The following is a 54,755-nucleotide window of genomic DNA, read 5'->3' on the forward strand; positions in this document are numbered from 1 at the left end:
CGGCGATGCGGCGGGCGTCCTCGGCGGCGTAGGCGGTCAGGCCGCGCGCCACCTCGCGCCCGTCCGGCGCCTTCACCACCACCACGTCGCCGCGCTCGAAGTCGCCTTCCACGGCGCGCACCCCGGCGGGCAGCAGGCTGGCCCCGCGGGCGAGCGCCGACAGCGCGCCGGCGTCCACCGTCAGCGCGCCGTGGGCGTTCAGGTTGCCGCCGATCCACGCCTTGCGGGCGGAGGAGGGGGAGGCGGCGGGCAGGAACCAGGTGCAGAGCGCGCCGCCCTGCTCGGGCCGCTGTTCCAGCGCGGCCAGCGGATTCATGCGCTTGCCCTTGGCGATGACCATGCGGCAGCCGGCGGCCAGCGCCACGCGCGCCGCGACGATCTTGGTCACCATGCCGCCGGAGCTGTAGCCCGGCGGCGGCTCGCCCGCCATGTTCTCGATGTCGGAGGTCAGTTCCTGGACGACCGGGATGTGCCGGGCCTCGGGGTCCTTGCGCGGGTCGGCGGTGTAGAGGCCGTCGATGTCCGACAGCAGGACCAGCGTGTCGGCGCTGATCATCTGGGCGACGCGGGCGGCCAGACGGTCGTTGTCGCCGAAGCGGATCTCCGCCGTGGCGACCGTGTCGTTCTCGTTGATGACCGGGACGGCGCCCAGCCGCAGCAGCGTGTCGATGGTGGCGCGGCCGTTGAGGTGGCGGCGGCGCTCCTCCGTGTCCTCCAGCGTCACCAGCACCTGGGCGACGGTCAGCCCATGGCGGGACAGCGTCTCCTGATAGGCGGCGGCGAGCCGGATCTGGCCGGTGGCGGCGGCGGCCTGCTTCTCTTCCAGACGCAGGGCGCGCCCGACGAGGCCGAGATGCTCGCGCCCGCAGGCGACGGCGCCGGAGGTGACGATCACCACCTCCTGGCCGCGCTTGCGGCAGGCGGCCACGTCGTCGGCCAGCGCGTCCAGCCACTCGCGGCGCATCCGGCCGGTGGCGCTGTCGACGAGCAGGGCGGAGCCGATCTTGACGACCAGCCGCCGCGCGTCGAGCAGGGTGGGAAGCAGGGAGGGAGCCTCAGCCTTTGGCGTTGTCGTCGTGGCCGTCGCTGTGTTCGGTGTCGTCACCGTCATCGTCGCCTTCATCGTCCCAGTCATCCCCATCCGAGTCGGAGCCGTCGTCCGCCTCCTCGGGGAGATCGTCGTACTCGCCCGTCTCCTCGTTCCAGCCGGCATACTCGTCGTCCATCTTCTGGCCGACCGGGGCCCGGGGGATGGAGCGCGTGACCGGAGCCTGGATGACGTCGGGCTCCTCTTCCTTGGACTGTTTGATGAGCGTGAGCAAGCGGTAAAGCACCGCCTGGACGCCCTGGCCGGTGGCGCCGGACAGAACCATCACCTCGGCACCCGACGCCGCCTCCAGCGCGACCTTCTTCTCCGCGACCTCTTCGTCGAGCAGGGCGTCGGCCTTGTTCAGGCCGATGATCTCCAACTTGTCGGCGAGGTTGCCGCCGTAGGCGACCAGCTCGTTGCGGATGGTGGTGTAGGACTGGACCACGTCTTCCGCCGTGCCGTCGATCAGGTGGAGCAGCACGCGGGTGCGCTCCACATGGCCGAGGAAGCGGTCGCCCAGCCCGTGCCCCTCGTGCGCGCCCTCGATCAGGCCGGGGATGTCGGCGATGACGAACTCCTCGTCACCCGCGCGGACGACGCCCAGGTTGGGGGCCAGCGTGGTGAAGGGGTAGTCGGCGATCTTCGGGCGCGCCGCGGTGGTCGCGGCCAGGAAGGTCGACTTGCCGGCGTTGGGCAGGCCGAGCAGGCCGGTGTCGGCGATCAGCTTCAGCCGCAGCCAGACCCAGCGCTCCTCGCCCGGCCAGCCGGGGTGCGACTTGCGCGGGGCGCGGTTGGTCGGGGTCTTGTAATGGGCGTTGCCGAAGCCGCCGTCGCCGCCCTTCAGGAGGACGACGCGCTGGCCGGGCTCCGTCAGGTCGAGCAGCACGGTCTCCTGGTCCTCGTCGAGGATCTGGGTGCCGACCGGCACGCGCAGGACCACGTCCTCGCCCCGGGCGCCGTTGCGGTTGGCGCCCATGCCGTGGTTGCCGCGCTGCGCCTTGAAATGCTGCTTGTAGCGGTAGTCGATCAGCGTGTTGAGGCCGTTCACGACCTCGATCACGACATCGCCGCCGCGGCCGCCGTTGCCGCCGTCCGGTCCGCCATACTCGATGAACTTCTCGCGGCGGAAGGCGATGGCGCCGGGGCCGCCGTCGCCGCTTTTCAGATACACCTTGGCTTGATCGAGGAACTTCATCGGGGACCGTGCCGGCCAATCTACCGTTTGCGCACCGTCCTCCAACCGGGGGAAGGGGGCGGTGACCAGACCATCAAAAAAAGAAAATCGGGGGCCGGTTGCCCGAACCCCCGATTGTCCCAACACACCGTACGGGCCGGACGAGATTACTCGGCCGCGACCGCCTGGACCTCGACCGCCTCGATGGCGACGTAGGTGCGCCCCTGGGCGCTGTGCTTGAAGGCCACCACGCCGTCCGCCTTGGCGAACAGGGTGTGGTCCTTGCCGATGCCGACGTTCTCACCGGGGTGGAACTTCGTGCCGCGCTGGCGGACGATGATGTTGCCGGCGACGACGTTCTCGCCACCGAAACGCTTCACGCCGAGGCGGCGGCCAGCGGAATCGCGGCCGTTGCGCGAAGAGCCGCCTGCTTTTTTATGGGCCATGGGGAGTTACTCCTGTGACTGGTCGGCGGCCGTTCAGGCGGCGCCGTTGATCCCGGTGATGCGCAGGACGGTCAGGTCCTGGCGGTGGCCGTTCTTACGGCGGTAGTTCTGGCGGCGCTTCTTCTTGAAGACGATGATCTTCGGACCGCGATCCTGGGCGACGATCTCGGCGGTCACAGCAGCGCCGGCAACCGTCGGGGTGCCAAGGGTGGTGCTGCCGCCGTCGCTGACCATCAGCACGTCGTTGAGCGTGATGGAAGCGCCGGCCTCGGCCTCGAGCTTCTCAACGCGGATCACGTCGCCATTGGCGACCTTGTACTGCTTGCCGCCGGTGCGGATCACTGCAAACATCGTCGTCACTGCCTATCTCAAAACAAACGGAAGGGCCGCTCGCCCACCGTTTGAGGTGCAAGCCCGTTCGTGAGAGCGGGGATTTAACCGATGGGCCACCGGGAGTCAACAGTCATGGTGGCATTTTCCCGTTCATTTTCCTGCAAACAAGGGCTTGCATCCCCCCAGGCTTTTGGGTAGGTTCCGCGCCACCCCGGAAACGGGGCAGCGGATGGGTGGCAGAGCGGTTGAATGCACCGCACTCGAAATGCGGCATACCCGCGAGGGTATCGGGAGTTCGAATCTCCCCCCATCCGCCACTCTCATTCGAGCGAACGCTCACAACGAAGAAGCCTTCCCGACCGGGAAGGCTTTTTTCGTTTCCGGCCTCGTGTGGTCCTCAGGCGTCCTTGAGCATCGCCAGCGCCGCCTCGAACAGCGCGCTGCCCGGTTCGGCGAGGCGGTCGACCACGCTGAAATGGTCGGCGCCCGGCTCCACGATCTCCCGCACCGCGTTGCCCTGCGCGGCCCAGGCCAGAGCGTAGTCGGCCTGCTGGCGGTGCATCGCGTCGGTCTCGAGGCCGCCCAGCGCCGGCATCAGCAGCGGGGCCGGGGCGGGAACGGCGTGGATCGGGCTCAGCCGCCGCGCCGAGTCGGCGTCGAGCCGCAACTGTTCGTTCACCTCGAAGCCGAGCATCGGTTCCAGGTCGTAGAGGCCACTGATCGGGATGCCGCCGGCCACGCGGTCGCGGTTCTCCGAGACGAGCTTGGCCGTCAGATGGCCGCCCGCCGAATGGCCGGAGACCACCACCCGCCGCGGATCGCCGCCGAAGCCGGCCGCGTTGGCGAACACCCAGTCCAGCCCGGCCTGGGCGTGGCCGCACAGTTCGTCCATCGTCACGTCCGGGCACAGGCCGTAGCCGAGCAGGACGACCGCCACCCCGCGCTCCACATAGGGTGCGGCGATGAAGGAATGCAGGTCCTTCGACAGCGCCCGCCAGTAGCCGCCGTGGATGAAGACCAGCACCGGGGCGCCGTCTCCGGCGGAGAAGACGTCGGCGCGCTGGCGCGGGTGCGGGCCGGTGGGGATGTCGTAGCGGCCGCCGAGCCGGGCGCGCACCGCCTCGCTCTCCGCCTGCCAGCGGGCGAAATAGGCCGGGTGCTCCGGCACCAGCTTGCGGAAATTGTACTGGCGGTCGATCTCGGCGGCGGTCATGCCGCCATACAGGGCTTCAGACGCCAAGATAGCGCTCCTTCAGGGTGGGATCGGCGAGCAGGGCGGCGGAGCTGCCGGACCACACCAGCCGTCCCTTCTCGATGACGTGATGGCGGTCGGCCAGGGCGGCGAGGGCGTGGACGTTCTTGTCCACCACCAGGATCGCCTGCCCCTCGTCCTTCAGGCGGGCGAGGCAGTCCCAGATCTCCTGCCGGACCAGCGGGGCCAGCCCCTCCGTCGCCTCGTCGAGGATCAGCAGCTTGGGGTTGGTCATCAGGGCGCGCCCGACGGCGAGCATCTGCTGCTCCCCGCCCGACAGGTTGCGGGCGAGGTTGCCGGCGCGCTCGGCCAGCCGGGGGAACAGGGCGTGGACCCGCTCCACCGTCCAGGGATCGGAGCGCCCGAAGCGGTTGGCGGCGGTGGCGATCAGGTTCTCGCGCACGGTCAGGGTGGGGAAGACCTGCCGCCCCTCCGGCACCAGGGCGATGCCGGCCCGCGCGATGCGGTGCGGCGGCCGGCCGGCGATTTCCGCGCCCTCGAAGGCGATGGAGCCGCCGCTCGGCGCCACGAGGCCCATGATCGCCTTGATGGTCGTGGTCTTGCCCATGCCGTTGCGGCCCATCAGGGTCACCGCCTCGCCGGCGTCGACGGACAGCTCCATGCCGAACAGCGCCTGGCTGGAGCCGTAGGCGGCGGTCAGGTTGGCGACGCGCAGCATCAGGCCACCTCCAGCTCGTCGCCGAGATAGGCCTCGCGCACCGCCGGGTCGTTGCGGATCTGCTCCGGGGGGCCGCTGGCGAGGTCCTTGCCGCGCACCAGAACGGTGATGCGGTCGGCCAGTGCGAAGACGGCGTCCATGTCGTGCTCCACCAGCAGGATCGTCACGCCGCCCTTCAACTCCTGCAGCAGTTCGACCATGCGGGCGGAGTCCTCCGGTCCCATGCCGGCCATCGGCTCGTCGAGCAGGAGCAGACGCGGCCCGGTCGCCAGAGCCATCGCCAGTTCGAGCTGCCGCTTCTCGCCATGGGCCAGCGCGTCGGCGCGGGTGTCGGCCCGCGCGCCCAGCCCGACCCGCTCCAGCACGGCGCGGGCGGGGTCGGCCAGCCGCCGGTCGCGCCCGGCGTCGCGCCAGAAGCGGAAGCTGTGCCCGGCGTGGGCCTGCACCGCCAGCGCCACGTTGTCGAGCGCGGTGAAGCTGGGGAAGATCGAGGTGATCTGGAAGCTGCGCGCCAGCCCGCGCTGCGCCCGCTTGTGCACGGGCAGACGGGTCACGTCGCGGCCGTCGAACAGGATGGTTCCGGAATCGGGGGTCAGCTCCCCCGACAGCTGGCCGATCAGGGTGGTCTTGCCGGCCCCGTTCGGGCCGATCAGGGCGTGCAGCTCCCCCTCCGCGACGGACAGCGAAAGGCCGTCGGTGGCGGCCAGACCGCCGAAGCGCTTGACCAGCGAGTCGGTGCTCAGCAGAGGGGCGCTCACGGGCGCCTCCCGGCGACGACGCCCCACAATCCCTTGCGGGCATACAGCACGAGAAGGATCAGCACCGGCCCCAGCACGATCTTCCAATGCTCGCCCAGCCCGGCGTGGGCGAGGTCCATCAGCTCCGGCACGAACTCCTCCAGCAGCAGGAGCGCGGCGGCGCCCAGCACCGGGCCGATCAGCGTGCCGATGCCGCCCAGCACGACCATCACGATCAGGTCGCCGGAGCGGCTCCAATGGAGATACTGCGGGCCGACGAACATGGTGGCGTTGGCGAGCAGCGCCCCGGCCAGCCCGGCCAGCGCCCCGGCGATGACGAAGGCGACCAGCTTGTAGCGGGTGACCGGGTAGCCGAGGGCGGCCATCCGCCGCTCGTTGTCCTTGGCGCCGCGGATCACCCGCCCGAAGCGGGAGTTGACCAGCCGCCAGCCCAGCGCCAGCGCCGCCACCAGAAGCCCCAGCACCACGTAGTAGAAGGTGGTGTGGTCGGCGATGTTCAGCGGGGCGGGCAGGGTGGAGCGGCTCCACAGCGCGATGCCGTCATCCCCGCCATAGGCCTTCAGCCCGGTCATCAGGTAGAAGAGCATCTGGGCGAAGGCCAGTGTGATCATGATGAAGGGCACGCCGGTGGTGCGCAGCGAAATCGCCCCCACCGGAAGCGCCGCCAATGCTCCGGCCAGCATGGCCAGCGGCCAGACGATCAGCCCGTTCACCGTGCCGGGAAGCCCGAACAGCGTCGATCCGTCCGACTGGTGGGCGAACAGGATGCCGACGGCGTAGCCGCCGATCCCGACGAAGGCGGCGTGGCCGAAGCTGACCATCCCGCCGAATCCCAGGATCAGGTCGAGGCTGACCGCCGCCAGCGCGAAGACCAGGATGCGCGTCGCCAGCCGCACGTAGAAGGGTTCCCCCATCCAGTCGGCGACGGTGGGCAGCGCCAGCGCGACGGCCAGCAGGATCAGCAGGGCGATGCGGGGGCGGGTGAGATGGGCGGTTCGGGGCGCGGTCGGGGGCATGGAGGGCCGGAACAGAGGGGCGGTCAACCAATTGGCGGGCCAATCGGCAAGCGAATCGGCAGGCCCGTCTTTTCGCACAGATGGGCGGGCTTGAACACAAAAGGTCGCGCCGGCCCGCTTAGCCCCGCCTCCTCATCCCCGCCTTCTCATCCCCGCCTTCTCATCCCCAGGGCGTCTCGGGATGGTGCCGCCGCCGCGACCGCTGGAGGAGCTGGCGTTCGGTGCAGCGCTTCATGTGCTCCGGCACCTCCGAGTCCTCACCAATGATGGGACCGCTCAGATAGGCGGCGCCCGCGGCCTCCGCCACCTCCAGCTCCACCGGGTTGCGCACGCCGTCGACGTAGGCGAACATGCCGAACTTGCGCGGCCCGGGGCAGAAGGTCTGGAGCCGCTCCAGGATGTGCGGCTCGTCCTCCCGGCCGTCCAGCCGCAGCCCGACCCCCTTGACGCCGGCGGTGGCGTAGACCGACAGGTCGCCCGCGTCCTCGTGCAGGATGGCCATGGCGGCGCGGGCGAAGGGGCGCAGCATCGCCACGATCTCGGCCAGCCGGCCATAGGGAACGCCGGCCGGCAGCCCGTCCAGTTCGAAGGCCAGGAAAGGCATCAGAACGCGCGGAATCATCCGGCAGGCCTGGATGTACTCCCGCCGCCGCCGGCTGGAGGCGAGCGTGCCGAAATGGACGGGGATGGTCTGGGCGTAGCGGAATTTGTTGGCGTACAGCTCGTTGTAGGTGCTGACCGCGAGGCTCAGCGTTTCCATGTCGAGGTCGAAGACGGCCTCCTCGCGCTCCGGGTCGAAGGCGTCCATCAGGTTCAGGTAGCGGGCGGTGTCGGCGTCGGTGCGGCAGCAGTAGGTCGACACCACCTTGTGCTTCACGTCGAAGACCGGGCGGAACAGCACCTTGGGCCGGCTCTGCGGTGTGATGGTGTCCGCCGGCATCTCGGGCCGGTGCGGGCGCCGCGCCTCCGCCGCTGGAATCGCCGCTGGAATCGCCGTTGAAACAGCCGCCGGAAAGACGGCGTCCGCCGGCGGGGGGGAGGCCGCCGCGGTGCCCTCCGGCTTGTGGACGGCGTCCTTGAGCAGGTCGGCCAGCCGGGCGGTGTCCAGCGCGACCCCACCGCCGACATCGACCACCGCGGTCTTGACGGTGATGCGCCGCGTGTCGGCGTGGCCCAGCAGCGCCTGATGCAGGCTTTCCATCACCTTGCTGCAGGTCAGCTGCGCCGACCTCCGGTCGGCCTGGGCGAAGACGATGATGTAATGGTTCTCACCGTAGCGGAACCAGACGTCGCGCGGCGACAGCACCTTCTTGAGCATGCGCTCGGTGTAGACGTGCACCCGCTCGTTCACGCTTCCCCAGCGGTCACCCAGCTCCTGGCGGATCTCGTCGAGGCCGATCAGATGGACGGACCCCGCCGTGACCGTCTGGCTGTGCGCCAGGATCTGCCGGGCGCGTTCCTTGAAGGATTCGTCGATCGATTGGGCGGGGGGCGAGGACGGCGTGGCCCCGTCATCCTGGCCCGCTATGGTGCCCTCCGGACCGGAGGATTGATGCATGAGCATGGCCGAGCTTCCCTTTCCGGTTGTTGGGGAGCGCGAACCCAACGGCAGGACAGCCGCCTGGACTGGGTACGGACGTCACTGGATCGACTTCGGGTTCAGGATGATCCTTTCGCACTTGCTAATGCGTTAACAGAAGCACTCTGTCGGTTCTTCTCGACGTCCTATGCGGAAAGACTCAGCTCTTTGCCGGATCCGACTCCGCCGAACCGCGCCGCGCTTTTACTCTGGCTCTCAAGAGCATCTGCCGCTCGGTGCAGCGCCGCATGTGCTTGGGAAGGTCGGAATCCTTGCCGACCACCGCTCCGCCGATATAGGCCGCCCCAGCCTCGATCGCGGCCTGGAACTGCTCGACGTTCCGGATGCCGTCCAGATAGGCGAACAGGCCGTGTTTGCGCGGGACGGGGCAAAAGGCGTTGATCTTGTCGATGCAGCGCTGATCGCCGTCCCGGAAGTCCATGGACAGCCCGACCCCCTTGACGCCGGCTCTGGCGTAGGCGCCGATGTCGGTGTTCTCCTCGCGCAGGATGACGATGGTGGCGCGCCCGAAGGGGCGCAGCAGGGTGACCAATTCGGCCAGCCGTCCGCTGGGAACGCCCTGCGGCAATCCATCCAGCTCGAAGGCCAGGAAGGGGACCAGATAGCTTGGAATCATCCGGCAGGACTGGAGATACTCCCGCCGCCGCCGTGCCGAGGCGAGGGTCTCGAAATGCACGGGAATGGTCTGGGCGTAGCGGAAATTGTTCTTGTACAGCTCATTGTAGGTGCAGACCGCGTGGCACAGGGCCTCCATGTCGTAATCGAAGATGGCCTCCTCCTGCAGGAAATCGGCCATGATGATCTGGTTGATGTTCCGGCAGGTCAGGAGGTCCGGGCGGCAGGTGTAGGTGGAAATCACCTTGTGCCGCACGTCGTAGACCGGGCGGAAGAGCACCTTGGGCCGCGGCGGCGGCTCATCGTTGCCGAGCGCGAAGGCGGACAGCGAGGGGCGCCGGCGCTCCTCGGCCTGCGGCTGGCCGGCCGGTGCTTTCGACTGGCTGGCGGCGTTGAGCAACTCGTCCAGCCGGGCGCTGCCGACCGCGATGCTGCCGTCAATCTCCACCAGCGCGGTCTTGACGATGATCTGGCTGGTGTCGCTGTGTCCCAGCAGCGCCTGATGCAGGGATTCCACGATCTTCCCGCAGATGAGCTGAGCCGCCTGCAGGTCGGCGTGGGCGAACACGATGATGAACTGGGAATCGCCGTGCCGGAACCACACGTCTTGGGCGGACAGCGTTTTTTCGAGCAGGCGGTCGGTGTAGGTGTGGACCCGCTCCTTCACCCGCTCCCAGCGGTTGCCGAGATGGTCCCGGATGTCGTCCAGCCCGATCAGATGCACCGCTCCGGCGGTGATGAGCCGGCCGCTGAAGAGGATTTCCTTGGCCCGCTCGCGGAAGGACGAATCGTTCAGATGGCAGGAGGCTTGGCAATCCGCCGCCTTGGCGGCGCCGTCGCAGTGACAAGGGGGGGCGATGCCGGTCCGGTCCGTGTGGTCGTCCTGGGCGCTGGGCGGCGGTTGGACTGCGTTCACGGCAATGTCTCCCTCGCAACCGGCGGAGGTCGCGGCGCCGGCTTCGTACCTGCTTTCTGAATGTTCGTTTTGCTAACAAGAGTGTTGCAAGGGGAATTTCCGAAGCGTTAACAGCCTGAGGTTTTTTCGACCGGACGCGGGATCGCCACCGGTTGGCCGCCGCCATTGACCAAGGGCGAGGACGGGATTATGCCGGGCCGGCCGGGGACGATGGGAAAGGGCTGGGACATGACGGCAAGGAACGCGGTGGTGCTGGTCAGCGGCGGGCTGGACTCAACGACGGTGCTGGCCATCGCGCGGGAGCAGGGATACCGGCTGAACGCGCTCAGCTTCCGCTACGGTCAGCGCCACGCGGTGGAGCTGGAGGCGGCCCGGCGCGTCGCCGCAGCCATGGCGGTGGACCGCCACGTCATCGCCGACATCGACCTGCGGGCCTTCGGCGGCTCCGCCCTGACCGACGCCATCGACGTGCCCAAGCACGCCAGCGCCGCGGATCTGGGGACGGGCATCCCGGTGACCTACGTCCCGGCGCGCAACACGGTGTTCCTGTCCTTCGCGCTGGCCTGGGCGGAGACGCTGGGAGCATCGGACATTTTCATCGGCGTGAACGCGCTGGATTACTCCGGTTACCCGGACTGCCGGCCCGAATACATCGCCGCCTTCGAGACCATGGCGAACCTCGCCACCAAGGCGGGGGTGGAGGGCACCAGCCGGTTCACGATCCACGCCCCGCTGATGACCCTCGACAAGGCGGGCATCATCCGCCGCGGGCTGGATCTGGGGGTGGATTACGGCCTGACCCACTCCTGCTACGACCCGGCGCCGGACGGCACCGCCTGCGGGTCCTGCGACAGCTGCCTGCTGCGGCTGAAAGGCTTCCAGGAGGCCGGGCTGGCCGACCCGGTGGCCTATGGCGGGGTGTGACGCCCGCCGTCAATGGGCGGGGAACAGCCCCTTGGGCTTGATCGCCAGGACCACCGCCATCAGCACGTAGATCGCCATGGAGGCCAGGGCCGCCCCGGCGGCGCTGGCGTTGGCGGCATCCATCACCAGCCGGAAGGCGGCGGGCAGCAGGGCGCGGCCCAGCGTGTCCACCATGCCGACCAGCAGGGCGCCGGCCAGCGCCCCGCGGATCGAGCCGATGCCGCCGATCACGATGACCACGAAGGTCAGGATCAGGATCTGCTCGCCCATGCCGACCTGAACGGCCAGCACCGGCCCGGCCATGGCGCCGGCCAGCCCGGCCAGCCCGCAGCCCAGCGCGAAGACCAGACCGAACAGCAGCCGGACGTCCACCCCCAGCGCCATCACCATCTCGCGGTTGGTGGCGCCGGCGCGGATCAGCATGCCGACCCGCGTGCGGGCGATCAGCAGCCACAGGAACACCGCCACCGCGAGCCCCACAGCCAGGATCGCCAGCCGGAAGGCCGGGTATTTCAGCCCGAACAGATCCACCGTCCCGGCCAGCGCCGCCGGCGGGTTGAGGAAGATGGGGACCGGACCGAAGACGATCTTCACCAGCTCGTTGAAGAACAGGATCAGCCCGAAGGTCGCCAGCACCTGATCCAGGTGGTCGCGGCGGTAGAGCGTGCGCAGCGCCACCGCCTCCACCACCAGCCCGAGCAGCGCCGTCAGCAGCACCGCCGCCGCCAGCGCCAGCGGGAAGCTGTCCAGGACCGGCACCAGCGCCGCCGTCAGGTAGGCGCCGACCATGTAGAAGGTGCCGTGGGCGAGGTTGATGAGGTCCATGATGCCGAAGACGAGCGTCAGCCCGGCGGCCATCAGGAACAGCATCACGCCGAGCTGAAGCCCGTTCAAACCCTGTTCGACGAGGAGGAGCGCGTCCATTCTCCGGCGTCCTGGCTGCGCCTCACTTCATCGGGCAGTCTTTGACGTAGGCGTCGGCGTGGTTGGTGAAGACCGTGGCGACCGTCTTGTTGGTCACCGCACCGTCGGCACCCTTCACGACCTCGCGCAGGTAGATGTTGTGGATCGGGTAGTGGTTGGTGTTGAAGGCCACCTCGCCGCGCAGGCTCTGCAGCTTGGCGGAGGCCAGGGCGGCGCGCAGCTTGTCCTTGTCCTTCAGGTTGCCGCCGACCGCCTTCACCGCCGTGTCGATCAGCAGCGCCGTGTCGTATCCCTGGGCGGCGTACATGGACGGGATGCGCCCGTACTTGGCCTTGAAGTCGGCGACGAACGTCTTGTTGGCGGCGTTGTCGAGGTCCGGGCTCCACTGCGCCGAGTTCTTGACGCCCAGCGCGGACTCGCCGACCGCCGACAGGATGTCCTGGTCGAAGGAGAAGCCGGGGCCGAACAGCGGAACGGCGCCCTTCAGCCCGGCCTGCTCATACTGCTTGATGAAGTTGATGCCCATGCCGCCGGGGTAGAAGACGTAAACGGCGTCCGGCGCCGCGGCCTTGAGCTGCGCCAGCTCCGCCGCGTAGTCGAGCTGCCCGACCTGGGTGTAGACCTCGCCCGCGACCGCGCCCTTGTAGTAGCGCTTGAAGCCGGCCAGACCGTCCTTGCCCGCCGGGTAGTTGGGGGCCATCAGATAGACCTTCTTGAAGCCCTCGTCCTGGACATGCTTGCCGACGGCCTCGTGGATCTGGTCGTTCTGGTAGGCGGCGTTGAAGAAATACGGGTTGCACTGCGCGCCCGCCAGCTGCGACGGACCGGCGTTCGGGCTGATGAAGAAGGTCTGCCCGCCGGCCAGCGTCGGCAGCATGGCCAGCGCGAGGTTCGACCAGACCACGCCGGTCACCACCTGCACGCGGTCGCGCTCGACCATGCGGTTGGCGAGGCCGACGGCGACGTCCGGCTTCTGCTGGTCGTCCGCCTCGATGACCTGGGTGTCCTGCCCGCCCAGCTTGCCGCCCGCATGCTCCACCGCCAGCGCGAAGCCGTCGCGGATGTCGATGCCCAGCCCCGCGCCGGGGCCGGACAGGGTGGTGATCATGCCGATCTTCAGCGTGTCCGCCGCCGCCGGGGTGGCGAGCAGGGCCAGCGCGGAGGCCAGCGTAAGCAGGTTGCGGGTCATGACGGTCCAGCCTCCAGGGATTTTATGATTGATTTATGGGCAGCGCAAAGTTCAGGCAGCCCGCATCCGTTCGTCCGCCCGCTCGTCCGCCCAGGCGCGCGCCGTGGACGGGCGCCCCTCGGTGTCGATCAGGCCGCGGGTGAAGAGTTCCTCGACGTGGCGGATGAAGAAGGCGGCGGTGCTCTCCCGCTCCCAATGCTCCATCCAGTTCTGCTCCAGGAAGGCGAGGATCGCCGGCTGGCCCAGCTCGGCCTCCCACAGCACGCCGAGCAGGGAGGTCTGCTGCTCCTCGTGCATGCAGTCCTCGAAGGTCAGCTTCTGCTGGCTGCGCGCCTCCTTGCGCAGCGTCGTCTCCGGCCCCGGCCCCAGGCCGAAGTCGTAGAGCGGACGGCGCTCGGGCGCGGCGACCAGCCAGTGGGCGACCTCATGAACGATGACCGTCGATTCCACGTCGGTGCGGATGACTTCGCCGTCCCACATGAAGGAGGCGTTCGGCGGCTCGTCCAGCGTGCCGATGCCGTGGGCGTGGGCCAGCCGCACCGCGTCGGCGCGCTGCTCCGGCGTGTCGACGCCGCCGGGCACCGGCCAGGTCGCGGCGATGCGCCGGAAGGCGGCGAGGGGCAGGGGCTTGCCGGCCAGCAGGCGCTCGAAGGTCGCCAGGGCCTCCGGCATCGTCTCGGCCGGGATCGGGGTCAGGATCATGATGGGAACAGCAGTCCGGGGTGCGCAATGACCCCTATTTGCCCAACAGGGCCGGGGCGGCGCAAGAAAAACCCCTCCTCCATCGCCATCGGACGGAGGAGGGGGCAAGAAAAGGCCGTCAGGCCGCCCGCATGTCGGTCAGGAAGCGCGAGACGAAGCCGCGCAGCCCCTCGGCCTCGCCGGTCAGCCCGTCGGCGGCGTCGAGCACCTGACGGGAGGCGTCGCCGGTGGCTTCCGCCGCCTGGGTCACCCCGGCGATGTTGCCCGACACCTCCTGCGTGCCGCGGGCGGCCTGCTGGACGTTGCGGCTGATCTCCTGGGTGGCCGCACCCTGCTCCTCGACCGCCGCGGCGATGGTGGTGGAGATGTGGCTGATCTCGCCGATCACGCGGCCGATCTCGGCGATGGCCCCGGCGGCCTCGCGGCTGACCTGCTGGATGCCGGCGATCTGGCCGGAAATGTCCTCGGTGGCCTTGGCGGTCTGGTTGGCGAGGCTTTTGACCTCCGACGCCACCACGGCGAAGCCCTTGCCGGCCTCGCCCGCCCGGGCGGCCTCGATGGTCGCGTTCAGCGCCAGCAGGTTGGTCTGGCTGGCGATGTCGTTGATGAGCTGGACCACCTCGCCGATGCGCTGGGCGGCGTCGACCAGCCCGCGCACGGTGGCGTCGGTCCGCTCGGCGGTGCTGACCGCCTGCCCGGCGATGCTGTTGCTCTGGGCGACCTGCCGGCTGATCTCCTGGATCGAGCTGGACAGCTCCTCCGCGGCGGCGGCGACGGTCTCCACGTTGGCGGTGGCCTGGGTGGAGGCGGCGGCGACGGCGCTGGCCTGCCGGGTGGTCTGCTCGGCGGTGGCCGACATGCCCTGGGCCGTGCTGTTGAGCTGGGTGGCGGCGGAGGAGACGCGGGACAGCACCTCCATCACCATGCGGTCGAACTCGCGGGTCAGGGAGTCGATGCGCTCCGACCGCTCGCGGCGGGTCGCATGCTCGGCGGCCTGCTCGGCGGCCATGCGGTCGGCCTGGATGAGGCTGTGCTTGAACACCTCGACGGCCTTGGCCATGCCGCCGATCTCGTCGCCGCGGTCGAGGCCGGGCACGTCCACCCGTCGGTCGCCGCCGGCCAGACGGGTCATGGTGTCGGTCATCGAGACGATGGGCCGCGACAGGCCGCGCCCGATCAGCAGGGCGGAGATCAGCCCGAGCAGCACGGCGACCGCGGCGGCGGCGGTGGTCACGGTGCGGGCCCGGTCGATGTTCTCCGTGGCGGTGGTGCCGAGCGCCGCCTGCTGGCGGGCGCTGGCGTCGCGCAGCTGTTCGACCCGCGCGTTGACGGTCGGGCCGAGCGTCTCCAGCACCTGCGCGACCAGCTCGTCCCGCTTGGTGGTGGCGACGACCGCCTTCTCGAACTGGGTGGCGAAGACGCGCTGGTAGGCCAGGAAGGACGAGGCGCCGCGGCGGCGCTCCAGCTCGGTCAGCTTGGCGAGCATCGCGTTGCCGCGCTCGCGGGCGTTCTGCAGCTCCTTGCGGAAGCTGTCGGCGCTGTCCGGCGAGCCGTCGGTCAGGAAGCGGTTGACGGCGTTGCGGGCGGCCAGGAAATGGCGGGACGCCATGCCCGCCTGATAGGCGGCCTCGGTGTCGCCGTCGGCGTAGGCGCTGTCCATGACGCCGCTCAGCGCCTTTTCCATCTTGGCGCCGAGGTCCACCAGCTCCGCCGACGCCTCGTTGCGGGTCGCCTGGAACTCCATGATGCGGGTGAAGGCCTCGCGGTACTGGCCCAGCTCGTTGTCCATCTGGATCACCGTGCGGTTCAGCGCCGGCTCGGTGAACAGGGTCTTGGCCTCGTCGATCCGCCCGTCCAGGTCGGCGGCCAGCGAGTCCACCGTGTGGGAGGCCTCCTCGCTGCCGGTCAGCAGGAAGGTCTTGGCCTGGAGCTGGACCTCCAGCATCGTCGCCTGGATGCGCCCGACCTCGGTGGTCTGGCGGGCCAGCGTCTGATAGGTCGCGAAGCCGTGCTTGGCGTCCATCAGGGCGTAGGCCCCGATGCCGCCGACGGCGACCAGGAAGAGGAGGACCCCGGCGTTCGCCGCCGTGATCTTGGTGCCGACCCGAAGATGGTTGAACAGGCTCATGATCGGGAAAACTCCGGATGAGGCTGATTGGTTTAGACATCAAACATGACAGTGCCCGCTTACCAATTCATTAAGTGTGCCAACTGCTTTCCCGTCTCCGAAAACGGGCATGCCAATCCTTCGCGCACCCTTGGGGATGTCCTTATCCTTCCGGGCTCTGGCGGTTTCGCGGGACCTTGGAATATTTGTCGGGACCGTGGCGTTAGCCCACCAGCGACGGACCGTTCCGGCGCCGGTTCCAGCGGTGTGCTGGTCACGGCTTAGGCCGTGGATGGTCACAATAGAGGCGTTTTGCTCATCCACATGTATCGTGCTATATGCCAAAGGGCGAAGCGCCCCGCCGGGGACGCCTGCCTGGACCCCTCCGACCCGGCTCGTGATCATCTGACCCAACGGCCGGCCATGTCCCTGACCGACGCGCCCCCTCTGGCGGCTTCCGCCAACACCGCTGCCCCCTCCGCCCCAGCCCCCGGTGATGCCGCTTCCCCGCCGAAGCCGTCGCGCTCCGCCCGCACCAAGCGGGGCCGGCTGTCGGTGGTGATCCCCTTCTACAACGAAGGCCCCAACGTCGCGGCGCTGTTCGAGCGGCTGGTGCCCGTGCTCGACCGGCTCGACGCCGAGTGGGAGGTGGTGTGCGTCAACGACGGCAGCCGCGACGACACGCTCGACCGCCTGCTGGACGTCCACGACGCCGACCCGCGGGTCAAGGTGGTCGACCTGTCGCGCAACTTCGGCAAGGAACTGGCCCTGTCGGCCGGGCTGCGCCACACCACTGGCGACGCCGTGGTGCCGATGGACGCCGACCTGCAGCACCCGCCGGAGCTGCTGCCCCAGTTCCTCGCCAAATGGCGCGAGGGCTACGACGTCGTCGTCGCCGTGCGCCACGCGCGGGTCGGGCAGAGCCTGAAGCACCGGGCGTTTGCCCGCGCCTTCTACTGGATCTTCGACAACCTGTCGGAGGTCAAGCTGCCGCGCGAGGTCGGCGACTTCCGGCTGATGGACCGGCGGGTGGTCGACGTCATCAACCGCATGCCGGAACGCACGCGCTTCATGAAGGGCATCTTCGCCTGGGTCGGCTTCCGTCAGGCCAGCATCCCCTACCAGCAGGGGGAGCGCGCCGGCGGCGACACCAAATGGGGCTTCCTGAAGCTGCTCAGCCTGTCCTTCGACGGGCTGACCGCCTTCTCCACCTTCCCGCTGCGGGTGTGGAGCCTGGTGGGCATGGCGATCTCCGGCTTCGCCTTCGTCTACATCCTGCTGCGCCTACTGCGCACCCTGATCTACGGCATCGACGTGCCCGGCTATGAATCGCTGCTGGCCGCGGTGCTGTTCATGGGCGGCATCCAGCTCGTCACGCTGGGGGTCATCGGCGACTATCTCGGCCGGGTGTTCAACGAGGTGAAGGGGCGTCCCCTCTACATCGTCCGTTCCGCGCACGGCTTCGAGGACGAAGCCGCGGCCCCAGCGGCCAACCCGGGGGCCAATGCAGGTGCTTGGCGCCGACCCGGAAGCGAGGACCGCCCTTCATGAGCCTGATGCCTCCGATCGGCCTGAATCCCCTCGGGGCGACGCCCCCGGCGGGCGCCCTGTCGCAGCGCCGCGCCGGCGCCTTGTGGGACGACATGGCGCGCGCTCTTCTGCTCTGCCTGATCATCCTCGCCGCGCTGACCTTCCGGAACTACGGGATCAGCACCGACGAGGAGGTGCAGCACATCTACGGCAAGAAGCTGCTGTCCTTCTACCTGTCCGGCTTCACCGACCGGTCGGCCTTCCATTTCAAGGACCTGTACCTGTATGGCGGGCTGTTCGATCTGGTGACCGCGCTGGTGGTCCCGATCTCGCCGTTCGAGGAGTACGAGACGCGTCATCTGCTCTGCGCGCTGGTCGGGGTGGTGGGCATCGCCGGCTGCTGGCGCTACGCCCGGCTGCTGGCCGGGCCGCGGGCGGGCTTCCTGGCGGCGGCGCTGCTGGCGCTGTCCGGCGTCTATTACGGCGCCATGTTCAACAACACCAAGGACGTGCCCTTCGCCGCGGGCATGGTGTGGACGCTCTATTTCGCCACCCGCATCATCGGCCAGATGCCGTCCCCGCGCCAAAGCGCCGTGCTGAAGTTCGGGCTGGCGCTGGGCCTGACCCTGGCGATCCGGGTGGGCGGGGTGCTGGCCGGCTTCTACCTCGCGGTGGCGCTGGCGCTCTATGTGGTGCTGGTGGCGTGGCAGGGCGGGCTGCGGCCGGCGCTGGGCGTCGTCCGGCGGGCGGTGCCGCCGCTGCTGCCGGCCATTCCGCTGGCCTACGCGGTGATGGCCCTGTTCTGGCCCTGGGCGGTGCAGAAGCCGCTGAACCCGCTGGAGGCGCTGCGCGTCGTCTCGCACTTTCCCATCGACATCCAGACACTGTTCATGGGGCAGATGGTCAGCTCCGCCGCCCCGCCGGCGCTCTATCTGCCGGTCTATCTGGGGGTGAAGCTGCCGGAGGCGGTGCTGCTCGGCACCCTGGCCGCGGTGGCGCTGGCCGCCCTGTGGGTGGTGCGCGGCGGCTGGCGCAGCGTGGACGGCGCCTTCGGCGCGGTGCGCTGGGTGCCGCTGGCGCTGGCGGCCTTCCTGCCGGTGCTCCTGTTCATGCTGATGCGGCCGTCCGTCTACAACGGCATCCGCCATTTCCTGTTCGTGGCGCCGCCGATGGCGGTGCTGGCCGGCATCGCCTTCGACCGGCTGTGGAGCGGGGCCGAGGCGTTGGGCCGGCGTACAGGGCAGGCGTACGGGGCGGCGGCCATCGCGGTGGCCGTGCTGTACGCGTGGCAGCTCGGCGCCATGCACCCGAACCAGTACGTCTATTACAACCAGTTCGCCGGCGGGCTGAAGGGCGCCGAGGGCCGGTTCGAGCTGGACTACTGGGGCAACTCCCAGCACGAGGCGCTGGCCGAGCTGGTCGCCCTGGTCGAGCGCGAGAACGGTGGCAAGGCGCCGCCGCGCCAGTACACCCTGTCGGTCTGCGGCAACACCCTGGCCGTCCGCTTCGAGCTGCCGCCCTGGCTGAAGCTGGTCAACGGCACCGGCCTGGATTGGCGCAAGGCCGATTTCTTCATGGCCTTCACCCAGGTCAAGCAGTGCCCCAGCCTGCTGGGCGGCCAGCCGATCATCGAGATCGCCGCCGACGACGTGCCGCTGACCATCGTCAAGGACCGCCGCCCGCCGCTGGCGGAAATTCCCACCGAGTAGAAATTGGCCGAGTAGAAATTGGCCGAGACGAAAGTGGCCAGGTAAATTTCGGCCGGGTGGGCTGGACCTCACCGGTCTAACCCGCCCGGCATGGCCTGCTCCGTTGGCGTGATGTCCGTCCGCGGGCGTACCGGCGGGCGCGAGCACGTCCCACTCTTCCTTCAGCGCGCCCATTCCGCGCGCCGATGACGGAGGGTGGGGATGCGGGGGCCGGTGCTCGGTGTCGTGTCGTTTCTTGCGCTCACCGTCTGGGCGACGGCGCCGGCCCCGGCGGACGCGGTGCCCCCGGACCGTCTTCGCGAGGCGGTGACGGCGTTGGCCGATCGCCGTCTCGAGGAGGCGGGGGCGGGCAGCATCGTCGTCGGGGTGATCCGCGACGGGCGCAGCCTCGTCGTCGGGCGCGGCGACAGCGGGCGGCCCGACGGCGGTCCGCCGGACGGCCGCACCCTGTTCCAGATCGCCTCGCTGACCAAGCCCTTTACCGGCACCATCCTGGCGGAGCTGATCCGCGCCGGACGTGTCGCCCCGACCGACCCGCTGGCCCGCCATCTGCCCAAGCCGGTCCATGCCCCGGACTTTGACGGCACGCCGATCCGCCTGCTCGACCTCGCCACCCACACCGCAGGGCTGCCCAACGTGCCGGAGACCCCGCGCTTCTCGTGGAGCCGGCTGGAGGACCCGCGCAACCCCTACAAGCCGCTGACGCGGGAGGAGGTGGGGGCGTGGCTGTCCGGTTTCAGCCTGACGGTGCCGCCGGGCACGCGCTTCCGCTACTCCAACGTCGGCATGGCGGTGCTGGGCGAGGCGCTGTCCACCGCCTCCGGCATTCCCTACGAGACGTTGCTGAAGCGGGTGGTCACCGACCGCTTCGGCATGACCGACACCACCCTGGCGCCCACGGCCGGGCAACGCGCCCGCAAGGCGGTGGGCCACGCCCGCGGGCAGGTGGTTCCCGATTGGGAGGCGCCGGCCATGCAGCCCTCCTTCGGGCTCTACTCGACCGCCGACGACCTGCTGCGCTGGCTGCGCGCCAACATGGGCGACTGCAGCGGCCTGGGGAAGGCCGCCTGCGACGGCGAGACCGCCGCGACGCTGGCGCTCGCCCAGTCGGTGCAGGTGGACGGGCGGGCGTTGCGCGATCCGGGCGCGCTGGGGCAGGGGGCGATGGCGCTCGGCTGGTTCGTCGCCTGGGCGGCGGATGGAACGCCGATCCTCTGGCATTCCGGGTCCACCGGCGGCTTCAACGCCTACATCGCCTTTTCACGCGCCCATCGCTGGGCCGCGGTGGCGTTGACCAACAGCGATCCCGAGCGAGTCACCGCCGACCGGGTGGTGGGCGACCTGATCTGGCAGCTGGAAAGGGCGGCGGAGCGCCGCTGACACGGATTGCGGGCCGCGGTCAGTGCAGCAGGCCGCCGTGCGGGGGACGGTCGGGCGGCGTCAGGATCTGCGAGGCCGGCTCGGCGACCGGTCCGGCCTGGTGGTGGGCCAGCCGCCATTCGCCGTCCTCGCGCGCGAACAGGTTGGTCGCGGCCAGGACGGTGTCTCCCACCATCTCCTCGCAGAGGACGACCGCGGTGTCGCCGTACAGGCTGACGCGCTCGTTGCGGGACTGCACCGCCGGGCCGCGGGGGGCGCGCAGCACGTCCTGCCAACTCGACACCACCGCCTCCCGGCCGAACAGGATGGTCCAGCCGGGATGAATGCAGGACACGGGCAGGCGGGAGGCCCACAGCCGGTCCATGGCGGGAAAGTCACGCCCGGTGAAGGCCTGATAGAAAGCCCGGTTCGCGGCCAGCACGGCGTTGCGGTCGGTCGTGGGGCGGTCGGTCATGGGGAAGCGAATCTCCGAAACAGCAAAAGCCGCTTCTATACAGGGAGCCGGCTCGACGGCAAGCGCCGGCCCCCGTTATCACAGATCGCACCCCTTTCGCGGGCGCCCTTTCGGGGAGAACGGCCCGCCCCTCCTCACGCCTTGATGTCGACCTTCTGGGCCGTGTCCGCGGCGGCGGCGCCCTTGGCCGCGCTGCCGCCGCCATCCGTCAGGCCGGCGATGGGCTGTGACAGGTCCAGGTTCAGGTGCATCACGCCGTCGGCGCTCTTGGTCGGCGTCAGGGCGCCGAGGCCGTTCATCCCGCCCTTCGCGGCCATGCCGTTCAACTTCTCCAGGACGCCCTTGATCTCATCGTCGCTGAAGCCGTTGGCGCGGACGATCATGCCGGTGGCCTTGCCGGACACCTTGGTGGTGGCGGCGGAGAACATGGCGCTGCCCGAGCCGTCCGCGTTCAGCGTGGCGGCCAGCCCGAGGTCCTCGCGGGTGAAGTCCAGGGTGGACTTGGCGAAGGAGATGCGGACCGACTTGTCGCCGTCCTGGATGGTCAGTTCCATGCCCCGGGACTCGATCGACCACTGGGACCGGGCTTCCTCCATGCTCATGCCCATCTGGCTGAAATCCATGGACTTCAGCTTGTCCTTCATGGCGCTGCCGAAATCGCCGACGGCGCCCTTCACGTCGTCGTCCGACATGCCGAGCCCGCCGAGCAGGCTGCCGAGGTCGCCGGCCATGTTGTCGATGGCCTTCTCGAACAGGCCGGAGAGACCCTTGGACTGCTCCAGCGCCTTCTGCATGATCTGCTCGGCCTGCTTGGCCCGGTCGGCCATCGCCTGGGCGCCGGTCTTGCCGCCGGCGGCCGCGTCGCCCGCCGCACCGGCGTTGGCGCCGTCGGCCCCCGCCGCCGGCTTCTTGCCCGACAGGTTGTCGAGCAGGTTCTCCATCGACTGGCTGATCGTGTAGGCCGGGCTGGCGCTCTTCGCGGGCGTCGCGGCGTCGGCGGTGGTGGCGGCGGCCTTGGCGCCGTCCGCGGCCTTGCTCTCGGTTGCCTTCTTGGCGTTGTTCGCCTGTTGCAGGACCGTACTGGTCGTCCCTGTCGGTCCGGACATTTCCGAGTAATACATCGCCGCCTCCCGCGCGTGATCGTTTCGCCGTAAGGGTATGATCGTACCGGAGTCCTTTACCACAGGTTAATTCGTCGCAGGGCTCCTGCAACGCCCGGTCGAAACTCTTCGGTTTCGAAGGATTTTATCAGTTTTTGCTTGCGGAGTCCTCCATGGGCGCGAGGGGCTGGGTGGCGGGACCGTTCAGAACCGTCCCGTCCACCGCGAAGCGGGAGCCGTGGCAGGGGCAGTCCCAGCTCCGCTCGCCGGGATTCCAGCGCACCACGCATTTCAGATGGGGGCAGATGGCCGAGCGGCGGTGCAGCGTCCCCGCCTCGTCGCGGAAGACGGCGACGGGCCAGACCCCCGATTTCAGAACCGCGCCCTGGCCGGGTTGGATGCGGTCCTCCCCCTCCAGCTCCGGCCCCTGGACGTAGGTCAGGAAGTGGCGGGCCACGTCCAGGTTCTCCCGCAGATAGGTGCCGAGCTTGTTGGTCATCTTGCGGCCGGGATCGTACAGCGCGGCCCATGGGCTGCCGCTTCCATGGATCAGCTCGCACAGGACCAGCCCGGCGATCGTGCCGTGGGTCATGCCCATGCCGCTGTCGCCGGTCGCGACGAAGACCCGCCCGCCATAGGCCGGGTCCGGGCCGATGAAGGCCAGCCCGTCGAAGGGCTCCATCACCTGCCCGGACCAGCGGTGCTCGACCGCCCCGGCCTGGGGGAAATGCGCACGCGTCCAGGCCTCCAGCGCGGCCCAGCGCTCGGCCATGTCGCGGGCCTCGCCGGTCTTGTGGTCCTCGCCGCCGACGATCAGCCGGTCGTGGTCGGCCTCCGGCTGGAGCCGCGCATAGTGATAGGTGTCGAGCGTGTCCCAATACAGGGCGTCGGGCACGCTGCCCTTCGGCACGCGGACGGAAATCGCGTAGGTGCGGTAGGGCGCCTGCTTGGAATGGATGGCGAAGCGGTCGCTGATCGGGGAGTTGGTGGCGACGACCACCGCGTCGGCCTCGACCAGCGCATGGTCCGGACCGGCCTCGACGCGCACGCGCTCCCCCTCCTGCCGGATCATGGAGACATGGGCCCCGGTGGACAGCGCGCCGCCGCGCGCCAGGAAGGCGCGGGCCAGCCCGGCCAGATAATCCAGCGCGTGGACGCGCGCCTGCCGGGGGAAGCGCAGGCAGGGGCCGGGATGCCGGATCGGCGGGGCGTCCAGCCGCTCGACATCGTCCAGCCCGGCGCGGCGGGCGGCGTCGCGCTCGCGCTCCAGCCCGGCGGAGTCCTGCCCCGGCGCCAGCATCAGGTAGCCGTCGAGCCGGGCGAAGCCGCAGTCGATGTTCTCCTCGCGGGCGATCCGCTCGATGGTGTCGATGGCGGCGCCGTGGCTGTCCGCCGCCATGCGGGCGCCGGATTCGCTGTGCAGCCGTTCGATCTCGGTGAAGCGATCGTCGATGACGTTGGAAAGATGCGCCGTGGTGCGCCCGGTCTCGCCGCCGCCCGGCGGCCCGTCGTCCAGCAGCAGCACCGACTTGCCGGAGCGCTGGAGCAGATAGGCCGTCGTCACCCCGGCGATGCCCGCCCCGACGACGATCACATCGGGTTGCAGGGCGCCCAGCCCCGCGGCGGTGGGGGCGACCGTCCCGGCGGGCATCGCCGCCCCGCCGCGGTCCATCCAGACGGAGGTCGTGGCACCGGAACCCTGCCCGGACTGTTGCATGACCGGATCTCCTTCCGTTGGCGTCCTGTCCTTCCGGCAACACAGCGTGCGGTGGCGCGGTTCCGCTGCGGCCGTGCGCCGCTTCCGCACCCGGCCTCCGGCTGTTACGGTGTCGCCGATCCGCTGCTTCACCGGACGACGCCGCCATGACCGACCGTTTTTCCATTGCGCTGGCCCAGATCAACCCGACCGTCGGCGCCATCACCGCCAACATCGACCGCATCCGCAACGCGCGGGCGGAGGCCGCCGCGCGCGGCGCCGACCTGATGGTCTGCCCGGAACTGGCGGTGACCGGTTACCCGCCGGAAGATCTGGTGCTGAAGCCCTTCTTCCTGGACGTGGTGGAGCGGGCGGTGCGTGAACTCGCCGCCGAGACGGCGGACGGCGGCCCGGCTTTGCTGGTCGGCGCGCCCTGGCGCGACGGCGACAAACGCCACAACGCCGCCCTGCTGCTCGACGGCGGGCGGATCGCGGCGACCCGCTTCAAGGTGGACTTGCCGAACTACGGCGTCTTCGACGAGAAGCGCCTCTTCGCCCCCGGCCCGTTGCCCGGCCCGATCAACGTCCGCGGCCTGCGGCTGGGCGTTCCGATCTGCGAGGACATGTGGTCCGCCGATGTGATCGAGACTCTGGCGGAGAGCGGGGCGGAGATCCTGGTGGTCCCCAACGGCAGCCCGTTCGAGCTGGGCAAGCACGACCAGCGCGTGCAGCTGGCCGTCCGGCGGGTCACCGAGTCCGGCCTGCCGCTGCTCTACGTGAATCAGGTGGGCGGGCAGGACGAGCTGGTCTTCGACGGCGCCAGCTTCGCGCTGGGCGCCGATTGCCGGCTGGTCGCGCAGGCCCCCGCCTTCGCCGAGCATCTGCTGGTCACCCGCTGGGAACGCGGCGAGGACGATGTGTGGAGCTGCGCCGACACGGAGTGCGTCGCCCCGCCCGACGAGCTGGAATCGGTCTACGCGGCGCTGGTGCTGGCCTTGCGCGACTATGTGGCCAAGAACCGTTTCCCCGGCGTGATCCTCGGCCTGTCGGGCGGCATCGACTCGGCGCTGGCGGCGGCCATCGCGGTGGACGCGCTGGGCGCCGGGCGGGTGCATGGGGTGATGATGCCGTCGCCCCACACCGCGCCGGAGAGCCAGGAGGACGCCGCGGAGTCGGCGGAGCTGCTGGGTTGCCGGCTCGACACCGTTTCCATCCTGCCGGCGATGGAGGCGTTCGAGCGCATGCTGCGGCCGGCCTTCGCCGGGCGCGACCCGGACGTGACCGAGGAGAACATCCAGGCGCGGGCCCGCGGCGTCACGCTGATGACGCTGTCGAACAAGTTCGGCCCGATGGTGCTGTCCACCGGCAACAAGTCGGAGATGTCGGTCGGCTACGCCACGCTCTACGGCGATCTGTGCGGCGGCTTCGCCGTCCTGAAGGACGTCTACAAGACCACGGTCTACGCGCTGGCGCGCTGGCGCAACGCGCAGATGCCGGAGGGCGCGCTCGGCCCGGCGGGCCGCGTCGTGCCGGAGCGGGTGCTGGTCAAGGCCCCGACCGCCGAGCTGAGCCCCGGCCAGACCGACCAGGACACGCTGCCGCCTTACGAGGCGCTGGACGACATCCTGCGCTGCCTGATCGAGGAGGACCTGGGCGTCGCGGACATCATCGCCCGCGGTCACGCGCCGGAGGTGGTCAACGCGGTCTGGGGCATGCTGCATGCGGCCGAGTACAAGCGCCGTCAGGCGCCTCCCGGCCCGAAGATCACCCGGCGTCCGTTCGGCCGCGAGCGCCGCTACCCGATCACCAACGGGTTCGGCAGCCTTCTGTGAGGGGGGGCTCTTCCTACTCCCCGCCGGTCTTGCGCGCCAGGAAGCCCTGCGCCGGGTTGTAGCCGTAGACCGCGCCGCCCAGGAACAGGGCCAGCGCCAGCGCCGTCCAGCCCAGCGCCGGCAGGTTCACGTCCAGATACAGCGCGAAGCGGATCAGCTCGACCGCCTGGCTGAACGGGTTGACGGTGCACAGGAAGTGCAGAAGCTCCCCGGCCTCCTGCATCTTCCACAGCGGGTAGAGCGCGGTGGACAGGAAGAAGGTCGGGAAGATGACGAAGTTCATCACGCCCGCGAAGTTCTCCAATTGGCGGATGGCCGAGGACAGCAGCATCCCCAGCGCCCCCAGCATCAGCCCGCTGACCACCAGCGCCGGCAGCACCGTGAGATAGCCGAGCGGCGGCGCCTGCACCCCGTAGACCCAGGCGACGGCGAGGAAGGCGTAGACCTGGAGGATCGACACCGCCGTCCCGGCCAGCAGCTTCGCCGTCAGCAGGAACCAGCGGGGCAGGGGGCTGACCAGCAGCATCCGCATGCTGCCCATCTCGCGGTCGTAGACCATCGACAGCGAGCTTTGCATCCCGTTGAACAGCTGAACCATCCCGGCGAGGCCGGGGACGATGTAGACCTCGTAGGGGATGTAGGTCTCGTAGGGCGGGGTGATGGCGATGCCCAGCGCCGCGCGGAAGCCCGCCGCGAAGACGAACAGCCAGAGCAGCGGGCGGACCAGGGCCGACAGGAAGCGCTCCCGCTGGTGGACGAAGCGCAGCACCTCGCGCCCGACGATCCCGCCGAGAGCGCGCGCGTAATGGGCAAAAGCGGTCACGCCGCCTCCTTCGCGGTCAGCCGGGTGAAGCTCTCGGTCAGCGTGTCTGCCCCGGTCGCCCGGTTCACCTCCGTCACCGGCCCGGCGGCGCGGACCTGCCCCCGGTGGATCACCACCACGCGGTCGCCCTCGCCGATCTCGTCGATCAGGTGGGTGGCCCAGAGCACGGCGATGCCGTGCTCCCGGCACAGCGCGTGGACATGCTCGACGATGGCGCGCCGCGCCGGGACGTCCAGCCCGACGGTCGGCTCGTCCAGCACCAGCAGGGCCGGCTCGTGCAGCAGGGCGCGGGCCAACTCCACCCGACGGCGGTGGCCGCCGTTCAGCGCCCGCACCGTCTCGCCGATGCGCTCCGCCATGCCCAGCCGCTCCAGCGACTCCCGCGCGCGGGCCTCGGCGGTGCGGCGGGGGATGCCGTGCAGGGCGGCGAAATAGAGCAGGTTCTGCCGCACCGTCAGGTCGAGGTCGAGCGTGGGCTGCTGGAACACCACCCCCATGCGGCCGAGCGCCCGGGCCGGCTCCCGCCGCAGGTCGATGCCGCCGATGCGGATGGTGCCGCCCGGCGATTCGAACAAGCGGGTGACCAGGGCGAACAGCGTCGTCTTGCCCGCCCCGTTGGGGCCGAGCAGGGCGGTGAAGGACCCCGCCCCGACCGCCAGCGACACGTCCTTCAGCGCGAAGGTTCCGCGCCCGTAGGCGTAGCTCAGCCCTTCGATCGACAGCGCCGGTTCCGCCATGCCCTTACCCCTTCGACCGCTCAGCCCTTCACCGCGACGCCCCAGGGGTAGCGGCCGACCTTGATCGACTTGACGACCTTCAGGCTGTCCACGTCGATTACCGACACGTCGCCCGACACGCCGTTGGTGGCGTAGAGCCGCTTCTGGTCGGGCGACAGGTCGAGCTGCCAGACGCGGCGGCCGACCAGCAGATACTCCTTCACCGCGAAGGTCTGGGCGTCCACCACCGCCACATGGTTGGCCGGGCCGAGCGCCACGAAGGCGTAGCGCCCGTCGTCGGTCAGCTTGATGCCCACGGGCTGGATGCGGTCCTGGGGCACGCCCTTGATCTTGAAGCGGATGGTCTGCGCCACCTTGCGGCTGGCCGTGTCGATCACCGACAGGGTGCCGCCGATCTCCGCCGACACCCACAGGCGGCTGCCGTCCTTGCTGAACTGGGCGTAGCGCGGGCGGGCGTCGACCAGCGTGTTGTCGACGACAGCGCGCTTCTCGGTGTCGATCCAATGGACCATGTTCGTCGTCTCCGACGTGTTCACCGCCCATTTGCCGTCGGGGCTGACCGCCATGCCTTCCGGCTCCACCCCGACATCCACCTGATAGGCGACCTTGCGGCTGGGCACGTCGACGATGGTGACGACGTTGCTCTCCTCGTTGGCGATGAACAGGTGCTTGCCGTCGGGGTGCAGGGCGAACAGCTCCGGGTCCTCGCCCGAGGGCAGGTTGTGCAGGATCTTCTTGGTCGCGAGGTCCATCACCTGCACCGTGTCGTCGTCGCTGGCGCAGATGTAGAGATGCTTGCCGTCCGCGCTCAGCGTGATGCCGCGGGGGCGCCGCCCGACCTTCACCGTCTCCGTCACCGTCAGGGTCGCGCCGTCGATGATGGACAGGGTGTTGTCCTTCTCGTTCGAGACATAGACGGTCTCCGCCAAGGCAGGAACGGCGCAGCCGGCCAGCAGCGCGGCGAGGAGAAGGGAGCGGGCGGTGGTCATCGGGGCGGCGTCCTCTTGGCGGAAATGATTGGGAAATATCAGCGGCGGCCCATCAGCGACGGCAGCCCGTTTCAGGCTGGTCGTGGCCCAGCGTGTCGAGTTCGGTTCTTGGGTGCAGGAAGCCGTCCTGCGGCGAGACGGACACCAGCGAGCGGTCGGCAGCGAGAAGCACGGGCTGGCGCAACTGCCCGTCCCAGCTTCGGAAGGACAGCGGTACGCCCTTGAAGGCGGCCAGCGTGAAATCCGGCCCGCGGATGTAGGCGGCCAGCACTGTGGGATCGGTGGAGCGGGTGCGGGTCGCCGCCTCGCCCACCGCGCGGATGGCCGCCCAGACGGCGTGGTCGCGGGGCGACATGACGCGCTGGGCGGCGGCCTTGAAGCGCGACTGGAGCTGCGCCGCTCCCCAGGCTTCGTGGGCGCGGTGCCAGTTGGTGGGGACGAGGCCCTGCGTGCCGGCGACCGGGCGCGGCTCCCAGGTGCGGTACAGCACGTAGTCGCCGAAGTCGCCGATCTCGTCGGCGACGATCACCACGTCGTGGCGCTTGCCCTGGGTGAAGACCGGCATTTCGGCCTGGGCGGTGCGGCGGGCGTCGTGGTCCTCGCTCCAGGTCTTCTCCTCGACCACCTCGGCGCCGAAGCGCTTGGCGGCCCGCTTGACGGCGGCGGCGTAGAGCCGGTCCTCGGGCCGGGTGCCGACGATCAGCAGCCATTTCGTCCAGCGCTTGACTGCCAGATACTGGGCCAGCGCGTCGGCCAGCATGGCGCGGTCGGGGGCCGTGTGCAGCAGGTTGGGCGCGCACAGCGCGTTGCGCAGGCTGTCGTCGGTCGAGCCGGCGTTGAACAGCAGCAGGTTCGCCGCCTCGGGCAGACGGGCCAGCGCGCCGGGCGTCTCGCCGGGCAGGTCCAGCACGACGATGCGGTGTCCGGCGGCGGCGAGGTCGCGCAGCGCCTGCGCCGGGTCGCCATCGATGGGGACGGTCACCGCCTCCAGGTCGAAGCGCTGCTTGAGGAAGCGGCCCGTGCTGTTGTTGTCGGCCACGGCGAGGTTGGCGCCGGCCAACCCTTCGTCGGCGGGCGGTTCGTCGAGGTTGGACAGGGCGGGGGGATGCTCGACCTCCTGCGTCAGGTAGGCGATGCGGATGGTCGAGACGTCAGCGGGCGCCGCCTCCTGCGAAAAGGCGGCCGGCGAGGCGCACAGCCCGCCGGCCAGCAAGGCGATCTGCATCAAGGAGGGTAACCAAAGGCTGAAACGCATCGCGGGTTTGCACTCGCCTGGTTTCGGGAGACCAGGGTATCCCCGCTGGGCGGCGTCCCGGAATGCAACTTTGGTACGATTGCGCGGGCGGAAAATGGCGTTTCGATCCGATCGCGGCGGGCGTCGCGCACGGTTGCTACCAAAGTCCAATTATTGGCGTCGCGGACCGCCCGCTATGCTCCGGGGCAACGGACAACGCTCCCTTCGCATCTTCTCTGAATGAGGACGCCCCTTATGAACGCACGGCTTCTCCGGCTCGCGATGGCCGGTTTCCTGACCGGCGCGGCCGCCGTCATCTCCACGGTTGTCCCCACCACGGCCTTCGCCCATGGCGACGTGACCCCCCAGGCCGTGGACACCACCGGCCTCGACAAGCTGGGCGAGGACTGGCGCGACGCGAACCCCTACCGCGGCAATCCGCGGGCGATCGAGATCGGCGCCTCCGCCTTCAACCAGAACTGCGCCCGCTGCCACGGGCTGGGCGCGGTGTCGGGCGGCATCGCCCCGGACCTGCGCTACCTGGAGAAGGGCGACGCCGGGGACGAGTGGTTCAAGGAGCGGGTGACCAACGGCTCGATCCGCAACGGCGTCACCTACATGCCGCGCTTCGGCGAGGCGCTGGGCCAGGAGGCGCTGTGGGCGATCCGGTCGTGGCTGGAGACGGTGCACGAGGAATGATGACGCCTGGAATGAGGGCGCTTCCGACGCGGCGCCACCTGCTGTCCTTCGCCGCCGCCGCGCTGGCCGCCGGGGTCCTCCCCCGGCGCGCCGGCGCGCGCCCGTTGGACGACGTGATGGCCGCCGGGCGGCTGATGGTCGCGGTCTACCGCGACAACCCGCCCTTCTCCCACCGCAAGGGCGGCGCCCTGGTCGGGGTGGATGTGGACATTGCCCGCGCCATCGCCGGGCGGCTGGGCGTCGGCGTCGAGTTCATGGAGCTGACCGCCGGGGAGGCCGTGTCGGACGACCTGCGCAACGCGGTGTGGCGCGGCCCGGTCGTCGGGGGCGGCGTGGCCGACGTGATGATGCATGTGCCCTACCAGAAGGAGTTCGGGCTGCGCAACCCGGAGGCCGTGCTGTTCGGCCCCTACCAGCGGGAGGGCTTCGCGCTGGCCCGCAACCCGATGCGCATGACCCAGCCGATGCTCGCCTCCCTGCCCGACGAGCCGATCGGGGTGGAGATCGACAGCATCCCCGACTTCTACCTGCTGGGAGCCTTCGGCGGACGGCTGCGCGAGCGGCTGGTCCATTACATGACGATCCCCGAGGCGGTCGAGGCCCTGGTCAAGGGCGACGTCGCCGCCGTCGTCGCGACGCAGAGCCAGGTGGAGGCCGCGCTGGGCGACCGCGCCGCCGGCTTCCCGATCACCCCGGTGACCTTCCCTGGCATGATGGCGTCGAACTGGGACATCGGCATGGCGGTGAAGGAGAACTCCCGCGACCTCGCCTACGCGGTGGGCGACGCGGTGACCGCGATGCTGGAGGACGGGACGCTGCCGGAGATCTTCCGGAAACATGGGGTGACGCACAACGCGATTCCGGTGGAGTGATGCGGCTGCGGCCCCCTTCCCTAACCCTCCCCCGCTTTCGCGGGAGAGGGGACTGCCGCCGCCTTTGCCCAAATCCCCTCCCTCGTCAAAGGCGGGAGAGGGTCAGGGAGGGGGCAAGCGCCCACACAAGAACAACGACGCAAGGGAGGGGGGAAAACCGCCATGAACCGCCATCTCGCCGCCGCGGCGCTCCTGGCCGCGCTCTCCAGCCCGGTTTACGCCGGCCCGCCGGACCCCGCCGACCCGCTCGCCTCCGTCATGTGGGACGTGCTGCGGCCGGAGCTGTTCGGCACCGCTCCCGTGCAATTCGACGACCGCGTGACCGTCACCGCCCCCGACAACGCCGAGAACGCCGCCGCCGTCCCGGTGATGGCCGACGCCACGGCGCTGGGCGCGGTCGAGGAGATGGTGCTGTTCGCCGACCTCAACCCCTTCCCGGTCATCCTGCGCTTCCAGCCGCTGGCGGCGAAGCCGGTGATCGCCACGCGCTTCAAGGTGCAGCAGGCGACACCGCTGCGCGCCGCCGCCCGCACGCCGGACGGCGTCTGGCACATCGGCGGCAAGCTGCTCGACGCGGCGGGCGGCGGCTGCACCGCGCCGCCCGCGACCTACGCCGCCGCCGACTGGGCCGACCATGTGGGGGAGGTGCAGGGCCGCGCCTGGGCACCGACCGGGGAAGACAAGGCGACGCGCGTCCGCTTCCTCGTCCGCCACCCCATGGACACCGGTCTGGTCGCCGGCATCCCCGCCTATTTCATCGAGGCGCTGACCCTGCGCGACGCCGACGGGCGGGCGCTGGCCCGGCTGCAGACGGCGGAGCCGCTGTCCGAGAACCCCGGCTTCACGCTTGAGGTGCAGCCCGCAGCGGGCGCGCGCAGCCTGACGCTCGACGGCCGCGACAACCAGGGCGGCGAGGTCAAGGCGGCCATCCCGCTGCCCTGGGTCCAAGGAGCGCTGCCATGAGAGCGCTGGTCGCCCTTCTCCTGCTGGTCGTCTCCGCCGCGCCAGGCTGGGCCGCCGGCCCGCTGACCTATAATTTGAAGCCCGTCGCCATCGCGCCGGACACCTGGGTCTTCGAGGGAACGCGGGAGCATTTCACCCGAATCAACGGCGGCAACATCCTCAACCCCGGCTTCATCGTGACCGACGCCGGGGTGATCGTGATCCAGACCGGCCCGTCGCGCCGCTTCGGCGAGGAGATGCGTGCGGCCATCGCCACGGTCACCGACAAGCCGATCCGCAAGGTCTTCATCAGCAACCTGCATCCCGACTACTGGCTGGGCAACCGTGCCTTCGCCGACGTGCCCATCGCCGCACTCCCCGGCACCATCGAGGGCATCAAGACCGAGGGTCCGGGGATGACCGAGAACATGTACCGCCTCGTCGGCGACTGGATGCGCGGCACCGAGCCGCTGGTCCCGACCGAGACGGTCTACGGCTCCACCGTCGTCTTCGGTGCGCACCGGCTGCGGCTGATCCCGCTGGAGGGCCACACCGCCGCCGACCTCGCCATCCTGGACGAGACGACGGGCGTTCTGTTCGCCGGTGGAGTCGTCTTCTCCGACCGGACGCCGACGACGCCCCACGCCGACATCGGAAAGTGGCTGGCGGCGCTGGACGCGCTGGATGCCCTGGAGGTGACGGTCCTGGTGCCCAACCACGGGCGCATCGGCTCCGACAAGGCCGCCATTGCCCAGACCCGCGACTGGCTGAGCTGGCTGGACCGCACCCTGCGCGAGCGGGCTGAGGCGGGGGCCGACATGGCCGAGTTGCTCGACGCGCCGATCCCCGAGCGCTTCGCCGGAATGGGCGTGCTGCGCGAGGAGTACCGGCGCTCCGTCTCCCACCTCTGGCCGGGGATCGAGAAGGCCGTGCTGCCGCGGGTGAATTGACGCCGTTCGCAATGAAACGGTTTCCGTCGTCCAGCAGAACGCTCCGCCCATTCGACTATTTGCCAATGGACCCCATCCGGGGCGCCGGTAAACTGCTTTATTGTCAGAAGGATAGGGGCCTCGCGATGCCGCGTTGCTCCTCCGCAGAACCCCTGATTGTTCCGAAAAGAAGCCGAGGACGGGCGGACGAGGCCGACGGATTCCGCCAATTCGTCTGCGCATGATCGTTTGTCTACGCACGATCTCTGCCCGCGACTCCGGCTGTCCATTCCCCTGGGAGGTATCCGCACCATGAAGCGTCTCTTCCGCACCTGCCTTCTTGCGAGCGCCATGGCCGCCGGCCTTGGCCTGAGCGGCCCAGCGCTGGCCGCCGACGGGCCGGGCAACGACGACCTGCTGAACGACGCCAAGTCGACGGGCGACGTCCTGACCTACGGCATGGGTCCTCAGGCGCAACGCTTCAGCCCGCTCGACAAGCTGAACCCGGACACCGTCAAAGGGCTGGTGCCGGTGTGGTCCTTCTCCTTCGGTGGCGAGAAGCAGCGCGGGCAGGAGTCGCAGCCGCTCATCCATGACGGCACGATCTATGTCACCGGCTCCTACTCGCGCCTCTACGCCGTGGACGTGAAGACCGGGCAGAAGAAGTGGCAGTACGACCACCGCCTGCCGGAAGGCATCATGCCCTGCTGCGACGTCGTGAACCGCGGCGCCGCGCTCTACAAGGACAAGATCTACTTCGCGACGCTGGACGCCCGTCTGGTCGCGCTGAACAAGGACACCGGCAAGGTCGTCTGGTCGAAGAAGATCGAGGACTACAAGGCCGGCTATTCGGCGACCGCTGCCCCGCTGATCGTCGACGGCAAGGTCATCACCGGCAATTCCGGCGGCGAGTTCGGCATCATCGGCATGGTCGAGGCGCGCGACGCCGAGACGGGCGAGCTGGTCTGGCAGCGCCCGACCATCGAGGGCAATATGGGCACCCTCAATGGCAAGGACTCGACCATGACCGGCGTGATGAACGCCAGCTGGTCGGGCGATCTCTACAAGACCGGCGGCGGCGCCACTTGGCTGGGCGGCACCTACGATCCGGAGACCAAGACGCTGTTCTTCGGCACCGGCAACCCGGCGCCCTGGAATTCGCACCTGCGTCCGGGCGACAACCTCTACACCTCCTCGACGCTGGCCATCGACCCGGCCAACGGCGACATCAAGTGGCACTACCAGACCACGCCGCACGACGGCTGGGACTTCGACGGCGTGAACGAACTGGTGTCCTTCGACCTGAAGAAGGACGGCCAGACCATCAAGGCCGGCGCCAAGGCCGACCGCAACGGCTTCTTCTACGTGCTCGACCGCACCAACGGGAAGCTGCTGAGCGCCTCGCCCTTCGTCACCAAGATCACCTGGGCCAAGGAGATCGACGTGAAGACCGGGCGGCCGGTCTACAACGACGACAACCGTCCGGGTACCCCGGTCGGCGCGGAGAAGGGCACGTCGGTCTTCGCCGCCCCGGCCTTCCTCGGCGCCAAGAACTGGATGCCGATGGCCTACAGCCCGGCGACCGAGCTGTTCTACGTCCCGGCCAACGAGTGGGGCATGGACATCTGGAACGAGCCGATCACCTACAAGAAGGGTGCCGCCTATCTGGGCGCCGGCTTCACCATCAAGCCGCTGTATGATGACTACATCGGCGCGCTGCGCGCCATCGACCCGAAGACCGGCAAGATCGTCTGGGAATACAAGAACCCGGCGCCGCTGTGGGGCGGCGTGCTGACCACCGGCGGCAACCTCGTCTTCACCGGCACGCCGGAAGGCTACCTGAAGGCCTTCGACGCGAAGTCCGGCAAGGAGGTCTGGAAGTTCAACACCGGCTCCGGCGTCGTCGGCTCCCCGGTCACCTGGGAACAGGACGGCGAGCAGTATGTGGCCGTGGTCTCCGGCTGGGGTGGTGCGGTGCCACTGTGGGGCGGCGACGTCGCCAAGCTGGTCAAGGACATCAACCAGGGCGGCTCGCTCTGGGTCTTCAAGCTGCCGAAGGCCTGAGGGGGAAACCCCGTGCCGTGACCGGACCAGGAAAGGGCGGCCCGAAAACTTCGGGCCGTCTTTTCTTGCGAACCGCTTGCAAGAGGATTTGGGCATGGATTTAAAACGGAATTGCCTACGATCGGCTGTTTTGGGGAATACCCGTTCCCGTCCTTGCGCATTCTTGAACAGTCCGGCATGATCGGACCCGGAAACGCCCCGAAACGATGAGCGTGGGAACCACGCCATGAGCCGAATTCTGATTGCGGACGATCATCCGCTGGTGCGCGACGCCCTGCGCAGCGCCGTCCTCTATTCCTGCCAGGCGCAGGAGATCCACGAGGCCGGTTGCCTGGACGAAACCATCTCCATCCTCGACTCCATGCACGGCGGCAAGGGGGAGCCGGACCTCGTCCTGCTCGACCTCAACATGCCGGGCATGAACGGTCTGACCGGGCTGATCGCCCTGCGCCGCCGCTTCCCGGCCATCCCTGTCGCCGTCGTCTCGGCGCACGAGGACCGCAAGGTGATGCTGGAGGCGGTGCGTTGCGGCGCCGCCGGCTTCATCCCGAAATCGACGCCGCGGGACGCCATCGCCGGCGCGCTGCGCCAGATTCTGGCCGGGGAGGTCTATCTGCCCGCCTCGGTCGAGGAGGGCGCCGCGGCGGAGGACGAGGAAACGGCGGAGATCGCCCGCCGCCTGTCGACCCTGACGGCGCAGCAGCTTCGCGTGCTGGAGATGCTGGGCACCGGCAAGCTGAACAAGGAAATCGCCTATGAGCTGAGCATCACGGAAACCACCGTGAAGGCCCATGTCTCGGCGATCCTGCAAAAACTGAAGGTCTACAGCCGCACCCAGGCCGTGGTCTTTGCCAACCGCCTGCAACTGGAGAAGGCCCGCTTCGGCATCTGACCGGGCGGGCCTTTACCGTTCAGCGGTTCCGCATCCGCCGCGCGTCCGCGGCGGCGCGCGCCGCCTCTTGCCCCGGATCGCCCCGCCCGAAGCCGAGCGGCACCGGTCCGTCGAGCCAGCCGAAGCCGTCCAGGCTATGGCCGTCGAACTCCGCCCAATCCGACCAGTCCTTGTCCTTGCTGCGCCGCTTCGCCTCGGCCTTGCGCACGGCGCGCCGTGCCTCCAGGCCGGGGTCGCGCCGCCCGAGCTGTTCATCACGCGTCGTCCGCTCGATGATGACGATGGAGGACCCGGTGGCGGAATCGCCGATGATCGCCAGATCGCGCGACCGGTCCGCGTGGTTGGGGCCGGGACCGTGCTGGTCGAGGATCACGATCTCCCCGGCGCGCGCCGCGCCGGACAGGAGCGTCAGGCCGGCGCCCAGCAGAATCAATGGAAGGTACAGGGTGCGCATCATCGTCTCCGCCGGTGTCATCGCAGCGGGACAGACTGCGCCCGGCGGACGGCGGCGGGTGTGAGCCGCTTCACAGTTTCACCGAAAGACTCAAGCGAGCAGCCGGAAAGCCGGATCGGGCCGGGCCAGCAGATCCGCCCGCACGCGCTCGACCAGCGCGTCGTCGCGCAGGGCGCGCGGCGTTTCCAGCGGCACCTCCGCCGCCACCCGCGTCGGGCCTGGGGCCATCACCAGGATGCGGTCGGCCAGCTGGATCGCCTCGCGCAGATTGTGGGTGACGAACAGCACGGTGGCCGGGGACCGCTCCAGCATCGTCGCGAGGAGGGCGCGCATCCGCTGCGCCGTCGGTTCGTCCAGCGAGACGAAGGGCTCGTCCATCAGCAGCAGGCCCGGCTCCACCGCGAAGGCGCGGGCGAGCGCCACCCGCCGCGCCATGCCGCCGGACAGGCGGCCCGGATACGCGTCGGCCACCGCCTCCAGCCCCATGGCGGCCAGCCAGCGCTCCGCCGTGCCGTCGCTCCGCCGGGCCTTAGGCAGCACCAGCGCCACGTTCTGGCGCACCGTGCGCCAGGGCAGCAGGCGGGGCGTCTGAAAGACGCAGCCGAGCACCGGCTCCGGCCCGCCGAAGTCGAGCGTTCCGTCGAAATCACGGTCCAGCCCGGCGGCGATGGTCAGCGCGGTGGTCTTGCCGCATCCGGACGGGCCGACCAGCGCCAGGAACTCGCCCGGCGCCGCCGTCAGCGACAGGCCGCGGATGACCTCCCGCCCGGCGAAGCGCTTGGAGCGGATCTCAAGCCTCAGCGCGCACCGGCCGCCAGCGGGTGAACCGCTGCTCGACGGGTTGCAGGACGCAGAGCTCGAGAAGTTGGACGACGGCCACGAAGGCGACGGTGTACGCAAGAATGCCGGCCACATCGAACATCTGGAAAAAGAGGTGGATCTGAAATCCCACCCCGTCGCTGCGGCCCAGAAGCTCGACCACCAGCACGATCTTCCAGATCAGCGCAAGGCCGGACCGCGCCGCCGCGGCGAAGTAGGGGGTGAGCTGGGGCAGCAGCACATGGCGCAGCACGTCGGACCGCGCCATGCGGAAGGTCCGCGCCATCTCCACATACTGTTCGTCGATGGCGCGCGTCCCTTCGCGCAGGACGACCACGACGTTGGGGATCTTGTTGACGGCGACCGCGCCGACCGCCGCCGCCTCGGTCAGGCCGAACCAGACATAGGCGAGCACGATGACGACCAGCGCCGGGATGTTCAGGAACACGGTCAGCCACAGCCCGAACAGCCGGTCGGCGGTGGCCGAGCGGCCGAGCAGGATGCCCAGCGCCGAGCCGATGGACATGGCGATGACGAAAGCCGCGGCCATCCGCGCCAGCGTGATCCCCAGGTGATGGAACAGCGCGCCGTCCGCCGCCTCGCGGACCAGGACGGACAGCACGGCGGCGGGGCCGGGCAGGCTGCGGCTGGCCGCCAGTTCGGCGGCGACGGCCCACAGCCCGACCAGCAGAGCCAGCGACAGGACCGGGGCCAGCCGCCGCCACCGCATCAGAAGCGGACCCCCGGCCAGAAGGTGCCGTCCGGCAGGGCCATGGCGTTGCCCACCAGCTCCCGCCCGCCGAGCTTGGCCATCAGCCCGTAGAGTTTGGCCGCGGCCTCCCGCTCCTCCTCCGTCCAATGCTGCGGGATGCCGGCGCGGAACTGGTCGCGCAGTGCCGCCCAGGTGGCCTCGTCCTCCGCCTTCATCAGCGGGCGCAGCCGGTTCCATTCCGCGTCGGATTGCGCCATGATCGCCTTGGCCTTGCGTGAGGCGGCGACGAAGGCGTCGAGCGCCGCCGGGTTGGCCTTGGCCCAGCCCTCATGGAAGACGAAGCCGACCGCCGGCACCTGGGCCGACAGGCCGAGGTCCCGCATCATCCCCTCCACCCCGATAACCGTCCGCATGCCCGCTGCCTGGAGGCGGGCGGCGTAGGGCCAGAAATTCAGCACGGCGTCCAGCTCCCCTGTCGTGGCCTTCTGGTTGAGCAGGGGCGGGGCGGCGAAGACAGGCGTTGCCGCGGCGTCGAGGTCGAGCGCGTAGCGGTCGCGGGCCAGCGCCTTCAGCAGCAGCCAGCTCTTGTCGATGGGGGTTCCGGCGACGCCGATGCGCCGGCCCTTCAGGTCGGCGACGGAGGTGATGGGGGAAGCCGCCGGAACCATCAGCGCGCCGACCGCCGCGGAATGGGGAATGAAGGTCAGGTCGGCCCCCGCCGCGCGCTGGCGGGCCACCCACAGCCAGTCGCTGGCGATCATGTCCACCGCCCCGCCCTGCAGCGCGATCTGCGCCGCCTGACCGCTCGCCAGCTCCATCAGCTTCAGCTCGAAGCCGGCGGCCTCGTCCAGCCGGTGGTGGCGGATGACGTCCAGCTCCCAGCTGACCGTGCCGAACTTCAGCACCCCGATGGTCACCGTGGGCCGGTCCGCCGCACGCGCCACGGTGGCGACGCAGACCAGCGCCAGGACCAGAAACAGCCGGACGAGGGACATCAGGCGCATGGCACCGCCCCTGCGTCAAAAATTGCATTTGTATGGAGGGTGGGCCGCGTCATGGTTGCGCGGTGGACCGGGCGGCGGATTGGCCACCGCCCGTGTCCCATCACAAGGAGGTGTCGAGGATGGAAAGAATCCTCACTCTCCTGATCCTGCTGCTTCGGGTGATCAAGAATATCCTTGATCTCCTGAACCGCTAAGGATCGGGCCGGGAGGCAGGGGTGGCTAGACCCCTGTCTCCCTAGCCTGATGATGATGCGTCCTGCGGTCGTTTGCAAGGCAGGCCTCTGCGGTGCGGTGGCGCAGCGGAACGCGGGAATCCCACGATGGCGAACGGTGAGCTTAGGCCTCGTCCGCCGGTCCCCGGTATTCGACTATCGGGCAACTTGACCCTGTCGGGCACGGGGGGATTTCGTGGATGCCGCAGAACAATGGGGGAGGGAACGTGGTGCGCGGACGATGGCTGGGCGCCGCCGGGCTGGCGCTGCTGCTGGCCGGGCCGGCGGGAGACGCCGCGGCGGACGCGGTTCCGGTGCCGGACGGCTACCGGATGACCGAATACCGGTCGCCGACCCCGGCCTCGCTGCCTGGGGCCGAGACGGTGAACACGGTGCGGGCCCGCGCTCTGGTGGAGTCGGGGGCGGCCCTTCCGATCAACGTGATGAAGCTGGACCGCAGCACGCTGCCCGGCGGTCCCTGGCTGGTGCCGAAGCCCTTTCCGCAAATCCCCGGCAGCGTCTGGCTGCCCAACGTCGGGCTCGGCGCACTGACGCCGGAACTGGACGGCTATTTCCGGGCCAACCTGGAGCGGCTGACCGGCGGCGACCGCGGGCGCGGCCTGCTGTTCTACTGTCTGGCGGACTGCTGGATGTCGTGGAACGCGGGCAAGCGCGCCCTGGAGATGGGCTACCGCCGCGTCCTCTGGTACCGCGACGGGGCGGACGGCTGGGCCGAGGCGGGCCTGCCGACCGAGGAGGGGAAGCCGGTTCCGGTCGCCGCACCGTAACCGGCTTTTCTGTGCTTACTGCTTCAGCGACTTCAGGAAGGCGATCAGATAGTCCTGCTCCGCCGGGTCGGTGATGGCGACGTGGCGCATGCGGGTGCCCGGCACGAAATTGTCGTTGCCGGCGATCCAGTGGCGCAGGTTGTCCTCGGTCCAGGTGATGTTGGACGCCTTCAGCGCGTTGGAATAGTCGAAACGCGGGATCGAACCGGCCTTGCGTCCGACGACGTTGTACAGGCTCGGGCCGAAGGCGTTCTTGCTGGAATCCAGCGAGTGGCAGGCCGCGCACTGATGGAAGATCTGCTTGCCGGCGGCCTCCTCGGCCGTCTTGGGCTGCGGCCCGCTTTCGGCGTTGGCCGTCCCGGCGGCAAGCAGAAGGGCGGCGGCAATGACGAATCTGGAAACGGTCATGTGAGATGGCTCCCCAGCCAAGACTCCGCGGCGCCGGTCGCGGCGGCGGTCGATGCCGTGCATTTTAAGGGGCTGGGTCGGGCCGCCGAATTGGACTTTGGAACAAGCCCGCATACGCAATGAGGTTTTGGGGCCGGTCCTGTTGCCTCACGCCCCGTACTGTTCGTCCGTGACCTTTTCCATCCAGTCGACGGCCTTGCCGTCCAACTGCTCCTGGATGGCGATGTGGGTCATGAACATGGTCGGCGACGCGCCGTGCCAGTGCTTCTCGCCGGGCGGAAACCAGACGACGTCGCCGGGGCGGATCTCCTCGATGGGGCCGCCGTCGCGCTGGACCCGGCCGACGCCGGCGGTGACGATCAGGGTCTGCCCCAGGGGATGGGTGTGCCACGCCGTGCGGGCGCCGGGTTCGAAGGTGACGCTGGCCGCCGCGGTGCGGGCCGGGGTTTCGGTCTGAACGAGGGGGTCGATGCGGACCGTGCCGGTGAACCAGTCGGCCGGTCCGGTGACGGATGGCTGCGCGCCAACCCGAATGATCTCCATGGTCGAATCCTCCGCTGTGGCCCCAAGGCCGGGGCTGCGTGACGGAAACAAGCGGGGAGGGCGGATGTGGCCTTGCGGCGGTCCGCGGATCGGGCACAGGAGGGAAGATGGTGCGGGCGGTCGGACTCGAACCGACATATCCGTGAGGACGGCGGATTTTGAGTCCGCTGCGTCTACCAATTCCGCCACGCCCGCACGGTGCCTGCCGGACCCGGCGCTCGTGGCGACCGGTGCCCGCTATATAGAGGGGAATTCGCCCTGGGACAAAGTGTTTTGTGCGGATGCGTCGGCGTGTCTGGCCTAAGCCTGTGGGGCGCGCTAATCTCACCCGCATGATGAACCGCCTCCCCATCGACGATCCGCGCTACACCGCCGGGCTTCTGGCCATCGCCAGCGCCGGCGTGCTGGCCGCCGCGCTGTTTTTCCAGTTCGCGCTGGGCTACCAGCCCTGCGTCCTGTGCCTGTGGCAGCGCGTGCCCTATGGCGCCGTGATGGCCTTCGGCATCGTCACCCTGCTGTTCCGCCAGTGGCGCGGGCTGGGCGACGCGCTGCTGGTGGCGAGCGGGCTGGCCCTGCTGGCCGGCGCGGGGATCGCCGCCTACCATGTCGGGGTGGAGCAGCATTGGTGGGCCGGCACCTCGGCCTGCGGCGCCAGCGGACGGGCGCCCCAGACGCTGGAGGAGTTGCGCGCCCAGGTGCTCGCCGCCCCGGTCACCCGCTGCGACGAAGTGGCGTGGTCGCTGTTCGGGATTTCGATGGCGGGCTACAACGTCGTGATTTCGCTGGCGCTGTCCGCCTTCGCCTTCGCGGCGGCCCGCGCCGCCTACATCCGGACCTCGGTTTCCAGGACCTTCGCATGACACCGCTCGACGCCACGGCCGCCACCGCTTCCACCTCGTCCGCCACCCCGTCCACTGGCGAGTCGCCCACCCCCCGTCCCCGCCCGCGCGGACGCCTGCCCGGCGACCCGACTCCGGAACAGCGGTTGGCGCGGATCGTGCGCGTGGACCATGCCGGCGAGTATGGAGCCAAGCGCATCTACGAAGGCCAGCTCTCCGTCATGGGCCGGGGCCGGCACGCCAAGACCCTGCGCCACATGGCCGACCAGGAGCTGGAGCATCTCCAGTATTTCGAGAAGCAACTCGTTGCCCGTCAGGTTCGCCCCACCGTGCTGCAGCCGCTGTGGCACGTCGCCGGCTTCCTGCTGGGCGCCGGAACCGCGGTGATGGGCGAGCGGGCGGCCATGGCCTGCACCGTCGCCGTCGAGCAGGTCATCGACGGCCATTACGAGGCGCAGCTGAAGCACCTCGGCCCGGAAGAGGAGGAGTTGAAGACCTCCATCCTCAAATTCCAGGCGGAGGAGGTGGAGCACCGCGACATCGGCCTGCTCAACGGCGCGGAGCAGGCCCCGGCCTATCCGGTGCTGTCCGCCGCCATCAAGGCCGGTACCAAGGCGGTCATCTGGGTGGCCGAACGGGTGTGACCGGGGGCGGGCGAAGCGGACTCAGGCGGCTTTGCCGTCCGCTCCGGTTTCCGCCGGGATGGGCGTCGGGGCGGGCGGCGTGCCGTAGATCTCGTCCTCGCTCCGCCCGCAGCCTTCGCAGTAGCCGTCCTCGCCGATGATGCAGATGCCCACGCAGGGGTTCTCGTCGTCCATACCCAAATCTTTCCTGGTCCAGCCTTCCCGATCGCGGCGTTTCTATATCGGATCGAGTTCGGTGTCCCAATAAAGAAAATCCCGCCAACTTTCGTGAAGGAAGTTTGGCGGGAATGCACGTCCGTTCTCTTGAAGCTGGTAGGCACTCGGCTGGAACGGGGGACTGAGGGGGATCATGCCGCAACTGTGCGGCAACCTGTTTCCCTTCGCCAGATTGCAGGCCGAGCAGGAGGTGACGACGTTGTCCCAGGTGGTGCGCCCGCCGCGCGACCGTGGAATGACGTGGTCGAAGGTCAGTTCCTGCGTGGGGAAGTGGTGGCCGCAATACTGGCAGGTGAAGCGGTCGCGCAGGAAAACGTTGAATCGGGTGAAGGCCGGCCGCCGCGTCGCCGGGATGAACTCCTTCAACGAAATGACGCTCGGCAGCTTAACCTCGAAGGTGGGGGAGCGGACGACGCGATCATATTCGGAGATGATGTTCACCCGGTCCAGAAAGACGGCCTTGACCGCCTCCTGCCAGGACCAGAGCGACAAGGGGAAGTAGCTGAGCGGCCGGAAATCGGCGTTCAGCACCAGGGCCGGACAGTGATCGGGTGGTGGAGCCAATGGCCACTCCCTTATCTGAGACGTGTCTGGAACCTTAGTCTGCTGTTCCGCCCCCTCGCGGGATGACACGCCGCCGGGTGAGCGGAACACCAGATACATAGTTGATTTGTGCTTCGAACTCAATATGTCGCGCCGCACTGCGTCATTTCTTCACGATCCTGTAACCCTTTCGATGGGCGGGGCCGGCAAGGCCGAACCCGCCAGATTGCCTGTGACATTTGGTTGTGGAGCCTTGATCGTGCATTTTCCGACATCGTGGTTACTGTGCGTTAACCATGCTCTGAGATGGTGACGGCGCCCGAGGGGGACGCTTTCAAAGGGAACATCCATGAGCGCCACGATCATCGACCTTGCCGAGAAGCGCGCCGAGCGCGAGGAGCGCGACCGCCAGCGCCGCATCGACGCCTTCGACCGCGAACTGCGCCGCCGCCTCGCCATGTATCTGGAGGGCGAGGACATCCCGGTCGAGCCGATCAAGGACAATCCCTACATCTGAGCCCAGCGACATCCGGCCCTGCCATCCGCGTCCTCCGTCCGCGGCGCCCGACCGACATGCAGGCCGGGCGCGGTTGGGGTATAAGGCGGGAATGACCGACGTCGTCACCCGCTTCGCGCCGAGCCCGACCGGCCATCTCCATCTCGGGCACGCCCATTCCGCTCTGTTCGGCTGGACCACCGCCCGCAAGGCCGGGGGCCGTTTCCTGCTGCGCATCGAGGACATCGACCCGCAGCGCTGCCGTCCGGAGTTCGACCGCGACCTGCGCGAGGATCTGGCCTGGCTGGGCCTGACCTGGCAGGAGCCGGTGCGCCGCCAGTCGGAGCATCTGGACGATTACCGCGCCGCGCTGGCGCGGCTTGACGATCTGGGCGTCGTCTATCCCTGCTTCTGCACCCGCAAGGACATCGCCGCGGAGATTGCCCGCGCCGGCCACGCGCCGCATGGGCCGGACGGCCCGCTCTATCCCGGCACCTGCCGCGGCTTGTCGGAAGCGGAGCGCCAGGACCGCATCGCCGCCGGTGCGGCCTATGCGCTGCGGCTGGACGTGGGGATGGCCATGGCCATGACGGGGCCGCTGCGCTGGCACGACCGGCGGCAGGGCTGGCAGGGCGCCGCGCCGGGGCTCCTGGGCGACGTCGTTCTGGCCCGCAAGGACGTTCCGACGAGCTATCATCTGGCGGTCACGCTGGACGATCACCTCCAGGGCGTGACGCTGGTGACCCGCGGCGAGGATCTTTTTTTCGCGACCCACGTGCATCGTCTTCTTCAGGAACTCCTCCGAGTCGATCCACCCGACCACCATCATCACCCTTTGCTGGTGAATGAGCGCGGCGAACGCCTTGCCAAGCGCGACAACGCCAAGACTTTGCGATCGCTTCGGGATTCCGGGCAAACGGCGGCGGCGGTGCGTGCTCTGGCCGGCTTTCCGGAAGAGTTATGATCTACCACCAACTGTGTATTACAAGCATTGCCCGGCTATCCGTTTGAGGCGAGTCGCCTGGAATCTTCCTCCTCTTGCACGTATCTTTTGAATCTCGACCGATTGTTTGTTCGGCCAGACGGTTGGCGCCACACGATCGGTAGGCTTGCAATCCGAAGGGGGCAAGCGATGCGAGAGGAGGATGTGGCGGAACGCGGCGGTGACCCAGCCGATCCCGCCGGGCTGCGGCGGGTCTTCGACACGATCGGCGTGGCGGTCGCCCTGCTCGATCGGCAGGGGCGCATTGCCGATCTCAACGCGGCGATGCTGCGCGCCATCGGCTGCCCGCGGGATCTGCTGATCGGGCAGCCCATGGCCGGCGCCTTCGTCTGGGGCGGCCGGGAGGACGCGGCGGAGCGCTTCGCCCAGGCGGTGGCCGGTGCTGGGCGTGGGCAGGTCCAGGAATTGACCCTCACCGGCGACGGAACCTGGTTCGACATCGCCCTGACGCCGCTGCCGGCGGCGGGCGGCGGGGAGCCGGCGGGCATCGTCATGACCGCGGCGGACGCCGGACGCCGCATGGTCGCGGAGGCGCGGCTGCGCGGGCTGGAGGATTCCCTGCGCGCCGCGCGGGACGAGGTGGCGCGGGTCGGCCAGTCCAAGGTGCGCTTCCTGGCCGCCGCCAGCCACGACCTGCGGCAGCCCGCCCAGTCGCTGACCCTGTTCGGCGCGGTCCTGGCGGAGCGCCTGTCCGATCATCCGCAATTGCCGCTGGTCCAGACGATGAACCGGGCGGTCGAGGCGATGCGCGGCCTGCTCGACGCGCTGCTGGACGTGGCCCGGCTCGATTCCGGGATCGTGTCGCCCGATCTGGCGCTCTTCGCGCTGACCGAGATGATGGGGCGGCTGGAGGCCGACTACGGCCCGCGCGCCGCCGCCAAGGGGCTGAAGCTGCGGGTGCGTCCGCTCACGCTGCAGGTCCGCAGCGACGCCACCTTGCTGGAACGGCTGCTGCGCCACCTGCTCGACAACGCGGTGCGCTACACGGCGTCGGGCGGCGTGCTTCTGGGTTGCCGTCGGCGCGGCAGGATGCTGTGCATCGAGGTGGCGGACACGGGCGTCGGCATCCCAGCCGACAAGATCGACGAGATTTTCGAGGAGTTCGTCCAGCTCGGCAACGCCGAACGCGACCGCAGCCGTGGCCTGGGCCTCGGGTTGGCGGTGGTGAGGCGGCTGTCGCGTCTGCTTGGCCTTCCGGTCCGCGTGCGGTCGCGGCCGGGGCGGGGCACATGCTTTACGGTGGAGGTTCCCTTGCACGCTTCCTGGAATCCCAACGCGACGGAACGCGCCATGCCGTCGCTGGACCGTCCCGGCGCGCTCGCCCTGATCATCGACGACGAGGAGCTGATCCTGCAGAGCCTGCGGCTGGTGCTGGAGCAGTGGGGCTGGGACGTGCTGGCCGCGGCATCGGGGGAGGAGGCGCTGCGCCAGCTCGACGGGGCGGAGCGGCTTCCTGACGTCATCATCGCCGACTACCGTCTGCGCTACGGCCGGACGGGGGTGGACGCCATCCGTGACATCCATGCCTTCGCCGGCGATCTCATCCCGGCGATCCTGCTGACCGGCGACACCAGCCCCGACCGCATCCGCGAGGCGCGGCGCAGCGGCTTCACCGTCCTGCACAAGCCGGTCACCCTGTCGGAGCTGTCGTCCCACCTGGAGGAAGCGCGGGGGCGGGCCGCGGCGGAATGACCGGCGGGACGGGCGCCGCCGCGGCGGCGTCTACCGACGCAGGCCCTTCACGATCTCCAGATAGCCCGGCTCATCCGGCGTCAGCCAGCCATGACGAATCATGAAGTCGATGACGACGAGGGGCACGTTGAACTTCCAGTCCTTCGTCGCGCGCACCGACTCCGCGACGCGGTCCAGCGGCCACAGCTCGAACCGCTCGACCTCGCCGTCGGTGTTCTGCGGAACGAAATCCGCGTCGAGTTCCAGGTCGTAGAGGAACAGCGTGTCCTGCTTCAGCCCGGCCTCCGTCTCCATGCGGTAGGTGACGGCCCCGACGGGAACGGCCCGGGACGCCAGGGCGGCGTCGATCCCGGCCTCCTCCTGCGCCTCCTTGACGAGGTTCTCCGCCAGCGTCAGGCCGATGGGCTGGCCGCCGGCGATCATGTTGTCCAGCTTGCCCGGCGCGACCTCGCGGTCGCGGGCGCGGCGCCCGATCCACAGCGACAGGCCGCCGTCCGGCCGGCGGACGAATCCGTTGACGTGCAGCCCATAGGAGGAGGTGCCGAACTGCGCCACCACCGCGCGGTCGATGCGCATCAGCGGTTCCGCGCCCCAGGCCGGGGCGACGGGGTAGAACTCGCCGCGCAGGGCGGTGACCGCCCCCGTCTCGACGAGGAACTGGGCGGCGTGCGCCAGCACCGAGGACCGCGCCTCGAAGTCGCGGACCTCCGGGGCCAGGGTCACCCGGTCGGCGGTGACGACGAAGCCCGGATCGACTCCGGGAAGCCGCTCGGCCAGCGCGTGGCGGACCCAGCCGAGACGATGTCCCTCCAGCTCGAACGGACGGAAGCCGGACAGGTCATGCGCGTTGCACGCGCGGATGTGGTCGAGGAAGCTCATGCGACTCCGTGTAGCCGCAGCGCCCCCCGCCGTGCAACCGTTCTTCCGTGAACCGGCTCCGCGCCGGCCGTTCCGTCGTCCTTGGGCGATGCCAGGCGGGAGGCGATGCCAGCCCGTTGCAAAGGACAGGCTTGCGGCGTACACACACGGCCTATCGGAGTCGGGGGACAGGTCGATGCCGGCGGCGTTCGGGGATTTTTCGGTTCTGGTGATCGAAGACGAGAGCTTCACCCGCATGGTGCTGGCGAAGATGCTGGCCACGCTGGGCTTCCGCTCCGTCCATCAGGCCGCCGACGGCGAGGCCGGGCTGGCCGCCGTGCAGGCGCACGAACCCGATCTGGTCGTCTGCGACGTGGAAATGCAGCCGATGGACGGGCTGGGCTTCCTGAAAGCGCTGCGCGCCAGCCCCGACGCCCGTCACCGTGCGCTGCCGGTGGTCTTCATGACGAACCGCGCCGACCAGAGCCGCATGGACGAAGCCGCGGCCTTCGGCGCCGACACCTTCATCGTCAAGCCGGCCACCCCGGCGTCGCTCAAGGAAACGCTGGGCGCCAAGCTCGGTTGAGGGCTCCCAGGCCGGCCGGGGGCGCCCGCGCCGGTCACACTTTTTCCCCGACCTGTGGCAGGACTGCAAAATCGCGGCCAAGTGCTTGATTTCAGCCGCCTTCCGGATTCCGTGGGGATTGTGCGCCGCAACGGCAAAGGCGGCTCACCCAAATTCTGCCTTGTTGATCTGCTGTGATGAGGCTCACCATCCTTCTTTGGAAGGTGTGGACCGCGCCGATGGCCCATGCGTTAATATCCGCAGGCCCGGCGATGGTCACAGGCACGGAAGTGTGTTGTTAAGAAATAGTCGGCACACTTAACGTTAACCGTAGCGCCTTAGTGGGTTAAGGCGCGTGGATGCACTGGAGGTCGATGGGTGATCGGCGAAGTCCAGCGAGTCCCCGACGAACGGCATCCGGGCCGCGTTCCGGAAGCCGGCTGGAAGTTTCAACCCCATCGAACGTCGTTGCTTTTGCCGTCCTTTCCGCCGGTGCTTGCGCGCCGGTTTTCCCGGACAACCCGGCCGCGTGGTCTATTACTGACGACCGGTGGGTCCGACCGCCCGTCTTTTCCGGCTATCAAGGCTTTCCTCCTGGAAAGCTCTAGGTCGAGCATTACATTCAGTTTTGAAGCATTCGAGTTTAGCACTCCGAAGGGGGCGCTTCATTTGAAGGGCAACTGGATAAAAGGTCTGGCTTTCGACGGTGAGCGGGGGTGCCGCGGGACCGTTGTGTCCGTGACACCCCAGAGTTCGCACCTGCGGCAGGTGCCGCCCCCGCCGCCCGGGTCCCCCGGCGGCAGCCCCGACGCATCGGACTAAGAGACACGGAGAGCGGAATGTTCCCGGCCGACGAACTGTTCACGCGCTACACACAGTCCTATGAGGGGCGCCGTGAGGTCGAGATGAGCCTCACGGAATACCTCCAGGAATGCCGCGACGACCCGATGATGTATGCCTCCGCGCCGGAGCGCATCCTCGCCGCCATCGGCGAACCGGAAGTCGTCGACACCGCCAAGGACCCGCGCCTTGGCCGGATCTTCATGAACCGGACGATCAAGATCTATCCGGCCTTCGCCGACTTCTACGGCATGGAGGAGACGATCGAGCGGATCGTCGGCTTCTTCCGCCACGCCGCGCAGGGTCTGGAGGAGCGCAAGCAGATCCTCTACCTGCTGGGCCCGGTGGGCGGCGGCAAGTCGTCGCTGGCGGAGCGGCTGAAGTCGCTGATGGAGAAATGCCCGGTCTACGTGCTGAAGGCTGGCAAGGAGGTCAGCCCGGTCTTCGAAAGCCCGCTCGGCCTGTTCAACCCGGACGAGATGGGCGACCTGCTGGAGGACCGCTACGGCATCCCGCGCCGCCGCCTGACCGGCCTGATGAGCCCGTGGGCGGTGAAGCGCCTGGACGAGTTCGGCGGCGACATCTCCCGCTTCCGCGTCGTCAAGCTGCATCCCAGCAAGCTGCGCCAGATCTGCGTCACCAAGACGGAGCCGGGCGACGAGAACAACCAGGACATCTCCTCGCTGGTTGGCAAGGTCGACATCCGCAAGCTGGAGATGTACAGCCAGAACGATCCCGACGCCTACAGCTTCTCCGGCGGCCTGAACCGGGCCAGCCAGGGCCTGCTCGAATTCGTCGAGATGTTCAAGGCCCCGATCAAGATGCTCCACCCGCTGCTGACGGCGACCCAGGAGGGCAACTACGTCGGTTCGGAGAACATCGGCGCCATCCCGTTCCAGGGCATCATCCTCGCCCACTCCAACGAGGCGGAGTGGCAGACCTTCAAGAACAACAAGAACAACGAAGCCTTCATCGACCGCATCTGCGTCATCAAGGTCCCCTACTGCCTGCGCGTGCAGGAGGAGCAGCGGATCTACGACAAGCTGGTCAAGGGCTCCGACCTCGCGACCGCGCCCTGCGCGCCGTCGACTCTGGAAATGCTGGCGAAGTTCTCGGTGCTGTCGCGCATGCGCGACCATCCGAACTCCAGCCTCTACTCCAAGATGCGCGTCTATGACGGCGAGAGCATGAAGGAGACCGACCCCAAGGCCAAGTCCATGCAGGAATACCGCGACCAGGCGGGCGTGGACGAGGGCATGGACGGCATCTCCACCCGCTTCGCCTTCAAGGTGCTGGCCGCGACCTTCAACTACGACTCCAACGAGATCTCGGCCGATCCCGTCCACCTGATGTACATCCTGGAGCAGTCGATCAAGCGGGAGCAGTTCCCCGACGACACCGAGAAGAAATACATCGAGTTCATCAAGGCCGAGCTGGCGCCGCGCTACGCGGAGTTCATCGGAAACGAGATCCAGAAGGCGTATCTGGAATCCTACAGCGACTACGGGCAGAACCTGTTCGACCGCTACGTGGATTACGCCGACGCGTGGATCGAGGACCAGGACTTCAAGGACCCGGACACCGGCCAGCTGATGAACCGCGAGCTTCTGAACCAGGAGCTGACCAAGATCGAGAAGCCCGCCGGGATCGCCAACCCGAAGGACTTCCGAAACGAGGTCGTCAAGTTCGCGCTGCGCGCGCGGGCGGCGAACGCCGGGCGCAACCCCTCCTGGACGTCCTACGAGAAAATCCGTGAGGTGATCGAGAAACGCATGTTCTCCCAGGTGGAGGATCTGCTTCCGGTCATCAGCTTCGGGTCCAAGAAGGACGGCGAGACCGAGAAGAAGCACAACGAGTTCGTGTCGCGCATGATGTCGCGCGGCTACACCGAGCGGCAGGTCCGCCGGTTGGTCGAGTGGTACATGCGCGTGAAGCAGGCCGGCTGACGGCCCGCTTCACCACACGAGCGTGAACGGGTAGGAGGGGCTCCCCCTTGATGAACATCATCGACCGTCGCCTGAATCCGCAAGGCAAGAGCCTGGCCAACCGCCAGCGTTTCCTGCGCCGTGCCAAGGAGCAGGTGGTGAAGGCGGTGCGGGATGCCTCCGGCAAACGCGGCATCCAGGACATCGAAAACGGCGAGAAGGTGACCATCTCGACCGGTGGGGTGCGGGAGCCCTCCTTCCACCGCTCCGGGGCCGGCGGCGTGCGCGACTACGTCGTGCCGGGCAACAAGGAGTATGTGGAAGGGGACACCATCGCACGGCCCGAAAGCGGCGGTGGCCGCGGCGGCAACGAAGGCAGTCCGGACGGGGAGGGCGACGACGATTTCCGCTTCGTCCTGTCCCGCGAGGAGTTTCTGGACATCTTCCTGGAGGACCTGGAGCTTCCCGATCTCGTCAAGCAGAAGGTCAAGCAGACGGAATCCCATTCGCTGACGCGGGCGGGCTATTCGGTGACCGGCTCGCCGGCCAACCTGAACCTTGTCCGCACCATGCGGAACAGCCTCAGCCGGCGCATCGCGCTGAAGCGCCCCAAGCCGGCGGAGATGCTGGAACTGGAGGAGCTTCTGCGCGAGGCGGAGGACCGCGGCGACGATCCCGAGAAGCTGCGGGAGATGCGCGACCAGTTGGAGCGGCACTATCTCCGCTCCAAGCGCATCCCCTTCATCGACCCGATCGACGTCCGCTACAACCGGTTTGAGACGGTGCCGAAGCCCATCGCGCAGGCGGTCATGTTCTGCCTGATGGACGTCTCGGGCTCGATGACCGAGCACATGAAGGACCTCGCCAAGCGCTTCTTCATGCTGCTGTTCCTGTTCCTGAAGCGGCGCTACCGGTCGGTCGACATCGTCTTCATCCGCCACACCCACGAGGCCAAGGAGGTGGACGAGGACACGTTCTTCTACTCCACCGAGACGGGCGGCACCGTGGTCTCCACGGCGCTGGAGGAGATGCAGCGCATCGTCAAGGAGCGCTATCCGGAGAACGAGTGGAACATCTACGCCGCCCAGGCGTCGGACGGCGACAACATGTCGTCGGACAACGCGCGGTCGGCGGGTCTGCTGCGGGACGGCATCCTGCCGCTGTGCCAGTATTTCGCCTACATCGAGGTGGCGGCGGAGCACAACATGGGCCTGTCGGCGCTGGGCCGCGAGACGGAGCTGTGGCGGACCTACAAGACGGTCCAGGGGCCGGACCTGCCGATCGCCATGCGCCGCGTCCGCTCCCGCCGGGAGATCTTCCCGGTCTTCCGCGACCTGTTCGCCCGCGAGAAAGCGAAGGCCTGATTTCCAGCCCCCTCCCCAACCCTCCCCCGCTGGCGCGGGAGAGGGGGCCGGTTCCCTCCACCGCGAAGCGGGGGAGGGTCAGGGAGGGGGCAACGCCCTCCACCGCGAGGCCGCACCAAAGAACGGGGCCAACACCCCACAGAGTATCGAGAGGATGTGAGGCATGACCGCTGTGATCGACAAGCCCGACAGCCTGCTCTACGACGGGGCGGACTGGGATTACGACAAGATCAAGCGCGTCTACGACGCCATTGAGGACATCGCCCTCAAGGACATGGGTCTCAGCGTCTATCCCAACCAGATCGAGGTCATCACCGCCGAGCAGATGCTCGACGCCTATTCGTCCATCGGCATGCCGCTGATGTACAAGCACTGGTCTTTCGGCAAGCATTTCGCCCGCGACGAGATGCTCTACCGCAAGGGCTACCGCGGCCTCGCCTACGAGATCGTCATCAATTCCAGCCCCTGCATCAGCTACATCATGGAAGAGAACACCATGACGATGCAGACGCTGGTGATCGCCCACGCCGCCTTCGGTCACAACCACTTCTTCAAGAACAACCAGCTCTTCCAGCAGTGGACCGACGCCGAGGGCATCCTCGACTATCTGGAATTCGCCAAGTCCTACATCGGCCAGTGCGAGGACCGCTACGGCCACCACGCCGTGGAGCGGGTGCTCGACGCCGCCCACGCGCTGATGAACCAGGGCGTGCACAAGTACCCGAAGAAGCGCAGCCTCGACCTGCGGCTGGAGCAGAAGCGCGAGCGGGAGCGGCAGGAGTACCAGGAGCAGACCTTCAACGACCTGTGGCGCACCGTGCCGAAGGTTGCCGTCGGCGGCGCCCGCCCGTCCAAGTCGGTGTCGGAGCGCAAGAAGCTGCTCGGCCTGCCGGAAGAGAACCTGCTCTATTTCCTGGAGAAGAAGGCGCCGCGGCTGGAGCATTGGCAGCGCGAGATCCTCCGCATCGTCCGCCACATGGCGCAGTATTTCTACCCGCAGAAGCAGACCAAGCTGATGAACGAGGGGTGTGCGACCTACACCCACTACACCATCCTGAACGAGATGCACCGGCGCGGGATGATCAGCGAAGGCGCGACGCTGGAGTTCCTGCATTCGCACACCTCGGTGGTGTTCCAGCCGGAGTTCGACGACCAGCGTTTCTCGGGAATCAACCCTTACGCGCTGGGCTTCGCGATGATGCAGGACATCCAGCGCATCGCCGAGACTCCCACGGACGAGGACCGCTACTGGTTCCCCGACCTCGCCGGGCGGGGCGACGGCATGGGCGCGCTGCGCGACGCCTGGGCCAACTTCCGCGACGAGAGCTTCGTCCTCCAGTATCTCAGCCCGCACCTGATGCGGAAGTTCAAGATGTTCAGCGTGCGCGACGACGCGGAAGACCCCTATCTGCTGGTCGAGAACATCCACAACGAGCGTGGCTACCGCGGTATCCGCAAGCTGCTGGCGCGGCAGTACGACCTGGGCTTCCTGGAGCCGGACATCCAGATCGTCGACGTCGATCTGGCCGGCGACCGCAAGCTGATCCTGCACCACCGCGTGACCAACGGCGTGCTGCTGGACGAGAGCGACGCCAAGGCGGTGCTGCGCCACATCGCCAACCTGTGGGGCTACGAGGTCCAACTCGTCGAGGTGTCGGCCCTGTCCGATGCCATCCTGAAGGAGCACGCCGTCACCGCGCCGAGCGGCATCGGGGGGTGATGGGAGCGGGGTTCGGCCGCACTTGCCCCCTCCCTAACCCTCCCCCGCTGACGCAGGGGAGGGGACTGCCGCCGCTTCGCATAAGGCACCCTCTCCCGCGAGAGCGGGGGAGGGCCGGGGTGGGCGCAACACCTCCCACCCGTTCCCGGTAGGCTTTAGGCCGCTCCCACCGCCTCCGGGTCCAGCGTGTACAGCTCCTGCGGGCGGCCCACGCCGCGCAGCAGGTAGCGCCCGACCGAGATCAGCCGCTCCCGGCACTCCGGGGCGGACTCGGTGAAGGCGGAGGACAGCAGGATGTCCTGGTCGAGCGACCGGCACATGGCGGCGATGCGGCTGGCCTCGTTCACCGCCGGGCCGACCACGGTGAAGTCCAGCCGATCCACACCGCCGATGTTGCCGTAGAACACCTTCCCCTGGTGCAGCCCGAGGTAGAAGCGCGTCACCGGCAGCCCGGCGGCGGAACGGCTGCTGTTCAACTCCTTGCAGCGCTCCCGCGCCTCCTCCGCCGCGTCGAGGGCGGCGCGGCAGGCGTCCTCGGCGCTGGAGCGGTCGAAGACCGCCAGGATGCCGTCACCCATGAATTTCAGCACCTGCCCACGGTGCCGGTGGATGGCCGTCACCACCAGCTCCGCATAGTCGTTCAGCAGCGGCAGGATGGTTTCCGGGGCCGCGGTGTCGGTGATGCGGGTGAAGCCCTGGAGGTCGCTGAACCACAGCACGGCGTCCAGCTCCTCTGCGACGCCGCGGCGGATGTGGCCGCGCAGCACCCGGTGGCCGGCGTCCCGCCCCAGATAGGTCTCGGCCAGCGTGTTGGCGATGTGGGCCATGGCGTGGCCGCGCAGCGCCAGCGCCAGGCTGCCGGTGAGGGTGAGCAGGGCGTCGCGCTGGGCGTCGCTGAAACCGTCGGGGTGGTGCGACACCCAGGAGGAGAAGATGCAGTCCAGCTCGCCGATGGCGGCGCGCGGGCCGAGGCGGTTGACGATGGCCATGTAGTCGGTGGCGCCCTGCGCCTTCAACTCCTCCACGATCGGGAAGTCGCTGTTCTCCGCCGCACCGCCGGTCAGCCGCAGACGCAGCATCGTCTCGCCGGAGGCGTAGAGCCGGTGGAAGGGGCTGCGCAGCCATTTCTCGTCGATCTCGGGATCGCTGCCGTTGCCATAATCGCTCTGGTGGACCTCGGCGGCGTTGCGCCCCGTGCTGTCCCAGGTGACGACGTGGCCGGCGATGGTCGGGTGCAGCGTGTCCGCCCCGACCACCGTGCGGGTCAGCGGCACGCCCGCCGCGACCAGCCGCTCGCAGAGGCCGCCGATGAGGTCCGTTTCCGGCACCCCCTGCAGACCGGCCTCCGCGATCCAGCGGCTGAGGTCGAGAATCCCTTGCGCATCCATGCCCGCCATCCTGCCACAGGTCGCGTTTTCCGGGAACGGAGGGTCAGCGGCGGGACAGGGCGTCCGCGATGAAGGCCGTGACCGTTCCGAAGTCGCCGGTTGTCCGCAATTCGGC

The 54,755-nt window shown here is 68.9% G+C and carries 53 protein-coding genes and 2 tRNA genes (2 of these 55 only partly in view); 22 read left to right on the forward strand and 33 right to left on the reverse strand.

Annotated features, from left to right (window positions below; translation table 11 throughout):
- The 4 genes from proB to rplU form a co-directional block, all read right to left on the reverse strand.
- Positions 1 to 1,123: the 5' portion of a glutamate 5-kinase gene (gene proB, locus FBZ83_RS05495; RefSeq protein WP_247888155.1), read on the reverse strand. 86 nt of this gene lie to the left of the window's left edge; only the first 1,123 of its 1,209 coding nucleotides appear in the window; the start codon lies at positions 1,121 to 1,123; its stop codon lies beyond the left edge, outside the window.
- The gene (obgE, locus tag FBZ83_RS05500) at positions 1,056 to 2,285 is read right to left on the reverse strand and encodes a GTPase ObgE (RefSeq protein ID WP_145681428.1); all 1,230 of its coding nucleotides are present in this window, start codon (positions 2,283 to 2,285) and stop codon (positions 1,056 to 1,058) included. Before obgE ends, proB begins: the two co-directional genes overlap by 68 nt.
- 146 nt (positions 2,286 to 2,431) lie before the next feature.
- Positions 2,432 to 2,710, reverse strand: a complete 279-nt coding sequence (rpmA, locus tag FBZ83_RS05505; protein ID WP_014239458.1) for a 50S ribosomal protein L27 — start codon at positions 2,708 to 2,710, stop codon at positions 2,432 to 2,434.
- A gap of 33 nt (positions 2,711 to 2,743) precedes the next feature.
- Positions 2,744 to 3,061 (reverse strand): 50S ribosomal protein L21, encoded by a 318-nt coding sequence (rplU, locus tag FBZ83_RS05510; protein WP_014239459.1) that lies wholly within the window; start codon positions 3,059 to 3,061, stop codon positions 2,744 to 2,746.
- Between the two features lie 209 nt (positions 3,062 to 3,270).
- On the opposite strand from rplU, the gene FBZ83_RS05515 reads away from it, so the two are divergent.
- Positions 3,271 to 3,360, forward strand: a tRNA-Ser gene (locus FBZ83_RS05515).
- A gap of 80 nt (positions 3,361 to 3,440) precedes the next feature.
- Here the strand turns inward: FBZ83_RS05515 and FBZ83_RS05520 are convergent.
- The 6 genes from FBZ83_RS05520 to FBZ83_RS05545 form a co-directional block, all read right to left on the reverse strand.
- The gene (locus FBZ83_RS05520; RefSeq protein WP_145681429.1) at positions 3,441 to 4,283 is read right to left on the reverse strand and encodes an alpha/beta hydrolase; all 843 of its coding nucleotides are present in this window, start codon (positions 4,281 to 4,283) and stop codon (positions 3,441 to 3,443) included.
- Positions 4,273 to 4,974, reverse strand: coding sequence for an ABC transporter ATP-binding protein (locus FBZ83_RS05525; protein WP_145681430.1), 702 nt, complete (start codon positions 4,972 to 4,974; stop codon positions 4,273 to 4,275). Before FBZ83_RS05525 ends, FBZ83_RS05520 begins: the two co-directional genes overlap by 11 nt.
- A complete protein-coding gene (locus tag FBZ83_RS05530; protein WP_145681431.1) occupies positions 4,974 to 5,732 on the reverse strand; it encodes an ABC transporter ATP-binding protein in 759 nt (252 codons plus the stop codon). The genes FBZ83_RS05525 and FBZ83_RS05530 overlap by 1 nt, the downstream gene beginning before the upstream one ends.
- Complete coding sequence (locus FBZ83_RS05535) at positions 5,729 to 6,748, reverse strand: branched-chain amino acid ABC transporter permease (protein ID WP_145681432.1); 1,020 nt, start codon at positions 6,746 to 6,748, stop codon at positions 5,729 to 5,731. The genes FBZ83_RS05530 and FBZ83_RS05535 overlap by 4 nt, the downstream gene beginning before the upstream one ends.
- A gap of 160 nt (positions 6,749 to 6,908) precedes the next feature.
- Positions 6,909 to 8,312 (reverse strand): hypothetical protein, encoded by a 1,404-nt coding sequence (locus tag FBZ83_RS05540; RefSeq protein WP_145681433.1) that lies wholly within the window; start codon positions 8,310 to 8,312, stop codon positions 6,909 to 6,911.
- A 175-nt stretch (positions 8,313 to 8,487) separates the two neighbouring features.
- Entirely contained in the window at positions 8,488 to 9,879 is a 1,392-nt protein-coding gene (locus FBZ83_RS05545) for a hypothetical protein (protein ID WP_145681434.1), read from the reverse strand.
- A gap of 228 nt (positions 9,880 to 10,107) precedes the next feature.
- On the opposite strand from FBZ83_RS05545, the gene queC reads away from it, so the two are divergent.
- Positions 10,108 to 10,803 (forward strand): 7-cyano-7-deazaguanine synthase QueC, encoded by a 696-nt coding sequence (gene queC / locus FBZ83_RS05550; protein WP_145681435.1) that lies wholly within the window; start codon positions 10,108 to 10,110, stop codon positions 10,801 to 10,803.
- A gap of 9 nt (positions 10,804 to 10,812) precedes the next feature.
- Here the strand turns inward: queC and FBZ83_RS05555 are convergent, their stop codons facing one another.
- The 4 genes from FBZ83_RS05555 to FBZ83_RS32280 form a co-directional block, all read right to left on the reverse strand.
- The gene (locus tag FBZ83_RS05555) at positions 10,813 to 11,727 is read right to left on the reverse strand and encodes a branched-chain amino acid ABC transporter permease (RefSeq protein ID WP_059398911.1); all 915 of its coding nucleotides are present in this window, start codon (positions 11,725 to 11,727) and stop codon (positions 10,813 to 10,815) included.
- A 22-nt stretch (positions 11,728 to 11,749) separates the two neighbouring features.
- Entirely contained in the window at positions 11,750 to 12,916 is a 1,167-nt protein-coding gene (locus FBZ83_RS05560; protein WP_145681436.1) for an ABC transporter substrate-binding protein, read from the reverse strand.
- Between the two features lie 51 nt (positions 12,917 to 12,967).
- The gene (locus FBZ83_RS05565; RefSeq protein ID WP_145681437.1) at positions 12,968 to 13,618 is read right to left on the reverse strand and encodes an elongation factor P hydroxylase; all 651 of its coding nucleotides are present in this window, start codon (positions 13,616 to 13,618) and stop codon (positions 12,968 to 12,970) included.
- A gap of 118 nt (positions 13,619 to 13,736) precedes the next feature.
- Positions 13,737 to 15,746: a methyl-accepting chemotaxis protein gene (locus tag FBZ83_RS32280; protein ID WP_145681438.1), complete on the reverse strand. Its 2,010-nt coding sequence runs from the start codon at positions 15,744 to 15,746 to the stop codon at positions 13,737 to 13,739.
- A gap of 402 nt (positions 15,747 to 16,148) precedes the next feature.
- Here FBZ83_RS32280 and FBZ83_RS05575 point away from each other — a divergent pair, with 402 nt between their 5' ends.
- The 3 genes from FBZ83_RS05575 (at position 16,149) to FBZ83_RS05585 (ending at position 20,344) form a co-directional block, all read left to right on the forward strand.
- A complete protein-coding gene (locus FBZ83_RS05575; protein ID WP_145681439.1) occupies positions 16,149 to 17,276 on the forward strand; it encodes a glycosyltransferase family 2 protein in 1,128 nt (375 codons plus the stop codon).
- Positions 17,273 to 18,964, forward strand: a complete 1,692-nt coding sequence (locus FBZ83_RS05580; protein ID WP_145681440.1) for a glycosyltransferase family 39 protein — start codon at positions 17,273 to 17,275, stop codon at positions 18,962 to 18,964. Before FBZ83_RS05575 ends, FBZ83_RS05580 begins: the two co-directional genes overlap by 4 nt.
- Before the next feature lie 225 nt (positions 18,965 to 19,189).
- Positions 19,190 to 20,344, forward strand: coding sequence for a serine hydrolase domain-containing protein (locus FBZ83_RS05585; protein WP_247888156.1), 1,155 nt, complete (start codon positions 19,190 to 19,192; stop codon positions 20,342 to 20,344).
- A gap of 19 nt (positions 20,345 to 20,363) precedes the next feature.
- Here the strand turns inward: FBZ83_RS05585 and FBZ83_RS05590 are convergent, their stop codons facing one another.
- The 3 genes from FBZ83_RS05590 to FBZ83_RS05600 form a co-directional block, all read right to left on the reverse strand.
- The gene (locus tag FBZ83_RS05590; RefSeq protein ID WP_145681442.1) at positions 20,364 to 20,798 is read right to left on the reverse strand and encodes a nuclear transport factor 2 family protein; all 435 of its coding nucleotides are present in this window, start codon (positions 20,796 to 20,798) and stop codon (positions 20,364 to 20,366) included.
- Positions 20,799 to 20,932: 134 nt separating this feature from the next.
- On the reverse strand, positions 20,933 to 21,919 hold the full coding sequence (locus FBZ83_RS05595) for a hypothetical protein (protein WP_145681443.1): 987 nt from the start codon (positions 21,917 to 21,919) through the stop codon (positions 20,933 to 20,935).
- 127 nt (positions 21,920 to 22,046) lie between these two features.
- A complete protein-coding gene (locus tag FBZ83_RS05600) occupies positions 22,047 to 23,615 on the reverse strand; it encodes an FAD-dependent oxidoreductase (protein ID WP_145681444.1) in 1,569 nt (522 codons plus the stop codon).
- Between the two features lie 146 nt (positions 23,616 to 23,761).
- Here FBZ83_RS05600 and FBZ83_RS05605 point away from each other — a divergent pair, with 146 nt between their 5' ends.
- On the forward strand, positions 23,762 to 25,426 hold the full coding sequence (locus FBZ83_RS05605; protein ID WP_145681445.1) for an NAD+ synthase: 1,665 nt from the start codon (positions 23,762 to 23,764) through the stop codon (positions 25,424 to 25,426).
- A 13-nt stretch (positions 25,427 to 25,439) separates the two neighbouring features.
- Here the strand turns inward: FBZ83_RS05605 and FBZ83_RS05610 are convergent, their stop codons facing one another.
- Genes FBZ83_RS05610 through FBZ83_RS05625 form a run of 4 tightly spaced genes read right to left on the reverse strand, consistent with a single transcriptional unit; the run spans position 25,440 to position 29,200 of the window.
- Positions 25,440 to 26,249: an ABC transporter permease gene (locus tag FBZ83_RS05610; RefSeq protein ID WP_145681446.1), complete on the reverse strand. Its 810-nt coding sequence runs from the start codon at positions 26,247 to 26,249 to the stop codon at positions 25,440 to 25,442.
- Complete coding sequence (locus FBZ83_RS05615; RefSeq protein ID WP_145681447.1) at positions 26,246 to 26,986, reverse strand: ABC transporter ATP-binding protein; 741 nt, start codon at positions 26,984 to 26,986, stop codon at positions 26,246 to 26,248. Before FBZ83_RS05615 ends, FBZ83_RS05610 begins: the two co-directional genes overlap by 4 nt.
- A gap of 20 nt (positions 26,987 to 27,006) precedes the next feature.
- The gene (locus tag FBZ83_RS05620; protein WP_145681448.1) at positions 27,007 to 27,975 is read right to left on the reverse strand and encodes a YVTN family beta-propeller repeat protein; all 969 of its coding nucleotides are present in this window, start codon (positions 27,973 to 27,975) and stop codon (positions 27,007 to 27,009) included.
- A gap of 52 nt (positions 27,976 to 28,027) precedes the next feature.
- Positions 28,028 to 29,200, reverse strand: a complete 1,173-nt coding sequence (locus FBZ83_RS05625; protein ID WP_145681449.1) for an ABC transporter substrate-binding protein — start codon at positions 29,198 to 29,200, stop codon at positions 28,028 to 28,030.
- Between the two features lie 264 nt (positions 29,201 to 29,464).
- On the opposite strand from FBZ83_RS05625, the gene pedF reads away from it, so the two are divergent.
- The 6 genes from pedF (at position 29,465) to FBZ83_RS05655 (ending at position 35,607) form a co-directional block, all read left to right on the forward strand.
- The gene (gene pedF, locus FBZ83_RS05630) at positions 29,465 to 29,908 is read left to right on the forward strand and encodes a cytochrome c-550 PedF (protein WP_211101625.1); all 444 of its coding nucleotides are present in this window, start codon (positions 29,465 to 29,467) and stop codon (positions 29,906 to 29,908) included.
- An 11-nt stretch (positions 29,909 to 29,919) separates the two neighbouring features.
- Positions 29,920 to 30,780: a substrate-binding periplasmic protein gene (locus FBZ83_RS05635; protein ID WP_145681450.1), complete on the forward strand. Its 861-nt coding sequence runs from the start codon at positions 29,920 to 29,922 to the stop codon at positions 30,778 to 30,780.
- A gap of 162 nt (positions 30,781 to 30,942) precedes the next feature.
- Complete coding sequence (locus FBZ83_RS05640; protein WP_145681451.1) at positions 30,943 to 31,743, forward strand: quinoprotein dehydrogenase-associated SoxYZ-like carrier; 801 nt, start codon at positions 30,943 to 30,945, stop codon at positions 31,741 to 31,743.
- Entirely contained in the window at positions 31,740 to 32,672 is a 933-nt protein-coding gene (locus FBZ83_RS05645) for a quinoprotein relay system zinc metallohydrolase 1 (protein ID WP_186465982.1), read from the forward strand. The genes FBZ83_RS05640 and FBZ83_RS05645 overlap by 4 nt, the downstream gene beginning before the upstream one ends.
- A 291-nt stretch (positions 32,673 to 32,963) precedes the next feature.
- Positions 32,964 to 34,715, forward strand: a complete 1,752-nt coding sequence (locus FBZ83_RS05650) for a methanol/ethanol family PQQ-dependent dehydrogenase (RefSeq protein WP_145681452.1) — start codon at positions 32,964 to 32,966, stop codon at positions 34,713 to 34,715.
- Positions 34,716 to 34,941: 226 nt separating this feature from the next.
- Positions 34,942 to 35,607, forward strand: coding sequence for a response regulator (locus FBZ83_RS05655; protein WP_014241328.1), 666 nt, complete (start codon positions 34,942 to 34,944; stop codon positions 35,605 to 35,607).
- 19 nt (positions 35,608 to 35,626) lie between these two features.
- On the opposite strand, the gene FBZ83_RS05660 is transcribed toward FBZ83_RS05655, so the two are convergent.
- The 4 genes from FBZ83_RS05660 to FBZ83_RS05675 form a co-directional block, all read right to left on the reverse strand.
- On the reverse strand, positions 35,627 to 36,061 hold the full coding sequence (locus FBZ83_RS05660; RefSeq protein WP_145681453.1) for a hypothetical protein: 435 nt from the start codon (positions 36,059 to 36,061) through the stop codon (positions 35,627 to 35,629).
- A 90-nt stretch (positions 36,062 to 36,151) separates the two neighbouring features.
- Complete coding sequence (locus FBZ83_RS05665; protein ID WP_145681454.1) at positions 36,152 to 36,961, reverse strand: ABC transporter ATP-binding protein; 810 nt, start codon at positions 36,959 to 36,961, stop codon at positions 36,152 to 36,154.
- The gene (locus tag FBZ83_RS05670) at positions 36,852 to 37,610 is read right to left on the reverse strand and encodes an ABC transporter permease (RefSeq protein WP_145681455.1); all 759 of its coding nucleotides are present in this window, start codon (positions 37,608 to 37,610) and stop codon (positions 36,852 to 36,854) included. The genes FBZ83_RS05665 and FBZ83_RS05670 overlap by 110 nt, the downstream gene beginning before the upstream one ends.
- Positions 37,610 to 38,596 carry an ABC transporter substrate-binding protein gene (locus FBZ83_RS05675; RefSeq protein WP_145681456.1) on the reverse strand — a complete coding sequence of 329 codons (987 nt, stop codon included), beginning with the start codon at positions 38,594 to 38,596 and terminating at the stop codon, positions 37,610 to 37,612. The genes FBZ83_RS05670 and FBZ83_RS05675 overlap by 1 nt, the downstream gene beginning before the upstream one ends.
- Before the next feature lie 412 nt (positions 38,597 to 39,008).
- Between FBZ83_RS05675 and FBZ83_RS05680 the strand changes: the two genes are divergently transcribed.
- Positions 39,009 to 39,596: a PQQ-dependent catabolism-associated CXXCW motif protein gene (locus tag FBZ83_RS05680; protein ID WP_145681457.1), complete on the forward strand. Its 588-nt coding sequence runs from the start codon at positions 39,009 to 39,011 to the stop codon at positions 39,594 to 39,596.
- 15 nt (positions 39,597 to 39,611) lie between these two features.
- On the opposite strand, the gene FBZ83_RS05685 is transcribed toward FBZ83_RS05680, so the two are convergent.
- The 3 genes from FBZ83_RS05685 to FBZ83_RS05695 form a co-directional block, all read right to left on the reverse strand.
- Positions 39,612 to 40,004 carry a c-type cytochrome gene (locus FBZ83_RS05685; protein WP_137103422.1) on the reverse strand — a complete coding sequence of 131 codons (393 nt, stop codon included), beginning with the start codon at positions 40,002 to 40,004 and terminating at the stop codon, positions 39,612 to 39,614.
- Between the two features lie 147 nt (positions 40,005 to 40,151).
- Positions 40,152 to 40,547, reverse strand: a complete 396-nt coding sequence (locus tag FBZ83_RS05690; RefSeq protein WP_186465984.1) for a (R)-mandelonitrile lyase — start codon at positions 40,545 to 40,547, stop codon at positions 40,152 to 40,154.
- Between the two features lie 108 nt (positions 40,548 to 40,655).
- Positions 40,656 to 40,742 (reverse strand) — tRNA-Leu (locus FBZ83_RS05695).
- A gap of 137 nt (positions 40,743 to 40,879) precedes the next feature.
- Here FBZ83_RS05695 and FBZ83_RS05700 point away from each other — a divergent pair.
- Together FBZ83_RS05700 and FBZ83_RS05705 are read left to right on the forward strand one after the other, a co-directional pair.
- Complete coding sequence (locus FBZ83_RS05700) at positions 40,880 to 41,407, forward strand: disulfide bond formation protein B (protein ID WP_014241318.1); 528 nt, start codon at positions 40,880 to 40,882, stop codon at positions 41,405 to 41,407.
- The gene (locus FBZ83_RS05705; protein ID WP_145681459.1) at positions 41,404 to 42,030 is read left to right on the forward strand and encodes a demethoxyubiquinone hydroxylase family protein; all 627 of its coding nucleotides are present in this window, start codon (positions 41,404 to 41,406) and stop codon (positions 42,028 to 42,030) included. The genes FBZ83_RS05700 and FBZ83_RS05705 overlap by 4 nt, the downstream gene beginning before the upstream one ends.
- 21 nt (positions 42,031 to 42,051) lie before the next feature.
- Here FBZ83_RS05705 and FBZ83_RS05710 read toward each other — a convergent pair whose 3' ends face one another.
- A complete protein-coding gene (locus FBZ83_RS05710) occupies positions 42,052 to 42,204 on the reverse strand; it encodes a DUF1289 domain-containing protein (protein WP_145681460.1) in 153 nt (50 codons plus the stop codon).
- A gap of 42 nt (positions 42,205 to 42,246) precedes the next feature.
- Positions 42,247 to 42,810: an HNH endonuclease gene (locus FBZ83_RS05715; RefSeq protein WP_014241315.1), complete on the reverse strand. Its 564-nt coding sequence runs from the start codon at positions 42,808 to 42,810 to the stop codon at positions 42,247 to 42,249.
- A gap of 328 nt (positions 42,811 to 43,138) precedes the next feature.
- Between FBZ83_RS05715 and FBZ83_RS31350 the strand changes: the two genes are divergently transcribed.
- From FBZ83_RS31350 to FBZ83_RS05725, 3 genes are all read left to right on the forward strand, one after another.
- Positions 43,139 to 43,306 (forward strand): hypothetical protein, encoded by a 168-nt coding sequence (locus FBZ83_RS31350; protein ID WP_014241314.1) that lies wholly within the window; start codon positions 43,139 to 43,141, stop codon positions 43,304 to 43,306.
- Positions 43,307 to 43,397: 91 nt separating this feature from the next.
- On the forward strand, positions 43,398 to 44,249 hold the full coding sequence (gene gluQRS, locus FBZ83_RS05720) for a tRNA glutamyl-Q(34) synthetase GluQRS (RefSeq protein WP_145681461.1): 852 nt from the start codon (positions 43,398 to 43,400) through the stop codon (positions 44,247 to 44,249).
- A gap of 168 nt (positions 44,250 to 44,417) precedes the next feature.
- Positions 44,418 to 45,980, forward strand: coding sequence for a hybrid sensor histidine kinase/response regulator (locus FBZ83_RS05725; RefSeq protein WP_145681462.1), 1,563 nt, complete (start codon positions 44,418 to 44,420; stop codon positions 45,978 to 45,980).
- A 30-nt stretch (positions 45,981 to 46,010) separates the two neighbouring features.
- On the opposite strand, the gene FBZ83_RS05730 is transcribed toward FBZ83_RS05725, so the two are convergent.
- A complete protein-coding gene (locus FBZ83_RS05730; RefSeq protein ID WP_145681463.1) occupies positions 46,011 to 46,859 on the reverse strand; it encodes a DUF4743 domain-containing protein in 849 nt (282 codons plus the stop codon).
- A 175-nt stretch (positions 46,860 to 47,034) separates the two neighbouring features.
- Here FBZ83_RS05730 and FBZ83_RS05735 point away from each other — a divergent pair, with 175 nt between their 5' ends.
- The 4 genes from FBZ83_RS05735 to FBZ83_RS05750 all read left to right on the forward strand — a co-directional run bounded on the left by FBZ83_RS05735 (position 47,035) and on the right by FBZ83_RS05750 (position 53,252).
- Positions 47,035 to 47,424: a response regulator gene (locus FBZ83_RS05735; RefSeq protein WP_145681464.1), complete on the forward strand. Its 390-nt coding sequence runs from the start codon at positions 47,035 to 47,037 to the stop codon at positions 47,422 to 47,424.
- A gap of 818 nt (positions 47,425 to 48,242) precedes the next feature.
- Positions 48,243 to 50,189, forward strand: a complete 1,947-nt coding sequence (locus FBZ83_RS05740; RefSeq protein ID WP_114857599.1) for a PrkA family serine protein kinase — start codon at positions 48,243 to 48,245, stop codon at positions 50,187 to 50,189.
- A 50-nt stretch (positions 50,190 to 50,239) separates the two neighbouring features.
- On the forward strand, positions 50,240 to 51,532 hold the full coding sequence (locus FBZ83_RS05745; protein WP_145681465.1) for a YeaH/YhbH family protein: 1,293 nt from the start codon (positions 50,240 to 50,242) through the stop codon (positions 51,530 to 51,532).
- A gap of 163 nt (positions 51,533 to 51,695) precedes the next feature.
- On the forward strand, positions 51,696 to 53,252 hold the full coding sequence (locus FBZ83_RS05750) for a SpoVR family protein (RefSeq protein ID WP_145681466.1): 1,557 nt from the start codon (positions 51,696 to 51,698) through the stop codon (positions 53,250 to 53,252).
- Positions 53,253 to 53,407: 155 nt separating this feature from the next.
- Here FBZ83_RS05750 and FBZ83_RS05755 read toward each other — a convergent pair whose 3' ends face one another.
- Both FBZ83_RS05755 and FBZ83_RS05760 read right to left on the reverse strand, forming a co-directional pair.
- A complete protein-coding gene (locus FBZ83_RS05755; RefSeq protein ID WP_145681467.1) occupies positions 53,408 to 54,640 on the reverse strand; it encodes an adenylate/guanylate cyclase domain-containing protein in 1,233 nt (410 codons plus the stop codon).
- A gap of 43 nt (positions 54,641 to 54,683) precedes the next feature.
- Positions 54,684 to 54,755, reverse strand: the end of a protein-coding gene (locus FBZ83_RS05760; protein WP_145681468.1) for a DNA-binding protein. 456 nt of this gene lie beyond the right edge of the window; the window shows 72 of its 528 coding nt (coding positions 457-528); the start codon falls outside the window, past its right edge — the gene reads right to left on this strand; the stop codon is at positions 54,684 to 54,686.

Origin of the sequence: Azospirillum brasilense (genome assembly GCF_007827815.1) — a bacterium.
Classification (GTDB): Bacteria; Pseudomonadota; Alphaproteobacteria; order Azospirillales; family Azospirillaceae; genus Azospirillum; species Azospirillum brasilense_C.

Excerpts from the sequence above, each read along its gene's own strand:
- FBZ83_RS05625 (WP_145681449.1), bottom strand. The coding sequence starts at position 29,200 with ATGCAGATCGCCTTGCTGGCCGGCGGGCTGTGCGCCTCGCCGGCCGCC.
- FBZ83_RS05605 (WP_145681445.1), top strand. The coding sequence starts at position 23,762 with ATGACCGACCGTTTTTCCATTGCGCTGGCCCAGATCAACCCGACCGTC.
- FBZ83_RS05590 (WP_145681442.1), bottom strand. The coding sequence starts at position 20,798 with ATGACCGACCGCCCCACGACCGACCGCAACGCCGTGCTGGCCGCGAAC.
- FBZ83_RS05660 (WP_145681453.1), bottom strand. The coding sequence starts at position 36,061 with ATGCGCACCCTGTACCTTCCATTGATTCTGCTGGGCGCCGGCCTGACG.
- FBZ83_RS05575 (WP_145681439.1), top strand. The coding sequence starts at position 16,149 with ATGTCCCTGACCGACGCGCCCCCTCTGGCGGCTTCCGCCAACACCGCT.
- FBZ83_RS32280 (WP_145681438.1), bottom strand. The coding sequence starts at position 15,746 with ATGAGCCTGTTCAACCATCTTCGGGTCGGCACCAAGATCACGGCGGCG.
- rplU (WP_014239459.1), bottom strand. The coding sequence starts at position 3,061 with ATGTTTGCAGTGATCCGCACCGGCGGCAAGCAGTACAAGGTCGCCAAT.
- FBZ83_RS05750 (WP_145681466.1), top strand. The coding sequence starts at position 51,696 with ATGACCGCTGTGATCGACAAGCCCGACAGCCTGCTCTACGACGGGGCG.
- FBZ83_RS05560 (WP_145681436.1), bottom strand. The coding sequence starts at position 12,916 with ATGACCCGCAACCTGCTTACGCTGGCCTCCGCGCTGGCCCTGCTCGCC.
- FBZ83_RS05555 (WP_059398911.1), bottom strand. The coding sequence starts at position 11,727 with ATGGACGCGCTCCTCCTCGTCGAACAGGGTTTGAACGGGCTTCAGCTC.
- FBZ83_RS05675 (WP_145681456.1), bottom strand. The coding sequence starts at position 38,596 with ATGCGCCTGATGTCCCTCGTCCGGCTGTTTCTGGTCCTGGCGCTGGTC.
- FBZ83_RS05680 (WP_145681457.1), top strand. The coding sequence starts at position 39,009 with ATGCCGCAGAACAATGGGGGAGGGAACGTGGTGCGCGGACGATGGCTG.
- FBZ83_RS05710 (WP_145681460.1), bottom strand. The coding sequence starts at position 42,204 with ATGGACGACGAGAACCCCTGCGTGGGCATCTGCATCATCGGCGAGGAC.
- obgE (WP_145681428.1), bottom strand. The coding sequence starts at position 2,285 with ATGAAGTTCCTCGATCAAGCCAAGGTGTATCTGAAAAGCGGCGACGGC.
- FBZ83_RS05580 (WP_145681440.1), top strand. The coding sequence starts at position 17,273 with ATGAGCCTGATGCCTCCGATCGGCCTGAATCCCCTCGGGGCGACGCCC.
- pedF (WP_211101625.1), top strand. The coding sequence starts at position 29,465 with ATGAACGCACGGCTTCTCCGGCTCGCGATGGCCGGTTTCCTGACCGGC.
- FBZ83_RS05650 (WP_145681452.1), top strand. The coding sequence starts at position 32,964 with ATGAAGCGTCTCTTCCGCACCTGCCTTCTTGCGAGCGCCATGGCCGCC.
- FBZ83_RS31350 (WP_014241314.1), top strand. The coding sequence starts at position 43,139 with ATGAGCGCCACGATCATCGACCTTGCCGAGAAGCGCGCCGAGCGCGAG.
- FBZ83_RS05600 (WP_145681444.1), bottom strand. The coding sequence starts at position 23,615 with ATGCAACAGTCCGGGCAGGGTTCCGGTGCCACGACCTCCGTCTGGATG.
- FBZ83_RS05670 (WP_145681455.1), bottom strand. The coding sequence starts at position 37,610 with ATGCGGTGGCGGCGGCTGGCCCCGGTCCTGTCGCTGGCTCTGCTGGTC.
- FBZ83_RS05690 (WP_186465984.1), bottom strand. The coding sequence starts at position 40,547 with ATGGAGATCATTCGGGTTGGCGCGCAGCCATCCGTCACCGGACCGGCC.
- FBZ83_RS05745 (WP_145681465.1), top strand. The coding sequence starts at position 50,240 with ATGAACATCATCGACCGTCGCCTGAATCCGCAAGGCAAGAGCCTGGCC.
- FBZ83_RS05540 (WP_145681433.1), bottom strand. The coding sequence starts at position 8,312 with ATGCTCATGCATCAATCCTCCGGTCCGGAGGGCACCATAGCGGGCCAG.
- FBZ83_RS05740 (WP_114857599.1), top strand. The coding sequence starts at position 48,243 with ATGTTCCCGGCCGACGAACTGTTCACGCGCTACACACAGTCCTATGAG.
- FBZ83_RS05655 (WP_014241328.1), top strand. The coding sequence starts at position 34,942 with ATGAGCCGAATTCTGATTGCGGACGATCATCCGCTGGTGCGCGACGCC.
- FBZ83_RS05595 (WP_145681443.1), bottom strand. The coding sequence starts at position 21,919 with ATGTATTACTCGGAAATGTCCGGACCGACAGGGACGACCAGTACGGTC.
- FBZ83_RS05705 (WP_145681459.1), top strand. The coding sequence starts at position 41,404 with ATGACACCGCTCGACGCCACGGCCGCCACCGCTTCCACCTCGTCCGCC.
- FBZ83_RS05565 (WP_145681437.1), bottom strand. The coding sequence starts at position 13,618 with ATGATCCTGACCCCGATCCCGGCCGAGACGATGCCGGAGGCCCTGGCG.
- queC (WP_145681435.1), top strand. The coding sequence starts at position 10,108 with ATGACGGCAAGGAACGCGGTGGTGCTGGTCAGCGGCGGGCTGGACTCA.
- FBZ83_RS05735 (WP_145681464.1), top strand. The coding sequence starts at position 47,035 with ATGCCGGCGGCGTTCGGGGATTTTTCGGTTCTGGTGATCGAAGACGAG.
- FBZ83_RS05640 (WP_145681451.1), top strand. The coding sequence starts at position 30,943 with ATGAACCGCCATCTCGCCGCCGCGGCGCTCCTGGCCGCGCTCTCCAGC.
- FBZ83_RS05685 (WP_137103422.1), bottom strand. The coding sequence starts at position 40,004 with ATGACCGTTTCCAGATTCGTCATTGCCGCCGCCCTTCTGCTTGCCGCC.
- FBZ83_RS05525 (WP_145681430.1), bottom strand. The coding sequence starts at position 4,974 with ATGCTGCGCGTCGCCAACCTGACCGCCGCCTACGGCTCCAGCCAGGCG.
- FBZ83_RS05535 (WP_145681432.1), bottom strand. The coding sequence starts at position 6,748 with ATGCCCCCGACCGCGCCCCGAACCGCCCATCTCACCCGCCCCCGCATC.
- FBZ83_RS05725 (WP_145681462.1), top strand. The coding sequence starts at position 44,418 with ATGCGAGAGGAGGATGTGGCGGAACGCGGCGGTGACCCAGCCGATCCC.
- FBZ83_RS05700 (WP_014241318.1), top strand. The coding sequence starts at position 40,880 with ATGATGAACCGCCTCCCCATCGACGATCCGCGCTACACCGCCGGGCTT.
- FBZ83_RS05620 (WP_145681448.1), bottom strand. The coding sequence starts at position 27,975 with ATGACCACCGCCCGCTCCCTTCTCCTCGCCGCGCTGCTGGCCGGCTGC.
- FBZ83_RS05755 (WP_145681467.1), bottom strand. The coding sequence starts at position 54,640 with ATGGATGCGCAAGGGATTCTCGACCTCAGCCGCTGGATCGCGGAGGCC.
- FBZ83_RS05615 (WP_145681447.1), bottom strand. The coding sequence starts at position 26,986 with ATGGCGGAACCGGCGCTGTCGATCGAAGGGCTGAGCTACGCCTACGGG.
- FBZ83_RS05645 (WP_186465982.1), top strand. The coding sequence starts at position 31,740 with ATGAGAGCGCTGGTCGCCCTTCTCCTGCTGGTCGTCTCCGCCGCGCCA.
- FBZ83_RS05730 (WP_145681463.1), bottom strand. The coding sequence starts at position 46,859 with ATGAGCTTCCTCGACCACATCCGCGCGTGCAACGCGCATGACCTGTCC.
- gluQRS (WP_145681461.1), top strand. The coding sequence starts at position 43,398 with ATGACCGACGTCGTCACCCGCTTCGCGCCGAGCCCGACCGGCCATCTC.
- FBZ83_RS05635 (WP_145681450.1), top strand. The coding sequence starts at position 29,920 with ATGAGGGCGCTTCCGACGCGGCGCCACCTGCTGTCCTTCGCCGCCGCC.
- rpmA (WP_014239458.1), bottom strand. The coding sequence starts at position 2,710 with ATGGCCCATAAAAAAGCAGGCGGCTCTTCGCGCAACGGCCGCGATTCC.